The 55286-nt window shown below is 49.0% G+C and carries 65 protein-coding genes and 1 riboswitch (1 of these 66 running past the window's edge); of the genes, 39 read left to right on the top strand and 26 right to left on the bottom strand.

The window, feature by feature from the left end:
• Nucleotides 1-324, bottom strand: the 5' portion of a protein-coding gene (locus KNQ07_RS03160; RefSeq protein WP_214764780.1) for an NADP-dependent oxidoreductase. 675 nt of this gene lie to the left of the window's left edge; only the first 324 of its 999 coding nucleotides appear in the window; it begins with the start codon at nt 322-324; the stop codon falls past the left edge of the window.
• A 135-nt stretch (nt 325-459) separates the two neighbouring features.
• Between KNQ07_RS03160 and KNQ07_RS03155 the strand changes: the two genes are divergently transcribed.
• From KNQ07_RS03155 to KNQ07_RS03145, 3 genes are read left to right on the top strand one after another with little or no spacing between them, the layout of a single operon-like run.
• Nucleotides 460-699: a hypothetical protein gene (locus KNQ07_RS03155; RefSeq protein ID WP_234944599.1), complete on the top strand. Its 240-nt coding sequence runs from the start codon at nt 460-462 to the stop codon at nt 697-699.
• Nucleotides 696-1493, top strand: a complete 798-nt coding sequence (locus KNQ07_RS03150; RefSeq protein WP_214764779.1) for a phosphotransferase — start codon at nt 696-698, stop codon at nt 1491-1493. The genes KNQ07_RS03155 and KNQ07_RS03150 overlap by 4 nt, the downstream gene beginning before the upstream one ends.
• Nucleotides 1494-1518: 25 nt before the next feature.
• Entirely contained in the window at nt 1519-1902 is a 384-nt protein-coding gene (locus KNQ07_RS03145; protein ID WP_214764778.1) for a YkvA family protein, read from the top strand.
• Here the strand turns inward: KNQ07_RS03145 and KNQ07_RS03140 are convergent, their stop codons facing one another.
• The gene (locus tag KNQ07_RS03140; protein ID WP_214764777.1) at nt 1903-2427 is read right to left on the bottom strand and encodes a shikimate kinase; all 525 of its coding nucleotides are present in this window, start codon (nt 2425-2427) and stop codon (nt 1903-1905) included.
• A gap of 161 nt (nt 2428-2588) precedes the next feature.
• Here KNQ07_RS03140 and KNQ07_RS03135 point away from each other — a divergent pair, with 161 nt between their 5' ends.
• Complete coding sequence (locus KNQ07_RS03135) at nt 2589-2936, top strand: potassium channel family protein (RefSeq protein ID WP_012370417.1); 348 nt, start codon at nt 2589-2591, stop codon at nt 2934-2936.
• Between the two features lie 95 nt (nt 2937-3031).
• On the opposite strand, the gene KNQ07_RS16225 is transcribed toward KNQ07_RS03135, so the two are convergent.
• Nucleotides 3032-3160 carry a hypothetical protein gene (locus tag KNQ07_RS16225; RefSeq protein ID WP_012370418.1) on the bottom strand — a complete coding sequence of 43 codons (129 nt, stop codon included), beginning with the start codon at nt 3158-3160 and terminating at the stop codon, nt 3032-3034.
• 93 nt (nt 3161-3253) lie between these two features.
• Here KNQ07_RS16225 and KNQ07_RS03130 point away from each other — a divergent pair, with 93 nt between their 5' ends.
• Nucleotides 3254-3781, top strand: coding sequence for an RNA polymerase sigma factor (locus KNQ07_RS03130; RefSeq protein WP_214764776.1), 528 nt, complete (start codon nt 3254-3256; stop codon nt 3779-3781).
• The gene (locus tag KNQ07_RS03125; protein ID WP_214764775.1) at nt 3778-4605 is read left to right on the top strand and encodes a hypothetical protein; all 828 of its coding nucleotides are present in this window, start codon (nt 3778-3780) and stop codon (nt 4603-4605) included. The genes KNQ07_RS03130 and KNQ07_RS03125 overlap by 4 nt, the downstream gene beginning before the upstream one ends.
• A 4-nt stretch (nt 4606-4609) precedes the next feature.
• Here KNQ07_RS03125 and KNQ07_RS03120 read toward each other — a convergent pair whose 3' ends face one another.
• The gene (locus KNQ07_RS03120) at nt 4610-5005 is read right to left on the bottom strand and encodes a GNAT family N-acetyltransferase (protein WP_214764774.1); all 396 of its coding nucleotides are present in this window, start codon (nt 5003-5005) and stop codon (nt 4610-4612) included.
• 3 nt (nt 5006-5008) lie between these two features.
• Entirely contained in the window at nt 5009-5674 is a 666-nt protein-coding gene (locus KNQ07_RS03115) for an HAD family hydrolase (RefSeq protein ID WP_214764773.1), read from the bottom strand.
• Between the two features lie 127 nt (nt 5675-5801).
• Here KNQ07_RS03115 and KNQ07_RS03110 point away from each other — a divergent pair, with 127 nt between their 5' ends.
• Nucleotides 5802-6677: an alpha/beta fold hydrolase gene (locus KNQ07_RS03110; protein ID WP_214764772.1), complete on the top strand. Its 876-nt coding sequence runs from the start codon at nt 5802-5804 to the stop codon at nt 6675-6677.
• A gap of 1 nt (nt 6678) precedes the next feature.
• On the opposite strand, the gene KNQ07_RS03105 is transcribed toward KNQ07_RS03110, so the two are convergent.
• From KNQ07_RS03105 to KNQ07_RS03090, 4 genes are all read right to left on the bottom strand, one after another.
• Nucleotides 6679-7581 carry a sensor domain-containing diguanylate cyclase gene (locus tag KNQ07_RS03105; protein WP_214764771.1) on the bottom strand — a complete coding sequence of 301 codons (903 nt, stop codon included), beginning with the start codon at nt 7579-7581 and terminating at the stop codon, nt 6679-6681.
• Nucleotides 7582-7788: 207 nt separating this feature from the next.
• Nucleotides 7789-8553, bottom strand: a complete 765-nt coding sequence (locus KNQ07_RS03100; RefSeq protein WP_214764770.1) for an ABC transporter permease — start codon at nt 8551-8553, stop codon at nt 7789-7791.
• Nucleotides 8550-9440 carry an ABC transporter ATP-binding protein gene (locus KNQ07_RS03095; RefSeq protein ID WP_214764769.1) on the bottom strand — a complete coding sequence of 297 codons (891 nt, stop codon included), beginning with the start codon at nt 9438-9440 and terminating at the stop codon, nt 8550-8552. The genes KNQ07_RS03100 and KNQ07_RS03095 overlap by 4 nt, the downstream gene beginning before the upstream one ends.
• A complete protein-coding gene (locus KNQ07_RS03090; RefSeq protein WP_012370427.1) occupies nt 9424-9666 on the bottom strand; it encodes a PLDc N-terminal domain-containing protein in 243 nt (80 codons plus the stop codon). Before KNQ07_RS03090 ends, KNQ07_RS03095 begins: the two co-directional genes overlap by 17 nt.
• Before the next feature lie 163 nt (nt 9667-9829).
• Between KNQ07_RS03090 and KNQ07_RS03085 the strand changes: the two genes are divergently transcribed.
• Nucleotides 9830-10354 carry a transcriptional regulator gene (locus KNQ07_RS03085; RefSeq protein WP_214764768.1) on the top strand — a complete coding sequence of 175 codons (525 nt, stop codon included), beginning with the start codon at nt 9830-9832 and terminating at the stop codon, nt 10352-10354.
• A gap of 255 nt (nt 10355-10609) precedes the next feature.
• Here KNQ07_RS03085 and KNQ07_RS03080 read toward each other — a convergent pair whose 3' ends face one another.
• The 3 genes from KNQ07_RS03080 to KNQ07_RS03070 form a co-directional block, all read right to left on the bottom strand.
• A complete protein-coding gene (locus KNQ07_RS03080; protein ID WP_214764767.1) occupies nt 10610-11143 on the bottom strand; it encodes a DUF4256 domain-containing protein in 534 nt (177 codons plus the stop codon).
• Nucleotides 11144-11201: 58 nt separating this feature from the next.
• The gene (locus tag KNQ07_RS03075) at nt 11202-11744 is read right to left on the bottom strand and encodes a recombinase family protein (RefSeq protein ID WP_214764766.1); all 543 of its coding nucleotides are present in this window, start codon (nt 11742-11744) and stop codon (nt 11202-11204) included.
• A 258-nt stretch (nt 11745-12002) separates the two neighbouring features.
• Entirely contained in the window at nt 12003-12629 is a 627-nt protein-coding gene (locus KNQ07_RS03070; RefSeq protein ID WP_214764765.1) for an NAD(P)-dependent oxidoreductase, read from the bottom strand.
• Between the two features lie 128 nt (nt 12630-12757).
• Between KNQ07_RS03070 and KNQ07_RS03065 the strand changes: the two genes are divergently transcribed.
• From KNQ07_RS03065 to KNQ07_RS03050, 4 genes are all read left to right on the top strand, one after another.
• Nucleotides 12758-13174, top strand: coding sequence for an Rrf2 family transcriptional regulator (locus tag KNQ07_RS03065; RefSeq protein ID WP_012370432.1), 417 nt, complete (start codon nt 12758-12760; stop codon nt 13172-13174).
• Between the two features lie 55 nt (nt 13175-13229).
• Nucleotides 13230-13628: a hypothetical protein gene (locus KNQ07_RS03060; RefSeq protein ID WP_214764764.1), complete on the top strand. Its 399-nt coding sequence runs from the start codon at nt 13230-13232 to the stop codon at nt 13626-13628.
• Between the two features lie 93 nt (nt 13629-13721).
• Nucleotides 13722-14414 carry an ABC transporter ATP-binding protein gene (locus tag KNQ07_RS03055; RefSeq protein WP_251139445.1) on the top strand — a complete coding sequence of 231 codons (693 nt, stop codon included), beginning with the start codon at nt 13722-13724 and terminating at the stop codon, nt 14412-14414.
• Nucleotides 14415-14476: 62 nt separating this feature from the next.
• Entirely contained in the window at nt 14477-15466 is a 990-nt protein-coding gene (locus KNQ07_RS03050; RefSeq protein ID WP_214764763.1) for an LLM class flavin-dependent oxidoreductase, read from the top strand.
• Between the two features lie 37 nt (nt 15467-15503).
• On the opposite strand, the gene KNQ07_RS03045 is transcribed toward KNQ07_RS03050, so the two are convergent.
• The gene (locus tag KNQ07_RS03045) at nt 15504-16232 is read right to left on the bottom strand and encodes an SDR family oxidoreductase (RefSeq protein WP_214764762.1); all 729 of its coding nucleotides are present in this window, start codon (nt 16230-16232) and stop codon (nt 15504-15506) included.
• A gap of 108 nt (nt 16233-16340) precedes the next feature.
• On the opposite strand from KNQ07_RS03045, the gene KNQ07_RS03040 reads away from it, so the two are divergent.
• The 7 genes from KNQ07_RS03040 (at nt 16341) to KNQ07_RS03010 (ending at nt 21829) form a co-directional block, all read left to right on the top strand.
• Nucleotides 16341-16781 carry a hypothetical protein gene (locus KNQ07_RS03040; RefSeq protein ID WP_214764761.1) on the top strand — a complete coding sequence of 147 codons (441 nt, stop codon included), beginning with the start codon at nt 16341-16343 and terminating at the stop codon, nt 16779-16781.
• A gap of 290 nt (nt 16782-17071) precedes the next feature.
• Nucleotides 17072-17614 (top strand): alkaline shock response membrane anchor protein AmaP, encoded by a 543-nt coding sequence (amaP, locus tag KNQ07_RS03035; protein WP_214764760.1) that lies wholly within the window; start codon nt 17072-17074, stop codon nt 17612-17614.
• 15 nt (nt 17615-17629) lie between these two features.
• The gene (locus KNQ07_RS03030; protein WP_214764759.1) at nt 17630-17836 is read left to right on the top strand and encodes a DUF2273 domain-containing protein; all 207 of its coding nucleotides are present in this window, start codon (nt 17630-17632) and stop codon (nt 17834-17836) included.
• Between the two features lie 47 nt (nt 17837-17883).
• Entirely contained in the window at nt 17884-18327 is a 444-nt protein-coding gene (locus tag KNQ07_RS03025; RefSeq protein ID WP_214764758.1) for an Asp23/Gls24 family envelope stress response protein, read from the top strand.
• Nucleotides 18328-18485: 158 nt separating this feature from the next.
• Nucleotides 18486-19244 (top strand): SDR family oxidoreductase, encoded by a 759-nt coding sequence (locus KNQ07_RS03020; protein WP_214764757.1) that lies wholly within the window; start codon nt 18486-18488, stop codon nt 19242-19244.
• A gap of 179 nt (nt 19245-19423) precedes the next feature.
• On the top strand, nt 19424-20332 hold the full coding sequence (locus tag KNQ07_RS03015; protein ID WP_214764756.1) for a methyl-accepting chemotaxis protein: 909 nt from the start codon (nt 19424-19426) through the stop codon (nt 20330-20332).
• Nucleotides 20333-20491: 159 nt separating this feature from the next.
• Nucleotides 20492-21829 (top strand): MATE family efflux transporter, encoded by a 1338-nt coding sequence (locus KNQ07_RS03010; RefSeq protein WP_214764755.1) that lies wholly within the window; start codon nt 20492-20494, stop codon nt 21827-21829.
• Here the strand turns inward: KNQ07_RS03010 and KNQ07_RS03005 are convergent.
• Entirely contained in the window at nt 21826-22209 is a 384-nt protein-coding gene (locus KNQ07_RS03005) for a hypothetical protein (protein WP_012370444.1), read from the bottom strand. The two genes, KNQ07_RS03010 and KNQ07_RS03005, sit on opposite strands and share 4 nt — an antisense overlap.
• Before the next feature lie 143 nt (nt 22210-22352).
• Here KNQ07_RS03005 and KNQ07_RS03000 point away from each other — a divergent pair, with 143 nt between their 5' ends.
• The 7 genes from KNQ07_RS03000 (at nt 22353) to KNQ07_RS02970 (ending at nt 25908) form a co-directional block, all read left to right on the top strand.
• A complete protein-coding gene (locus KNQ07_RS03000) occupies nt 22353-22757 on the top strand; it encodes a hypothetical protein (protein WP_012370445.1) in 405 nt (134 codons plus the stop codon).
• Nucleotides 22758-22907: 150 nt separating this feature from the next.
• A complete protein-coding gene (locus KNQ07_RS02995) occupies nt 22908-23390 on the top strand; it encodes a hypothetical protein (RefSeq protein ID WP_012370446.1) in 483 nt (160 codons plus the stop codon).
• Nucleotides 23383-24096 carry a nucleotidyltransferase domain-containing protein gene (locus KNQ07_RS02990; protein ID WP_214764754.1) on the top strand — a complete coding sequence of 238 codons (714 nt, stop codon included), beginning with the start codon at nt 23383-23385 and terminating at the stop codon, nt 24094-24096. Before KNQ07_RS02995 ends, KNQ07_RS02990 begins: the two co-directional genes overlap by 8 nt.
• 17 nt (nt 24097-24113) lie before the next feature.
• Nucleotides 24114-24566, top strand: coding sequence for a GNAT family N-acetyltransferase (locus KNQ07_RS02985; protein WP_214764753.1), 453 nt, complete (start codon nt 24114-24116; stop codon nt 24564-24566).
• Entirely contained in the window at nt 24563-25174 is a 612-nt protein-coding gene (locus tag KNQ07_RS02980; RefSeq protein ID WP_214764752.1) for a hypothetical protein, read from the top strand. The genes KNQ07_RS02985 and KNQ07_RS02980 overlap by 4 nt, the downstream gene beginning before the upstream one ends.
• A gap of 71 nt (nt 25175-25245) precedes the next feature.
• Nucleotides 25246-25569 carry an antibiotic biosynthesis monooxygenase gene (locus KNQ07_RS02975; RefSeq protein WP_026828280.1) on the top strand — a complete coding sequence of 108 codons (324 nt, stop codon included), beginning with the start codon at nt 25246-25248 and terminating at the stop codon, nt 25567-25569.
• A 108-nt stretch (nt 25570-25677) separates the two neighbouring features.
• Nucleotides 25678-25908 (top strand): hypothetical protein, encoded by a 231-nt coding sequence (locus tag KNQ07_RS02970; RefSeq protein WP_214764751.1) that lies wholly within the window; start codon nt 25678-25680, stop codon nt 25906-25908.
• A gap of 1 nt (nt 25909) precedes the next feature.
• Here KNQ07_RS02970 and KNQ07_RS02965 read toward each other — a convergent pair whose 3' ends face one another.
• The 3 genes from KNQ07_RS02965 to KNQ07_RS02955 form a co-directional block, all read right to left on the bottom strand.
• Nucleotides 25910-27130: a hypothetical protein gene (locus tag KNQ07_RS02965; protein WP_214764750.1), complete on the bottom strand. Its 1221-nt coding sequence runs from the start codon at nt 27128-27130 to the stop codon at nt 25910-25912.
• A gap of 2 nt (nt 27131-27132) precedes the next feature.
• Nucleotides 27133-28083: a hypothetical protein gene (locus tag KNQ07_RS02960; RefSeq protein ID WP_251139444.1), complete on the bottom strand. Its 951-nt coding sequence runs from the start codon at nt 28081-28083 to the stop codon at nt 27133-27135.
• A 522-nt stretch (nt 28084-28605) separates the two neighbouring features.
• Entirely contained in the window at nt 28606-29079 is a 474-nt protein-coding gene (locus KNQ07_RS02955; protein WP_214764749.1) for a GNAT family N-acetyltransferase, read from the bottom strand.
• 227 nt (nt 29080-29306) lie between these two features.
• On the opposite strand from KNQ07_RS02955, the gene KNQ07_RS02950 reads away from it, so the two are divergent.
• The gene (locus KNQ07_RS02950) at nt 29307-30125 is read left to right on the top strand and encodes an alpha/beta fold hydrolase (protein ID WP_214764748.1); all 819 of its coding nucleotides are present in this window, start codon (nt 29307-29309) and stop codon (nt 30123-30125) included.
• 138 nt (nt 30126-30263) lie between these two features.
• Here the strand turns inward: KNQ07_RS02950 and KNQ07_RS02945 are convergent, their stop codons facing one another.
• The 8 genes from KNQ07_RS02945 to KNQ07_RS02910 all read right to left on the bottom strand — a co-directional run bounded on the left by KNQ07_RS02945 (nt 30264) and on the right by KNQ07_RS02910 (nt 40633).
• Nucleotides 30264-31280 (bottom strand): hypothetical protein, encoded by a 1017-nt coding sequence (locus tag KNQ07_RS02945; RefSeq protein WP_214764747.1) that lies wholly within the window; start codon nt 31278-31280, stop codon nt 30264-30266.
• Between the two features lie 370 nt (nt 31281-31650).
• Entirely contained in the window at nt 31651-32682 is a 1032-nt protein-coding gene (locus KNQ07_RS02940; RefSeq protein WP_251139467.1) for an FAD-dependent oxidoreductase, read from the bottom strand.
• An 88-nt stretch (nt 32683-32770) separates the two neighbouring features.
• Nucleotides 32771-33496: an energy-coupling factor transporter transmembrane component T family protein gene (locus tag KNQ07_RS02935; protein WP_214764745.1), complete on the bottom strand. Its 726-nt coding sequence runs from the start codon at nt 33494-33496 to the stop codon at nt 32771-32773.
• On the bottom strand, nt 33462-35021 hold the full coding sequence (locus KNQ07_RS02930) for an ABC transporter ATP-binding protein (RefSeq protein ID WP_214764744.1): 1560 nt from the start codon (nt 35019-35021) through the stop codon (nt 33462-33464). Before KNQ07_RS02930 ends, KNQ07_RS02935 begins: the two co-directional genes overlap by 35 nt.
• Nucleotides 35021-35596, bottom strand: a complete 576-nt coding sequence (locus KNQ07_RS02925; RefSeq protein ID WP_012370460.1) for an ECF transporter S component — start codon at nt 35594-35596, stop codon at nt 35021-35023. Before KNQ07_RS02925 ends, KNQ07_RS02930 begins: the two co-directional genes overlap by 1 nt.
• Nucleotides 35597-35701: 105 nt before the next feature.
• Nucleotides 35702-35801, bottom strand: a riboswitch (TPP riboswitch).
• 91 nt (nt 35802-35892) lie between these two features.
• Nucleotides 35893-36570 carry a 50S ribosomal protein L25/general stress protein Ctc gene (locus tag KNQ07_RS02920; protein ID WP_026832883.1) on the bottom strand — a complete coding sequence of 226 codons (678 nt, stop codon included), beginning with the start codon at nt 36568-36570 and terminating at the stop codon, nt 35893-35895.
• Nucleotides 36571-36920: 350 nt separating this feature from the next.
• Complete coding sequence (locus KNQ07_RS02915; RefSeq protein WP_214764743.1) at nt 36921-39551, bottom strand: DEAD/DEAH box helicase; 2631 nt, start codon at nt 39549-39551, stop codon at nt 36921-36923.
• Between the two features lie 41 nt (nt 39552-39592).
• Nucleotides 39593-40633: a tyrosine-type recombinase/integrase gene (locus tag KNQ07_RS02910; protein ID WP_251135914.1), complete on the bottom strand. Its 1041-nt coding sequence runs from the start codon at nt 40631-40633 to the stop codon at nt 39593-39595.
• A 424-nt stretch (nt 40634-41057) separates the two neighbouring features.
• Between KNQ07_RS02910 and KNQ07_RS02905 the strand changes: the two genes are divergently transcribed.
• The 12 genes from KNQ07_RS02905 to KNQ07_RS02850 all read left to right on the top strand — a co-directional run bounded on the left by KNQ07_RS02905 (nt 41058) and on the right by KNQ07_RS02850 (nt 53297).
• Nucleotides 41058-41459, top strand: a complete 402-nt coding sequence (locus KNQ07_RS02905; RefSeq protein WP_012370464.1) for a CoA-binding protein — start codon at nt 41058-41060, stop codon at nt 41457-41459.
• Nucleotides 41460-41626: 167 nt separating this feature from the next.
• Nucleotides 41627-43588: a DNA topoisomerase IV subunit B gene (gene parE / locus KNQ07_RS02900; RefSeq protein ID WP_214764741.1), complete on the top strand. Its 1962-nt coding sequence runs from the start codon at nt 41627-41629 to the stop codon at nt 43586-43588.
• 1 nt (nt 43589) lies between these two features.
• On the top strand, nt 43590-45995 hold the full coding sequence (parC, locus tag KNQ07_RS02895) for a DNA topoisomerase IV subunit A (RefSeq protein WP_214764740.1): 2406 nt from the start codon (nt 43590-43592) through the stop codon (nt 45993-45995).
• A 330-nt stretch (nt 45996-46325) separates the two neighbouring features.
• On the top strand, nt 46326-46796 hold the full coding sequence (locus KNQ07_RS02890; RefSeq protein ID WP_233494529.1) for an NUDIX domain-containing protein: 471 nt from the start codon (nt 46326-46328) through the stop codon (nt 46794-46796).
• A gap of 239 nt (nt 46797-47035) precedes the next feature.
• A complete protein-coding gene (locus KNQ07_RS02885) occupies nt 47036-47683 on the top strand; it encodes a hypothetical protein (RefSeq protein WP_012370468.1) in 648 nt (215 codons plus the stop codon).
• Entirely contained in the window at nt 47680-48474 is a 795-nt protein-coding gene (locus KNQ07_RS02880; RefSeq protein ID WP_012370469.1) for a DUF3307 domain-containing protein, read from the top strand. Before KNQ07_RS02885 ends, KNQ07_RS02880 begins: the two co-directional genes overlap by 4 nt.
• 75 nt (nt 48475-48549) lie before the next feature.
• Nucleotides 48550-49101, top strand: coding sequence for a histidine phosphatase family protein (locus tag KNQ07_RS02875; RefSeq protein WP_214764739.1), 552 nt, complete (start codon nt 48550-48552; stop codon nt 49099-49101).
• Between the two features lie 2 nt (nt 49102-49103).
• Nucleotides 49104-49976, top strand: a complete 873-nt coding sequence (locus KNQ07_RS02870; protein WP_214764738.1) for a ComEC/Rec2 family competence protein — start codon at nt 49104-49106, stop codon at nt 49974-49976.
• Nucleotides 49977-49991: 15 nt separating this feature from the next.
• Nucleotides 49992-50207 carry a DUF3006 domain-containing protein gene (locus tag KNQ07_RS02865; protein WP_012370472.1) on the top strand — a complete coding sequence of 72 codons (216 nt, stop codon included), beginning with the start codon at nt 49992-49994 and terminating at the stop codon, nt 50205-50207.
• A 159-nt stretch (nt 50208-50366) separates the two neighbouring features.
• Nucleotides 50367-51275: an AAA family ATPase gene (locus KNQ07_RS02860; protein ID WP_012370473.1), complete on the top strand. Its 909-nt coding sequence runs from the start codon at nt 50367-50369 to the stop codon at nt 51273-51275.
• A gap of 1 nt (nt 51276) precedes the next feature.
• Nucleotides 51277-52323: a DUF58 domain-containing protein gene (locus KNQ07_RS02855; protein WP_012370474.1), complete on the top strand. Its 1047-nt coding sequence runs from the start codon at nt 51277-51279 to the stop codon at nt 52321-52323.
• The gene (locus tag KNQ07_RS02850; RefSeq protein ID WP_214764737.1) at nt 52320-53297 is read left to right on the top strand and encodes a hypothetical protein; all 978 of its coding nucleotides are present in this window, start codon (nt 52320-52322) and stop codon (nt 53295-53297) included. The genes KNQ07_RS02855 and KNQ07_RS02850 overlap by 4 nt, the downstream gene beginning before the upstream one ends.
• Before the next feature lie 267 nt (nt 53298-53564).
• On the opposite strand, the gene KNQ07_RS02845 is transcribed toward KNQ07_RS02850, so the two are convergent.
• Nucleotides 53565-54350, bottom strand: a complete 786-nt coding sequence (locus tag KNQ07_RS02845) for a polymorphic toxin type 44 domain-containing protein (RefSeq protein WP_052294386.1) — start codon at nt 54348-54350, stop codon at nt 53565-53567.
• Nucleotides 54351-55286: the final 936 nt, after the last annotated feature.

Raw genomic sequence — 55286 nt, 5'->3', positions numbered from 1 at the left:
CATCTGTTCATCGATTGCGATGTATTCCGCAAAGGTACCGATTCGATTTTTCTCGGCCCGTCCGTAGACGGCATCACCGACTTGAAACTGCTTGACGGCATGACCCACTTCAACAATGATGCCGGCGAAGTCATTCCCGAGAATCAGCGGGAACTGATACGGGATCAACAGCTTGACGTCACCGTCCCGAATCTTAAAATCAACCGGATTGATGCTCGCCGCGTGAATTTCGACAAGAACGTCATGCGGGCGGACGTCCGGGCGGGGCTGTTCGGTTTGTTCGAGCGGAACCTGTCCGTATTTTGAAATCGTCATCGCTTTCATGAAAATCCTCTCCATTTCCTGGTTCTGCTGCTTTTAGTCTAACAGTTGATTAAGCATGAGAACACTTTGAGTGATTCATTCAGGCATGATAAGCTGAACAGGAACAGGGAAAATTTGGAGTTTGGGGTGAATGGGATGGATCAGATAGGAGAACGATTGTTGCGGCTGTGGATCCGTGTACCACGGTTCGTGAAACGGATGGTGCCGCTCAGCCTGACATTGTATGTCCTTTTATTCATTGTCACGAACGGGATAACAACGCTTCTTCATTTTAATATTGAGTTGTTCTCGTGGCGCGATCTCATCATCAGTTTAGCCGGAGCGGCGATTCTTGTCCCGGTATTCAATCAGTCAAAAGGGGAGGATAAAACATGAAACAATCGGAGCAGGAAGAACCATTGACGGGCGGGAATGTCTCCGACGTCTCGCGGATCGGGGAGACGGTCAGACGGGAACAGAAACCGGAGAGTCTTCGGGTCCACCGGGTACTGCAACATCTTGAGCAAAAAGGATTTGAAGGAAGCCCACGCTATTTAGGAATCGATCCACAGGGACGTGAAATCTTGTCCTTCATCGAAGGAGAGGCCGGGAATTATCCGCTTCAGCCGTATATGCAGTCAGACCGCGTTTTGGAAGAAACAGCACGGTTGTTACGTTCCTATCACGAGGCAGTTGCGGATTTTCCAATACCAACCGATTGGCAGCCGCTCGACGGAACACCGGAACCGCTTGAACTCATCTGTCATAATGATTTCGCTGTCTATAATGTCATTTTCCAAAACGAGCGTCCGGTCGGGATCATCGATTTCGACGTCGCTGCCCCGGGACCACGGATTTGGGATATCGCTTATACGATGTACACGTTTGTTCCGTTAAGCAGGCATCAAATGACAGAAGACGGTGAGCCGGCTCATTACAATCCGGTCAACGATCAAGAACGGATCCGGCGTCGGGTCCTTCTGTTTTTGTCTGCTTACGGCAAAGCGGAGCTGAAGGATGAGATGTATGAAACCGTGCTGCTACGCGTGGAAGCGTTGATCAAAACGATACACCGGAGAGCGGCGGAAGGCGATGACGCGTTTCAACGGATGATTGATGACGGACACGTCACGCATTATGAACAGGAAATCGACTTTTTAAAGCGAGAAGGAGCCGACTGGTTCCGATGAATACATCGAAGAACGGAGACTCATCATGTTGCACACGTTAAAGGAGACCGCTAAAACGTTAAAAAAACAGCTGTTCATCTTGTATTTCGCCTATCAGGACAACCGGGTCGCCTGGTATACGAAATTATTTACGGCCGGTGTCGTCGCTTATGCGTTCAGTCCGATTGATTTGATTCCGGACTTCATCCCGGTACTCGGTTACCTCGACGACCTGATTTTAGTCCCGTTAGGTATCCTGTTGGCACTGAAGATGTTGCCGCAGGACGTCATTGAGGACTGTACCGCCAAAGCGGAAGCCTTGGTGCGTGCGGACAAACCGAAAAACTGGTTTGTCGGCGGCTGCATCGTGTTGCTTTGGTGCGGGCTTAGTGTCTGGACAGGTCTAAAGGTGTACGACATGCTGCAATGATTAAGCTTCAGAAAGTGTTTCATAGGCGGATTTAATGTGTCGGTAGATAACGTCCGTCGGTAAAGCGGCATCAATCTGAATGATGGGGGAAACGGATTGTTCCATTTGAAGGCGGTGTTCGGCGAGCGTCCCGATCATCGCCGGATCGGTCGCCGTCAAATATGTCCGGCACCAATCGAGAAATTCATTGGAGCCGGTGAAATCGGGATATCGTGCCTGTTCCCGCTGGATTAAACGTTCCATCCGCATGTCTTCATTTAAACGTAAAAAAACAAGCAATTCCCGGTCGGCAAAACCGTCGGGATTCCATGAGAACACGGAGCCGGATACGATGTAGTGCCGATGTTGTTCGATATCCGATCTGTATAACGCATACCGCTCTGCAATCGAACGTTTTTCGGTAAAGGTGCGGTCCTTCCACAGGTAATGATCCGTGTCAATCCAGGGGATACCTTCTTGTTGCCCAATCCACTTGCCAAGCGTACTTTTGCCGGTGCCGGAACCACCGATGATTTGAATCCGCAAGAGGTGACCTCCTTAGCGCATAAGGCGCAGTTGATGTAAACGATTTTACCATAGCAGGCAGGGAGACGACGGAAGAATCGTTCTCCCTTTTTTCGGGTATTTGTCTAACAGAGAAGCAAAACAGCGGACGGTCGTGTTTACCTGTGAAGGGAGCAGTGAGGATGATTCCGTTTTTCATCTTGATGCGCAACATGTACCACGTGTTACGTATTCTGTTTCGGCAAGATGAGCAAAAAGCCGTCATGTTATCGGGCGCTTTTCTCCTTGCGGTCGGGATGTTTTTTTATCACAGCGTCGAACAGCTGAGTTATCTCGATGCGCTGTATTTTTCCGTCATGACGCTGACAACGGTCGGCTATGGCGATATTCATCCCGTCACGCCGATCGGCAAGATTTTTACGATGGGGTATGTTCTGCTCGGAATTGGTATCATCAGTGCCCTGATCGTTAATTTTAACCGGGCGTTAAAAGAATTTCATGCCAAGAAAGATCAGGCGAAGCAGAAGTGACAGAAAAATCCTGTTCCTGACGCAATTAAAAACAAAGAGGAAGACCGGACCTCGTATATCGAGAGCCGGTCTTCCTCTTTGTTTATCGATTCGATTCACCCAGCATCCTTAAGCTCCTGATGCGGATTGACGCGAGCTGCGATATGCTCCGGCAAAAGCAGGGAGACACCAATTAACAGCGGCTCATCCCAGGGCACGAGATCATACAAGGCATAAAAGTTCATGTGTTGATCTCCTATCTGATTTTTTTACAGATTTTTGAAACTAAAACGGTGTATGCTCAGTCTAATGAAGAGAGAAGAAAGGAGGGAAGTCCCGTGTTCCGAAAAAAGCGTGCCGGCAGTTGGACGGATGAAACGTTCCTTGCAGCGTTATATGCCGAAGAACATTACATCTACCGGATGTCATTTCTGTATTTGAAGCAGGAACAGGAAGCACTCGAAAACGTGCAGGAAGTCGCTTTTCGGGCTTGGAAGTATCGCAAATCACTGAAGGAAATCACGTATTTTAAAACGTGGCTGACGCGGATCACGATCAACACGGCACTCGATCAGCTCAAGAAACACCAAACGCTCGTCTGGACGACCGACGGGATGACGGATTTGAGCGAACCACATACTGTTTCATTTGAACACGTCGTCGTAAATCAACTGTACCTGGCTGATTTACTGGAACGACTCGACGTTAAGGAACGGGCGCTTTTAACGTTACGGTATCAAGCCGACTATTCCCTTCAGGAAATCGCCGACCTGCTCGACATTCCGGTCAGTACCGTCAAAAGTACGTTGTACCGGGCAATTCAAAAATTACAGCGGCAACAACTAAAAGGAGGAGAGTCCGGATGAAACAGCAACTGGAGTCAGCGTTAGAAGAACTTTCCGTACCGGACAGCGTCCATACGCGGATGAAGCAGGGGATCCACCGGAACAGACGGAAGCACCGGGTACCGCAACTGGTGTTGGCAGCCATCCTGCTGATCGGTCTGATGCAGTATGACCGGATTACTTCCTGGATGCATCCGCCGAGCGGACAGTCGACCGCTTCGATGGTACCGGGACTTGTTTATCAAGGGATGATGTATACCGAGACCGGAACGACGGTCTCGGAAGCAGCAGCGCAACAGTTGCGCGGACAGAAGCTAGGGACGTCCGAAAACACGTGGACGGAAGAAAATGAAACGGCACGGTTAAACGATTCCTTTGCCTCAAACCTGACGGACTATACGATTTACGAACTGGACGGCTATGCTCCGACGGTCCGGTTGCTTGCGATCGGTCGTGAAGAAGGGAAGCGAATGATCCGGATCCTGGACGGAACGACCTTCCACGCGGACTATTTCCAAAAACTCCGGCTCGATCAAGGCATCAAGCAAATCAGCTATCAGACTGAACAGACGCGGGAAACGGGGCAGAACAAGCTGCTTGCTCCTTCCGCAGCCTGGATGGATCTGTTGACCGGTCTCAGTGCGACCGTGCCGCTTTCAGACGCTGAACTGCCGGTTGACGTACAGAACAATCGACAAGTCCGGATTGTCGATGTGACGATGGCGGACGGGGTCACGAACCGGTTTCAACTGCTGGAAGGCGGATATGTGTTGTATGAACCGCTCCATGCTTATTTTGACGTGAAGGGGACGGCTTTTGAGACCGTTTGGAAAGACATGCGATGAACCGTTATTCGAAGGATTTCCGAAACCCGTAAAACGGGCGGAACGCCTGACCGCGGTAAAAACTCTCCGAACTGCTCGACGCGAGGACTTCGATTCGCGTCGTCGGAAACGCTTCATGCAGGCGGGCAAACAGCTGTTGTGCGAGACCCTGGCCTCGAAATTCGGCATCAATCAGTAATTCGCAAATGTATAACGTGACTTGGGTGTCGGTCATGCCGCGGACATACCCGACGACTTCAGCCGCCTGTTCGACGACAAACGCCGCATTGGAATGTTGCCAGGCCAGTTTTGTCCGGTCATGCAGACGGACGAGCTGATTCCAGCCTTCCGCCGCATTTAAGCGCTGAATCGCGGGGAAGTCCTGTTCCTGATAGGGGCGGATCTGATATTCTGATTTCATGTGTTAAAACCTGCTTTCCTGGTTGAGTCGTGTGATGAAAGGTAAAAGCTGCGACCAGTCGTGTAACGTGCCCTCAACGGGAGCGGTCGATTTCAGAAGTGCCGGCATCCCGACGGCTTTAGCCGCGGCGACGTCATGCAACGGATGATCGCCGATGAAGAGAACCTGTTCCGGCTCCAGTCCAAAGGCTTGTACGGGACGTAAAAACAACGCAGGCTCCGGCTTGGAAAGACCAACTTCTTCCGAAATCAAAATCGGATCAAAAAAGTGCTGTAAGCCGTGCGCTTCGATAACGGACCGTTGCAGATCGCTCCGCCCGTTCGTAATCAGACCGAGACGGTAAGAGGAAGACAACGACAACGACTCGAGCAAAGAAATCGTTCCCGGGAAGAGGACACTGGTTTTTGCGAACCCGGTCAAGTAATCGTCGAGCAGCACTTCCGGGGAGACATCCAGCTGAAAGTGAGCGACGAGTTGCTGGTAGACGCGGTCTTTCCAAACGAGACCACGTTGATCCCATTCGATGAACAGGGTCTGGTAGACATCAGCCGGACAGTTCGAGATCGGAGCGATCAAGCGGAGATGTTGATCGGCGATAAAACGCACTAAAGACATCTCGCGATTGAGCAACGTGCCATCAAGATCAAATAAGAGGGCTTGAATCGGCATCAGAAAATAACTCCTATACATATTAAATATTTCAACTACCGTAATATTAAATTAAATAAATCACGCCAAAAAGGATAATTCAATTGTTTCTATACTACCAGTCCTGTCAACAAAAAGGAGGTCCACCATGCATTTCAATGCTCCATCATACCCGAAACAATGGTTTGACACGAAATCAGCCGGAACACCGGTCGTTATTTTAACTGGAATGGGCTGTTCCTATGAAGAATGGTATGAAGTCATCCAGTCGCTGCGACCCGCCTACAGGATTCTCAGTTTCCACCGCCATTCCTGGAAAGAAGGGGACGGTATTCACCGGACAGGTCACGCCATCCAACAGTTGCAAACTCTGTTAAGCGGATCAAACGTTGATGAACCAATTCTGCTGATCGGTCATTCCTACGGGGGATTGATTGCTCAGGAATTTACGAAACTGTTCCCGGAATGCATCAAAGGCCTGATACTGGTTGATTCCACATCCGTCGATTTACATGAACTTGATGCGCTCGATACGCCGGTTCTCGATGCGGTATCATCGGATGCCGCCTGGCAAGCGTTATGCCGGGACTACGCGACCAACACAAAAGAACAACTCAAACAGTTGTTGCAACCGGTCCTGACCGGGGCTCAAAAGCGATTACCCCAAGCAGTCCAGGATGCTCTGGTCGACTTTCAGACCGAACCAAACCTGTATGCGATGATGGATTCTGAAGTGGAACACTGGAAAACGGATGCGGCGCGGATCCGCACCGGCCCGTTTCCGGACGTTCCCTTGATTGTGATTGGGCGGGATCCGGAGCTTTCCATCCAGAACGGCATCAACGACGGCTTACCGGAAGACGAGCTGCGGCAGGTCGAGGAGACATGGAACCGGTTAGTCTTACGGCAGGCAACATTAACGAAACAAGCTGATTTCATCACGGCAACAGGCGCAGGTCACGCGATTCATCTTGACCGTCCTGATCTTGTCATCTCAGCTGTAACCAAGCTCGACGTCACATGACTCATACCAACGTTTTCGACCGTTGCTTTTCTTGATACATCATCTGATCGGCTTTTCGTAACAAGTCCAGGACGTCTGTCGTCGCTGTTTGGTAAGCAAAACCAAGCGAAACCGACAACTCATGACGATCGAAATCGCATCGTAGGGCGGCGATTAAATCGAGCACAGTTTGTTCTGTCCCATTTTGACTGACGATGACAAATTCATCCCCGCCGAGACGAAAGGCGTCTGGGCTGAATCGGCTTAAACAAAGAGCCGTCTGTTCGAGCAGAGCGTCTCCCGCCACATGTCCGAACCGGTCGTTCACTTGCTTTAAGTCATTGAGGTCAAGGGTTATTAAACCCAGAGGAAGCAATGGACCGTCTTGCAACTCCGAAACCAGCCCGTCAAACGCATGCCGGTTGTACAGTCCCGTCAAGGAATCACGTTCGCACAGTTGCTCGAGTTCCTTCTGACGTGCTCTCGCGGCATCCATATTCCGGATGACGCCCTGGACAGCAACGATTTCGCCGTTTTCATAAATCGGTGTCGTGTATTCCTCAAACCAGATGTAGATTCCATCGTTCGTCCGCCAGCGTTGCGGAAATGGCTCGTCATAGTTGCAGTTGCCGGAGATTTTCGACATCAGAATCTCGACATCATCCGGATGAATCCGGTCGAAACAATCCGACGGGTCGGCATAACTCGCCTCGACCGTCCCGGCACCGATATGTTCATCGAGGGCAGGGCTGATATAACGGAACCGATAGACCGGTCTCACTTCAAAAATGTACATGATATCTTTCGAATGTTTTCCGAATGTCGCGATCGTCGGCTGGACCGAAGACGACCGCTTCATTTTTTGGAACATGAAGCGTCCAAGCAGCGTACATACAACCCCAATCATGATTCCGACCCACAGCACACGGGTTCACCTGCCTTATGTAGTTATTCCTTAATCTGAAGATGGAATGATTTGTAAAACCAGACACAGTAAAGTATAGCAAAGAAACCGTTCTTGATATACAAAAAATCCCATTTTCATTTCCGAAAGTCTCGAACATCCTAAACACGGCACCCGCTTTGGCAGGTGCCGTGTTGTCGTAGCCATGAAAGGGGAGATGGAAAATCGTCAATTTTTGAGCTTTTTACTAGCCCACATGAGATTCAAAAAGGTGAACAGCAAACACGAAAAGATACTTCGATATGACACAACAGACGATCTGACCAGTTGATGCTCCGCGACGTTTAGGATCGACGAGGGGAACCCATCAGAAAAAACAGGATCAAGGTTCTTGAGGACCAGAAGCAGAAAGCTGATTCCGATGGCAGAGATCGCAATCAGGACCTGATGTCTTACATACATACTGATGACGATGACCAGACTGATCAAATAAAGAATCCACAAACTGTAGAGAACGGAAAAAGAAATCAATTTTGTCATCGGGAACGCGCCGAACAAATACACGGTACAGCCGTAGGAGGTCAGAATCCCGAATCCAAGACTGAACATGCTGATGAACCAATGGGCAATCAGTTTGGCGGAAACATAACAGTGTATCGAAACCTGGCGCGTCAGAATAAAATCCTGCATCCCGTTTTGACGGTCCGTTGCAATCAGTCCCATGAAGCTGATCAGTAAGATAATCAGTCCGATTTGATTAAATTGACCGGAAATGGTCGATAAAAATACTTCGTTTGCTGTCGGAGCCGGTTTGTCCGGGTCGAGGATGACTCCGATCGAACCGCCCATCTGTTGCAGAATGAGGTCCATATACAGATTAATCAACGGTTGGGTCAAACCGAGTAGAACAAAAAAAATCGTCAACCAGACGTATTTATATTCCTTTGCCGCTTCTGTCAGTTCTACCCTTACAAGTGCTGTGAACTGACTCATACATCCGCCGCCAGTTCGAGAAACGTGTCTTCCAGTCCCACTTCATGGAAACCGACGGATATCACGTCCAACTGTTTTAAAGAGCAGGCGGTTAAGACGTGTTTCAAATTGAACGCATGTGTTCCGGTGATGAGAAAGGCAACAGGGGATAGTTTTTCTACGGTGACGGATGGAAAGCAATTCAGGACCTGATCGACTGATACGGCATTCCTGAACTGAAGGCGCACCTGTTGAAGATCAATCGTTTGATCCTCCCGGTAAAGGTGTTTGATGATCCGGCCGTTTTTCATGATAATATAACGGTCACAAATCTCCCGGATGTCATGCAGTATGTGCGTCGACAACAAAATCGTCATCCGTTGCTTCAGACGCCCGATCAAGTTCCGGATTTCATTTCGCCCGATTGGATCGAGGGAGGCGACAGGTTCGTCTAAAATTAAAAATTGCGGCTCATGCAGAATGGCTTGCGCAATTCCGAGGCGTTGTTTCATTCCGCCTGATAACTGTTCGACCGGAACATCTTGTTTGTCCTGAAGACCGACTTCTTTTAATGTTTGTGAAATACGCTTCTCTAGCCACTCTTTTTTTATGCCGGATAATTTTCCGAAAAAGAGCAAAGATTCCCGGCACGTCATCCAGGGTTTAAAATCCGTGTATTGCGATAAGTAACCGATCTGTTTTTTGTAACGTTCAATCGGTTGATCTTGAAATGAAATCTCACCTGATTCATATGAAAGAATTCCCATCAGGCATTTGATCAGCGTTGTTTTACCTGCTCCATTGGGGCTAAGTAAGCCGATGCATTCGTTTTCCTGAATCGAAAAATCAATTCCGTCGAGAATTTTTCGTTTATTCAACGTTTTGTGGAGATTATGAATGGTAATCATGACGGATGCTCCTCCTTCCGACGATCAGGTACAGGATCGGGCCAATCAGTTGCATACTTAAAATGACGAATAACCAGACATACGGCAAAGCAATCTGTTTTTTTCGGTTCGACCAGTCAAAAAGGGTGATTCCGATCAACAATACATGTAAGGAGAAAATCGGGATGAGGAGGGGAAGCCATTGCAGCCAGTCAATCTCAAGTAAAGGCGTTATCTCTGTATTCATACAGTCACTCCTTTCTATTATCATTATCGATAATGATAATTAATAAGTCAACCTGTTTTCACTTTTGATAAAAATTGCACTGTACATATGGTATGTTCATGTAGCGGAACGTGTTTTGTTTGAAAAACGGCACATTTAATGTGCCAGGAAAGGGAGCAATGAAATGAATTTAGATTTGTTTAAGAATCAGGTCAGGTTCAAAATCGCACTGGAATTGATTGATCGTGATGAGGGAATGTCCATCATGCAGCTGAACAAACGGCTCGATGATGTTCCCCAAGCTACGCTGTACCGTCATGTGAATGCGATGCTTCAAGATTCTTTATTGAAAGTAATCGGCGTCCAGCGTGCAGGAAAAGTCGAGGAAAAAATTTATGCCTTGAACACTTCCGGATATAAAATTAAAGAGGAAGACTGGACTTCTGCGACGTACGACGAAAAAGTCAATTTCGTCTCGCTTTATTTTATGTATATCTTGCAAAATTATAAGAACTATCAGGAGACGCTTTCTTTAACCGACAGCCCGGATCAGGCGACATTCTCGCTTGTAAAACTCAATTTACCCGATGAAACATTCCGGACGTTTGAATCCGAGCTCGCCGCCTTACTGGAAAAGTATCACGGATTATCCGCACATCACGAAGAGGTGGAGACGAAAAGAACCGTATCCTTAGTCATCATCCCATGACGGAAGATCAACGGTGCTGACTCAAAAAAGAACCATTCATTTTTTCACGCCCTTTTCCTCAGGGGAGATTCAAGCTGATTTTTCTGCCTTAATCAGGCAGGAAAGCGGGTCTTGTTTATCTCTGATAGCGCAAAAAGGCACTTTTCCTGTGGGAGTTGCGTGAAAAGAGTGGTTCTTTTTTAACCCGATAAGGGTGGCAGATTTCAATTCTGCCACCCTTACCTTTGTAGAGATTGGCTTTTTGAGTCAGCCTCTTTAAATCGTTCCTAACATGAAATACGTTCGAAAACCGCGGTTGGCGTAATACGAGTCGGCTCCATTGTGGTATACGAAAACATGATCATACCGCCGGTCACAGAATAACGCGCCGCCTTGCGCCCGGATCGCTTCCGGCGTCTCAATCCAGCTCGACGTCTTTACATCAAACGGTTGGATCGTTTGCAGATGACGGTAAAGGTCTTCTGTCAATAAGGAGACACCGTGTGCAACAGCTTCCGCGACGGCGCTGCCGGCAGGTTTATTTTTCTTCCGCTTTTCCAGTGCAACATCGTCATAACACAAACTGCGGCGACCCGAAGGACTTTCCGCTGCACAATCAACAAAAAACCACTGACCATGTGGCATTGTAACGATATCCGGTTCGCCGCCGGTCTGTTCCATCCATTCAAGGGAACGGAGCATTTCCAATGATAGTCGTGACACGACATCATCCCAGTTCACGTCAGGATGCCGGTCAGGATGATCCGTGAACCGGTGATGGAGGATGTCAATCAACGTCGCTTGATCCATGTTCTTTCCGCCTTTCGATAGCTAGTTTATTTTCTCTAGAAGATGTATTAAATGTACATCATTTTTCCAAATAACGGTAGAGGGTACTTTTGCTGATACCTGTTTGCTCCCGGATTTCAGCCAAACTGTACTGTTTACTTTGATACATGTCAATCGCTCGTTTGACATTTTCATCCGGCTTTCGTGGGCGTCCCGTCTGTTTGCCGAGCTCTTTTGCTTTCGACAGTCCTTCGCGGGTCGCCATGCTGACGACGTCACTTTGGAGGGCGACGAGATGCTGGACGATGTCACGGAACGACTGATTCAGGGCCTGTCGGGTGTCAATGTCTTCCCGGATTGATAAGAGGTAGGCTTGCTTTATATCCAAGGCGTTCAACACTTCAATCAGGTGACGCGTCGAATCCGCCAACACATACAAATGAGAGACAAGGATGATGTCACCCGGCCTGATATCTTCTAACAATTGTTCAAGCACATATCGTCGTTTCGAGGAACTGTGTTCTTCGATTCTTACTTGATCGGTTTCATAGGTCTTAAATGCCTCGACTTGTTTCTCACAAGCCGGATCTTCAAAGTAGGGGCGCATGTAACCAATAATCATAATGTTCTCCTCGCTCGAATCAAAATACCTGCTGCGATGAAAGGAATAAGCGGATCTGTTCTAGATGAAACTCGTATTCAAAGTTCATCCAGCCGGTGTTTATCTGTCACTTCCTAGTATAAGGGAAACCTGGACGAGAAGAAAGATGGGGTACTATACAGGAATCGGTGGAGAAATAAACGATAAGAACACTTTCTGCATGACCTGATTTTTAATACATTAAAAACGTCCTCGTCAGACGAGAACGTCGGCAATCCATTAAACTGATACAACAGAAATCCGTTCCTTGTCGTGGCGGTGATGCTCGACTTCATCCGCTAACGCAACGGCATAATCAGCGTAACTGATGTAACTTTCACCCGCGGCATTGACGGTCAGGACATCTTTCGCCAATTGATACTTTCCGGTCCTCGGTCCTTCCGGATCAAAGAAGGCGGCCGGACTGATGAACGTCCAGTGTAAATCAACGGTCTGTCGCAAATCTTCCAGGTTTTTCGCCTGATTCTTTGCTGTCGGCAGGTAAGCAGAAGGGAAATCCGGTGTATCCGCAAGACGGAGTGTCTGTTCCTCGTCGACATACAGGCTGCCCGCACCGCCGACGATGATCAAGCGGGTCGGCGTACCGCGTAACTGATCAATCAAGTGCCGACCGAGATCGACATGTTGGTGTTCATTTCCCGGTGACGCTCCGAACGCATTGATGACGACATCAAAATCTGTCAATTCCTCCGTCGTCAATGCGAACGCATTCCGTTCGAGCACCGTATCGTGTTGGGTCCGCGCCGCATCCCGGACGATTGCCGTCAACGCATGACCCCGTTCAGCCAATTCCTCCAAAATGACCCGTCCTGCTTTTCCACTGGCTCCAATGATTGCAATCTTCATCCAAAACGCCTCCTTGGGATTATATGTAGCTTTACATGTAATTATTTTAGTTACAGAATTTATCATTGTCAAGCCAATTGACATTAAACGGGATGCTCATTACACTAAATGCATTGGTGGTGAAACAAATGATTAACAGTCGACTAGCGGTTTCTGTCCACATCCTGGCCTTGATCGCGACACATCCGGATCAAGCCTTGTCTTCGGACTACATCGCCGGAAGTGTCAATACGAATCCGGTCGTCATCCGTCGCTTGATCGGCTCGTTACGCCAAGCGGGATTACTGTCGACGGTCGCCGGAAAAAGCGGGGCGACTTTGACAAAAGATCCGCAGGACATTACATTACTAATGATTTACCGGGCCGTCGAACCGAAAGAGACCTTATTTTCCATGCACGAGCAGCCGAATCCGGCCTGTCCGGTCGGCCGCGACATCCAGTCCACACTCAACCAGTCATTTACCCGGGCTCAACAGGCTCTTGAAGCAGAGCTCGGAACCGAAACGCTTGCGGATATCCTCCATCGTCTTGTCCGGACAAGATGATGGTCGTCTGCGGTTTAATGAAAACGCCTTCACTTTTGAAAGGGGAAATGTCAAGATGCGACTGATCAGTTATTCAGCCGTCAGTGCAATCGGATCCTTTTTGCTGTTCACTACCTATGCCTTCCTGACAAATATCGAAAATGAATTCTTGTATCAGTTCGGGACGTTTGCGACGACCTTGTTTACATTCGCTGTCGGCTTGCCAGTACTCTTTCTGACAAGGCGGTATCCATTTCCTTTACGCTGTTTGATTTATGTGACGGCCGGTGTCTTTACGATTTTATTGTTCGTCGGCTTTTATGATTATTTTGGTCAGGAAACATTTGTCGAGTCACGGCAAAACTTAAGCGGGATCGTCCGATTTGCGACACTGGCCTGCCTGTTTTACATCGTGCCGTATGAATGGCTGTACCAAAAAAAATCGTCGCCACATCATCCTTCGATGACCTCTTGAACGGGACCTTCTGAAAAGAAGGTCTTTTTTGCAGGAATTCCCAATAAAAAGGAGAAACAGGTAGACAGCTACATAAAGAGGAGGAGAATGTTCATGCAAGATACATTCATTTGTCGACAACTCGGGAAGTCCTTTATTGGGGACGGCATCGAGACACATGCGTTATCTAATATCAACCTGACACTGGATGCCGGCGACTTCATTTCCATCATCGGTCCGTCCGGCTCCGGCAAATCGACGTTTCTCAGTTTGATTGGGACACTCGATCGTCCGACGAGCGGTACGTTATCCTACGGGGATCAGGCGATTCATCAACTCAAGAGCAAGGAACTGTCCGATTTCCGTTTTGAGAACGTCGGCTTCATCTTTCAACAGTTCCATTTGATTCCGACACTGACGGCACTCGAAAACGTCATGGCACCGTTATTCGGACGGAAAGTGACCTATGACAAAAAAGAACGGGCCTTGTCATTGCTTGAAAAAGTCGGACTCGCCGATAAAGCCGGTTCGCTGCCGTCACAACTGTCCGGTGGTCAACAGCAACGGGTCGCCGTCGCCCGGGCGCTTGTCCATGAACCGAAGTGGCTACTCGCAGATGAACCGACCGGGAATCTCGATACCGAAACCGGTGAAATCATCTTTAATCTGTTGCGCAGTTTAAACGAGGAGAAGGGGTGCGGTGTCCTGTTCGTCACCCATGATCCGGCACTTGCTGAACGGGCCAACCGGAAAATCGAGATGCGTGACGGTCTCGTCATCGAAGACCAACGGCTTGTCCGCACCTGACACCTTCTTTTTGAATTCACCGCATCGACCGCGTACACTGAATGTGTAGAGGAGGCGAGGTCATGCGCTTAGGAATCCTGGATCAAGTCCCGCTTCACGAAGGGGATACAATCGAACAGACGATGGACGCAACAAAACGACTGGTCGTCGAGGCGGAACGGCTTGGTTACGACCGCTATTGGTTTGCCGAACATCATAATACAAACGGACTGCTCAGTGCGGCACCGGAATTGTTTCTTGCCCGGATGGGAGACATCACTTTCCAGATCAGACTCGGATCCGGAGGTATTCTGTTACCCCAGTATCATCCGCTCAAAATCGCCGAGACGTTTTCAACGCTTGCCGCGTTTTATCCGGGCCGGATCGAACTGGGCATCGGTAATTCACCGGGTGGCAGTGAACTGACCCGGCGGGCATTGACGGATGGCGCAGACAACGCGGCAGCAGACTTTCCGCGGTTACTCGATGAAGTGGACGGGTTTTTGACCGACCGGTTGTCATCGCGTCACCCATACCGAATCGTCAAGACGACACCCCGGATCAAGGAGCAGGTGCCGTTATCCGTGCTCGGTTTGTCACCGCGAAGTGCTTCACTGGCCGCTGAGCGCGGACATGGACTCGTATTTGGTCACTTCATCAATCCCGACAAATGGGAAGAAACGTTACAGACATATCGCGACGAATTTGTCCCAGTCGATGGACGGACACCAAACGTTATCGTCTGTGTCTTCGTCATCTGTGCCGAGACGACGGCAGAAGCGGAAGCCTTGGCCCGGACACAGGACGCCTGGATTCAAGGCATCCGGCTCGGTCACTCGATCGTACCGTCGTTTGCGACAACGGAAAACAAACAGTGGAACGAAGAGCAGCAACGGCGTATTCAAAACGACCGCCGGCGAACGATCGTCGGGACACCGGACGAAGTCGCCGAGGCATTGCAGGCGTTATCCGACCGTTACCAAACCGATCAGTTTCTATTGATCAACAACGCGTTTGATCAGCAAAAGCGGCTCCGGTCCTATCAGTTGATTGCGGAACGATTACTCCGTTAAAAAACACCGCCTGAAAGCAGGCGGTGTTCGTTTTCTCTTATTGTTGGGCTGTCGGGCGGATCAGGATCTCATTGACCGCCACATCGTCCGGTTCGTTGACGGCGTAGGCAATCGCCCGGGCAATCGCGTCAGCGTCCATCGCTTTTAAGTTGCCGATGCCTTGTTTGATTTCTTCATCCGTGATGTGATCTTTCAGCTCGGTATCGACCGCTCCCGGTGAAATGATGGTCGCCCGGATGTTATTGTCGACCGATTCTTCTTTTCGTAAGCCTTCCGTAATCGCACGGACGGCAAACTTCGTCCCGCTGTAGACCGCACTCGACGGCATGACATCGTGTCCGGCAACGGATGAGATGTTGATGATATGTCCGCGTTTTTGCTCACGCATGTATGGCAGGACGGCACCAATGCCGTACAGCACACCTTTAATATTGACGTCGACCATCGTGTTCCACTCGTCCTGCTTGTTTTTGTTCAGTTTCGACAGCGGCATCAGGCCGGCGTTATTGACGAGGACATCGACCGAACCGAACGTATCCTGCGCGAGTTTTGCGAGTTGCTCGACTTGCGCCGAATCCGTGACATCCGTTACTTGATAAACGGCTTTGCCGCCAAGCTGTTCAATTTCCTGTTGCAAGGTTTTCAGACGATCTTCCCGGCGTGCCGCGAGAACCAGTTGTGCACCTTGTTTGGCCAGTAACTTAGCCGTGGCTTCCCCGATACCACTTGATGCTCCTGTAATGATGACGACTTTATTTTCGATCATGCAAAAAACCTCCTGTATATTTTTTTAACTCAACCCTAGAGGTATTAGCCTTTTTTCAACACAAGCAAACCTCGGACCGACAGTTCGAAGGAAGAAAGGATACCGATTATGAAAAAACGATTTTGGCTTGTTCTTCTATTAATAGTCGGATTGATGTTATATCTCGAACCGTTTCGCGGAACCCCTCCGGAACCGGACGTTTCCGTCAACGGGACGGACATCGCTGTAACGAGCGGTTCGTCCTGCTGGAATAGCTTGTTGAACAGCAAATGTATCGACCTGAGTGATACGACCCCGCTCGACATGGCAGCCGACCAGACACCAACCGTCGTCAAACCCGGTCAGAAGATTGAGGTCGCCTTTAACGATGGTCCAGCACCGGAACGAATCAAAGCCGAGCAATGGCAGAAGGATGACACGAAAAAAACGATCCGGCTGAAGAATGAACAGATTACCGCCCCCGATCAAAAAGGGGTCTATACCTACCATGTCTATGCCTGGTGGAAAAAAGGGGACGGCAACGTCGCTTTCCCTGTCCAGGTAAAATGATACTGACAATGCAAGAATCGTGTGGTAAATCTCGTTTTTTCATAAAATACGAAAGTTCCTTCCTTGATTTTTCGATGGGAGGGACTTTTTTTATGAAATAAAGTAAATAAAACACTGGATTAGAGCAATTCAGCCTTTAAATTATCAGAATAATAGAACTTTAATCAAAAGTGCATTTTAATTTTTTAAGGTCTAGTGAACGGGAAAAAACACAGCATACACATAATATTTCAGCTAGCGAAAGTCTTATGTGAAAGAATTTTACAACGTTATCTAAAGGAGAGATGAAGATGAATGGGTTCAATCGTTTCTTACTCGTTCTCATCGGCCTGCTTGGGTTAGTCAGCGTCGGTTTACTGGTCCTCGGCGTTTATGACGTTCCGCGCATCAGTCCGTTGCTCGAACAATGGCAGGATCAACAATGGTACAGCTACACGGTGCTCTCGATTGGTGGATTTTTAGCTTTCGTATTCGTCATTCTCTTATTTACCGGATTACTCAGTCGCTCGAAAGGTCAACGGTTGTTGATCCGGACAGGAGACGGCAACATCACGATTTCGAAAGAAACCATCGAACGGACGGCACTTGAGTCGATTCGTGGGATTAATGGCGTCCGGACACCAAGTGTCCATGCGGATATCCATTCGAAGAAAGAAACAGTCGCTCTGACCGTTGACTGTTCGGTTTTCGGACAGGAAGGGTTGCCGACGATCGGGAAAGATATTCAAGAACGGGCGAAACACGCGGTCGAGTCGTTACTGGAATTACCGGTAACGAGCACGAAAGTCAAAATCAGTGATACAAAAACAAAAACGTCGGAACGAGTCGTTTAAAGGGAGGAATTGAACATGAGTACGAAAGAACAGTTGTATCCGTACCGGTTCCGGTTAATCGGCGGTTTCGTTGGACTCGTGATCGCGGTTCTGTTCCTGACAATCGGTTTCGGACCCACGATGTTACTGCTCGTCTTCACCGCGATCGGCTTTTTGATCGGGAAATGGCGGGACGGGGCACTCGATATTGAAGGATGGATTCAGTTCTTTAACCGGGACTGATTCATATATAAAATAACCTACACTTTATTCAAAAGGAGAGATTTCAAATGGCAAACGAATCATTAAACACAACTGGACAAAATGAAGAGGTACGTACGAATAAATTAACATTCGAAGATCAGGTCATCAAAAAGATCGCCGGGATTGCTTCAAATGAAGTACAAGGCATTTTATCAATGAGTGGTGGATTCATGAGCGGTTTGACGGATCGCCTCCGCAGCACGGAAGACATCACAAAAGGTGTCGGCGCAGAAGTCGGTGAGCGCCAGGTGGCGCTTGATCTTCGCGTCATCGTCGAATACGGCAAAAACATCCCGTCGATTTTCCAGGAAACGGTCGCTAAAATCAAAAAAGCAATCGGTGATATGACAGGACTTGAAGTCGTCGAAGTCAACATGCATGTCGAAGACGTCATGACACGGGCCGAATTCGATGCGAAAAGCAAAAACAATGAAGCCGTAGAAGAAAAAACAAGCCGCGAATTAAAATAATCGAATCGACCGGGAATTCTCGTTGTGAGAGTTCCTGGTTTTTTCGTGTTTTCCAAAAAAACGTTTACCAAATTACCATCAATCCGCGTGACTGTAAGGATTGAAAACGGGAAAAGACAAAGGAAGACTTCAATCCAATCGGAAAGGATGAGATGATCATGCGTTTAGACGGAAAAGTCATCATCGTTACCGGAGCTGCTTCCGGAATGGGTAAGGCGATGGCAGAGATATTTGCAGCGGAGGGGGCAAATGTCGTTGTTTCGGATATTCACGGTGAAGCAGCACGACAAGTCGCGCAGTCGATTACTGAAAACGGCGGAACAGCACTCGCAGTGGAAACGAATGTGGCAGAAGAAACCGCCGTTCAGCAATTGATCGATCAAACCATTACGACATACGGGAAGCTGGATGTCCTTGTCAATAATGCCGGCATTATGGACGGAATGGAAGGCGTAGGGGATATCTCGGACGAGCGCTGGGAACGTGTTTTCTCCGTTAACACGACCGCCGTCATGCGCGCGATGCGGCTTGCCGTTCCGTTGTTCCAGAAACAGGGTCACGGTGTCATTCTCAATAACATTTCAATCGGCGGGTTGAACGGTGCGCGGGCCGGAGCCGCCTATACGGCGTCGAAACACGCCGTCGTCGGCTTGACGAAAAACACCGCCTATCTGTACGCTAAGGAAGGAATCCGTTGCAACGGAATTGCTCCCGGTGCAGTCGAGACGAACATCGGTCAGTCGATGACGAACATCAATGAATTCGGGATGGGCCGGACGATGCTCGGGATGGGACTGAATCCCCGGTCAGCGAAGCCGGAAGAAATTGCCCGGTTGGCGTTGTTCCTTGTTTCCGAAGAGAGCAGTTTCGTCAACGGGGCAATTGTCATCGCGGACGGCGGCTGGAGTGCTTATTAAAGAGATTTCTTAAGGTTCCCTGATCAAAGGGGGCCTTTTTTGATTGAATAATAATTTAGAGCAGTCATTAATTGACGGAACGCTATTCAATATGGAAGGAATTAGTCGATAAAAGGAATAATAAGATAGTGTAATCCAAATGAGGAGTCTTCAGCAGACGGGAAAGGGTGGATCAATCGATGCAAGAACAGACGACACGCGTGACGGATACCCAAGTCATCCGGGCAATTGAACAGAACCTGGCGATTATCCGATTTGATGACCGACGTAAGGTCGCTTACGTCAATGAGTTGTTTGCCCGGACGATGGGGTATGAGGTCGATGAGTTAATCGGGCGGTACCACCGGGACCTTTGTTTCCCCGGATTCGCGGACAGTCCGGCTTATGAACTGTTTTGGCGCAAGCTGATGCAAGGCATCACGTATCAAGACAAAATCGAGCGGCGGTCGGCGGACGGACAACAAAAGTGGCTCGAAGCGACGTATATGCCGATTTTCTCGGAGGACGGACGACGTGTCATCGGCGTGTCAAAAATTGCAACCGACATCACCGTTCGACAACAGGATGTCTTGCGGATGGCAGACGAATTGAATGCCACCTCAGCTTTTTTGACGGTGAAATCAGAAAGCGGACGCCAGGATGGACTCCATGTATTGGCAACCGTTCAGCAGGTCGAAGCGGAATCGACAGCAAACCTCGCGAATCTCGTCCAACTCCAGGCGCAGACCGATTCAATCACCGATATCGTCACGACAATCCGTGACATCGCCGCCCAAACCAACCTGTTGGCACTCAATGCAGCGATCGAAGCGGCGCGCGCCGGCGAACACGGACGCGGGTTCAACGTCGTCGCGACAGAAGTCCGCAATCTGTCCAATAAAGTCTCGCTATCAATCGGTGAAATCAAGGAGAATATCGAAGGGATCGTTCAACGGATTGAGGAAGTCTCAACGAGAATTGAACACATCTCGTTAAAAGTTAAAACAAGCAGCGGACAGCTCGAACAGACGGTCCGCGAATTTGATCTCTTGGCGGATTCTGCCAAGCAATTGGAGCAACAGGCAAAAGAATTTGTGCGGGTGTTATGACGCCTGCATGGTTTTAATGACTCATTCCTGCCTTCTTTCGTGTGATTCTGACAAGAGTCATCCGGAAGAAGGTCTTTTTACGTCAAAAATACATTATACTAAGCAGATGTTTGATGAAATCGAAAGTAGCCTGGCTACTCAAAAAAAGGAGGGCTGGTCATGTCAGTCTCGACGACTGTTACAGCACGCCAGTACGGACTACTGGCATATCCGCTGATTCTGTCGAGTATTTTGACGCCGCTGCTTGGCGTCACCGATACGATTACGATCGGACAGACCGGGGATGCGGTCGCCATCGGGTCGATAGCGATCGGCGCTGTGTTCTTTAACACGATTTATTGGCTGTTCGGATTTTTAAAAGTCAGTACGACCGGCTTCAGTGCCCAAGCGAGTGTCCATCAGGATGAAACGGCGTTGCACTTTGCTTTATACCGTCCGGTTTTGCTCGGATTCCTGATCGGACTCGTATTGATCCTTTTACGTGTTCCGTTGACGGCAGGGGGACTTTACTTACTGGCAGCGCCTGAATCCTTGTTGCCGGATGTCACGACGTACATTGATTACCGGATTTACGGGGCACCGTTCGTCCTGGTCGGATACGCGGTTCTCGGCTGGCTGATCGGGCAGGGGCAGGTGAAACGTGCTCTGTTGATTCAAATATTCAGCAACCTCATCAATATCGTCCTCGATGTCGTCTTTGTCCTCGGCCTCGGATACGGTGTTGCCGGTGTCGCGATTGCGACACTCGTCGCTGAAATCAGTATCGTCGCTTCCGGATTCCTGATCATGTTCCGGCAACTCGCCTGGAAAGCCGTCTACCGCGATCTCTTATTTCATGTCCAGGCGTACCGGCAGTTTTTTACCGTCAATGCCGATTTATTCGTCCGGACTATTTTTCTGTTGCTCGTGACCGGCTGGTTTACCCGGACCGGTGCGCAATTCGGACCGGATGTGCTGGCGGCCAACGCCATCTTGTTGCAAATCCAGTATGTGATCGCCTACTGGTTCGGAGGACTCGGCAGTGCTTCGACGATTCTCATCGGACGGGCGCGGGGGCGGCGTGATGAAGCCGGTTACCGGAAAAGTCTTTCATTGACACGGCAATTCGGGATCGCTTCCATCGTGTTGATGATCGGACTGTTAGCCGTTTTCCAGGATGCCTTCCTGCGGCTGTTTTCAACCGATCCGCTCCTGCTCGACGTCTCCGCCCTGTATTATGGGTGGATTCTCGTCTTTCCGTTGACCGGTGGATTTGCGATCCTGTACGAAGGGGTCTTTTCGGGACTGGCCCGGGCAAAACCGGTCCGGAACTCGATGATTCAGGCTTTTCTTGTGTTCGGACTATTACTGCTGTCGATTTACTGGATCGGCAATCACGGGGTCTGGCTCGCATTCATCGGTTTCGGTCTGGCACGATCGCTGTCACTCCATCTGGCGGAGCGCCGGCTGAACCTGACATTTGAACGACCGGACAAAAAAACGGATCTTCCTGTTTAACGATCAACAGTGAAGATCCGTTCTTTTATCGTATTACTTTTAATTTGTTTTCGTGCATCAACCGAATCCCGGATATGTATGATGTAACGGCGTCCCTTTTGATAACCCGAGCGGGGCGGCTTGATCCGGAGTTCCTTGCCGTCAATGACTTCAAGCTCCGTCTGCATCCGTTCGCCGGTCGAATCCGTGATCGTAACCGTCCGGTCCGAGACTTGTTCCGGACGCAGTCCTTTCGAGAATTCGATATCAAACGTATGATACTTCGAAATCGTCCGCGCACGAGACTTGAAGTGGGGGCCGTCCGTCTGCTCGTCGAGCGTACAGTAACACCCGGTGAAAAGTAAGCAAACAGTGAGGATAATGGAAAATAACGGTTTCACAATCAAGCTCCTTTCAGCATATTTTTCATTATAAGACAAATAATGGGAGGGTTCAATCATTCTCGGGACGGATTCTGAAATAACCCTTCAAGACAAGCCGTGGGTGATGGTATACTCAAGCGAGAGAAAGGCAGTGGTAAAACATGCAACAGACAGATCAACGCGAAATCATCGTTTCCATCCGGACGAGTTACGATTTCAAAGCCGATGAAGGACGTGCCGTCCGTGTCGTCGAATTTCACGGACGCCGGACAACCGTCATCGATACGTTTAAAAAATCAACGCCGAAACGGATGATTCTCCTCGAGATGATCCGCGCCGTGCAGTCCTTTAAAGAGCCGTTCCATATCATCTTTAATGTGGAATGCAACTTCGGTTTCAAGTACCTCAACGATGAACGGAAGTGGGAAAACCGCGATCTTGGAGATACGTTCAACGAATTGATTCAAGCAGGCGGTCATACGATTGAGCTCCGCGACTGTTCGTTTTATGAAGGCGGCAAAGACTTGCAGAAGTGGCTGCTAAATATCCTGAAAAAAGCGAATTGACCTTTTACAGACAGATGACGTTCACGGGACGGTCATCTGTTTTTTGTTGTTGCCATTCCCGTCGTCTGCAAATATGTGGTAAATTTAGAGGATAGAAAAATGACAACTAGATCGACATCACCGTCAACTATTTCGTGAAGAGGTGGAATTATGAACAAAGAAGATCATCAAATTGCCCGCAAGCTCGTATCTACGTATTTGACAGGGACTCAAATCTCGACGATTCACCTGACAGGCTTTATCAGCATCGAACTGATTAATCTTTATGATGCCACGATTCCAGATATCTCAATCCGGATTGAAACCGACCGCTTGTATTACGGGGATGTCGAATCTTCGAAGGACTGGGTCGTCCGCCATATGCCGAAAGAAGAGATGCTTCACTTGATTGTGACGTTACATACCGAACGAATCATTGCCGTCCGAATCGGAAAAGCCGCTCCTCATCTGTTCATCACCTTCAGTTCGGGAAAAACGCTTGTGATCAACGGGTCGGATACGTATTACGAATCATGGGCCATCGATATGACGTTACCTGATAAAGGCCTTGTCTCGATCGTCGCCGTACCGGGCGATGAACTGGCCGTTTTCGCTTCCGACAATACGCTTTTGCATAATCAGACACATGAGTGATCAGCTGTCGCACGCCCTGCAGCTTGCCCACTTGCTGGTCGAGAGCCGTTATCCGGATTGTGACGCCGCTTTACTCGCCGGAAGTTTTGTCCGGGGGCAGGCGACTGCGACATCCGATTTGGATCTCGTCGTGTTTTATGAATCCGTTTCCGCTTCTTACCGAGAATCGTTCACCTTCGATCGATATCCGGTTGAGGCGTTCATCCATTCGAGTTCGACGATTCTCGCCTTCTTTCAACAGGATCGCAAGCGGGGGCGCCCTTCCATGCAACGGATGGTCGCGGAAGGTCTCGTCGTGCGGGATCACCCGATGCTTGTGCCGCTGAAAACACAAGCTGAAACGGAGTTACTCGCCGGTCCGCCGATTCTTTCACTTACTGAAATGGACCGGGCCCGGTACTTTCTGACCGATCTGCTTGATGATTTTATCGGCGTGACCGATCGGACGGACGGGCTCGGAATCGCTTCCCGGTTGCTCGAACAAGCAACGGACTTCCGGTTGCGGGCATCCGGTCACTGGACAGGACAAGGAAAATGGCTGATCCGCAGTCTGGCAATCGTCGATCCGGTCGAGGCCACACGATTAGCGGACGCTTTTGATGTGTATTTCCGGTCCGATCAAAAACAGTCTGTCATCGATTTGGTGGAACAGTGGCTCGATGCGCATGGCGGTCGTTATTTTGACGGTTTTTCAATCGGAAAATGAGAAAAGGGGAGAGGCTGATGCTGACTATTCGGGAAGGGACGGAAGAATCCACTCCCTACAAAACGTTTCTGCAAGAAAAAATTCGGACGTATAATGATGAACAATCTCCGCACCATGCCAAAAAACGCCGTACTGCGATATATCCCGTCCATGTGATGGTATTCGAGGAAGAACAGATTGTCGGAGGAATCTATGGGGAAATCTATTGGGGTTGGCTTGAGATTGAATTTCTTTATCTACCGGACAGCTTACGTGCGCAAGGTCTCGGCAGTCAACTGTTACACCGAATCGAAACGTTAGCGCGTCAATCCGGGGTTAACCGCGTTCTTGTGACGACGTTTTCTTTTCAGGCGTATGACTTCTATCAAAAATACGGATATGAGACAGTCGGCGTGATCGCGGACTATCCACCGGGATTCTCGCACTACACACTCGTCAAACACTTTATTCCGTCTTCAGGTTCGGCATGAAGAAACGGATTTGGTTGTTCTTGGCTATGATTTGTCTCGCTGGCGGATTGCTCTCCTCACTGAAACAAACGGCACAGATTGCTGCTTATGGCGTGACGCCTCAAACGCTGATCGATGTCATGAATCAGTACCCGGCGAAGGTTCCGTTCTCGACCAAACAGGTGTACTGGATCGAACCGCTCGGTGACAGCCATACGATTGCATTCGTCAAAACGGAAAAAGCGCATCTGTTACTCGTGTTGCAACAAACGGACTCGACCTATCGGATCGTCCGCCTGATCCGCCAAGCGCCGCAACCAAACGACTGGTTTGAAGGACGGTTACTGGAAATCGAGCAAAAACGTTATTTGGCCGTTTACGGGGAAAATCGCTCCCAAAACCTGAACCGGTTGACATTTGATCCGTATAAAGCGACGTACGACGGGAAACAGGAACGGAACGTACCGCTGAAAGACATCAAACGGACGCTGGATGTCCGGAAAAAGGACAGTTTCCATACGATTCAAGCCTTGCCGGAAGCCTTTCCCCGGTCGCTCTTTTTTGATATTCATGCTGTCGATGCACAGGGCAACGAAAAGTTGCGCCGGTTGTCGAATACGCTTGACTGAAGTCTCCGGACTGGGAAGAGCCGTCTTGCGTTCGGTATACTAGGGATAGTTCAGACAGAGGGGGACATAGTATGTGGATTGTCATGAATCAACTGCGTGTACAAAACGGGAAAGCCGATCAAGTCGCGGCACGTTTTCAGACGACAAAAGGAATTGAGCAGATGGAAGGATTTGTCCGGATGCAGGTCTTAGTGGATCTCAGTCAGGATGAGCATGATGTCGTCACGATCATGACGACGTGGGACAAACAGGAGCATTTCCATGCCTGGCAGGCGAGCCAGGCCTATAAAGGTGTCCATAAGAAACGGGATGAAGGAACATCGGAAGTCAAACCGCTTGTCCTGTCAAACGCTGTCACGGAATATGCCGTCGTCGCCGATCATACCCACGCTTAAGCAAAACCGTCTTTTCCCATGAATGGGGAAGAGACGGTTTTTGTCTGGAGTGGATGATTCGGAAAGCGGGTAAAAGAATTAAAATTGAACCTCGAGAGGTGACGGAAGATGGCGACACGTAAAGGCATCGTTTCCGGTTTGACAGTTTTGTTCGGCATGATGTTCATCATCGGTTTTTTCCTGTCCGGCGGTTTTGTCTACCTGTACTTTTTTGCCCTGCTGATTGCCTGCGGGTCCTTTTTACGGGAGCGGCTGACGCGCGGGGAGTGGTTGCAGGAAGGAATCGCCTTTATCTTGTTTTGTGCGGTCATTTTCCTCGTCGAACAGCTGATTTTTTAAATCATTTGACCTGATAGGTATCAAGCAGCAAATCGCGCCCTTCTGCAGGCAACTTAAAACTGATCTTCCGGTGGACATCTTCGAGATAGACATCGGTTTTTTTGATCCGCCGGTCGAGATAAATCTTGAACTGTTGTGCTTTTTCGTCCTTCATCAACGTCAAGTACGGCCGCTCGGCGAGTCGTCCTTTCCGCTCCGCCTCTTCACTGTCCTCAATCAGCCGAACCAACTGTTTGGATTCTTCGAGTGACGTCTCGATGTAGGCATCGGGTGCGAGCGGCTCCGCCATATCTAAATCGCCGTTCACAAATTTCAGCTTTCCGAGCGGCCGGTCATGAAACAGGGCGAAACGCGGTAACGAATAGTCCGCGTCGTACAGTTCGTCCGGCGGCACGTCAAGATTAGGCGGAAGTTGTTGTTCGTGCTTGACGGTCAGCTGGTAACGGGTCGTCTGTCCGGTTTTTTCTTTGACGGTGACCGTACCGTAAGTGCCGTCTGCATGTGGTGCCTCCTTGAACTGAATCGTACTTCGCTCCTTCGAAGAATGAATGGGCGCACGATAGCGTGCTTGCCCTATCAGATTCAACTGGACTTCGTACGGTTCTTGAATCTGAATGTTCGATTCGAGAACAAGCGGGACGGATCCGACAAACGGTGTCAGCTCCATGATGTTCGTGACGACCGTCTGTTTCGTTTGATCATTTGTTGCCCGGACGACAAGATAACCGGTCGTCGGGACCGTCAGCTGTCGTGCAGATTTCATCAAGGATCTGCCGGAGATGCGGACACTTTCCTCGAAGTTAGAAGATAACTTCTGAAACTCTATCTGATCGTGAGGCGTGACCAGGTGTTTGGATGGAAAGCGATCCTGTTTTGGAGTCAACTTGTGATAACCGGGTTTTGAAATATAATCATGGCAATACAAAAAACGATCCTGTTTTGTTTTCAGATAGACGGCCTGCTCGCCCATCGATTCCGGAAACTGGCTGACGAGATTAACGAAATATTGTGTGCCGACTGCATAATCCTTCGGGGCAGCCACCCGTTTTGTCGCACACACCTGTTTGATGAGGGCACCCAGCTTCGGATCATCTTTCTTGAGATCAGTCAGGTTCAACGTGTCGTACACTTGCGGTAAGTAGGTGTAATCGATTGGTTTTGCCTCCGGACTACAGCCGCTCAACAGGACGGCACCAAGCAGGACGGGAATCAGTTGACGCATAGTTATTCCTCCACTTCTGTCAGGAGATCGGCTGCGACTTTACCGGACAGTTTCGCTGTTTTTTTCGTTTTTGTATCTTTGACATAGATATCGGTTTTGTTGGCACGTGCTTTTACGTATAGTTCAAACGATTGGCTTTTTCCGTTTTGAATCAATGTCATATACCGGATATCTGCCCGCTTCCCTTGGATTTTTTCAAGCGTTACTTCCTTTAAATCGTTCGAAACCTGCTTGGCAAGCTTGTCCGGTAACAGAGACAATTGCCGGAAGTTTCCGTCTTTGAGTGCAGCGTCGTTCGGATGCAGAAATCCATGAATTTCCTTGCTATCATTTCCAATCCCGTTAAAGCCGCGGACACGAATATCTTTTACTGTTGTCTCGTAACGCAGAGAAATCGTCTTATTCAGCGGCTTTTCCGTGTCTTTTGATTGGAAAGTCACGTACGGAATCGTCTTGTTCACCGGTAAGATGTCAGGAAGCGGGTGATAGGTCAAATCAACGGCTTGTTTACCGATAGTTTTTACAACGTCTTCTTGATTAAAGTACTGGTCTGATTTTATCATCAATGCATATGTCTTGGACGACAGACCCTCCGTCGTCTTTTCGAACGACAACTCAAGTTTCGGATAGGAAAACGATGCCGGTAATCCGAAAAGGGGTTGCTGTTGACCGTCTTCTTCTTTTTCCAGAAACACGAGTTGCCCTGTTACCGGGAACTCGATTGACAGGCGTTGCACGTTCTTTGACACATCTACAGCCTCTGCTTTCCGTTTTGCTGCTTTGTTATATGTACGGACGGTTAAAGCCGGTTCTGTGATCGGTGAACGTTCTTGACCGGAGGTTGATTTCAGCCAAGGATGCTCTTTTAATTGAATCGGGTGCGCCGTCAGCCGATTTGTTTTCGGTGAACGACACGTTAAGTAGTAGGTATCTCCTGTTGCGATGTATTGCAACTCAATCGGCGGGGTATAGGTTCCGACTTGTTGTAAGCTGAAGTAAAGTCCATATTCACCAAGTGTCCGGTATTGTTTCGGCAGGGGAGCCGTCTTTTTTGTGTTTTCGCATGTTTTTAACAGGTAGGCGGACTGCTGTCTCGGTACCGGTTCAAATAATTCATCCGAAAAATTTACAGCTTCCCAGTAATTCGGATTGCGTTCTAACTGTAATAAGGATTCTGTCCCGCATCCTGTCAGGAACAGGCTACCGGCGAAACTGATTGCGAGTACGGATTTTTTAATGGTAATCGCTCCTTCCTTCTTTTAACAATATTTTACCATGAGGACACCCTTTCACTTCCAATAAAATTCAAATCTGAAAATAGAGAGTTATTATAATCTAATCCGGTGAGACGTTGGACAATGTGGACTAAGCTATATGAACAGGCATTTGAACTGTAAAATAAAGACCAAACAGAGCCCTTTAACGTACTAAAAAAAGACCTGAATTAAAGCCCGTGATCGCTTAAGCGAATCACTTCACATCTTTTGTAAATCCAATATATATAGATGTTCTCCTTCATCTGAAGAAAGAAAAGTAAATGTAAGCTTTTTAAGTAAGTTGATTGAAGGAAGATTTTCAGGTGACACGCTCGCATTTATTCTGACACAACCTTTTTGCTTGACCCAGTCTACAATTGCGGCAAGTACTTCATATGCATAGCCTTGCTTAGCATGAAGAGGACTTATCGTGTATCCCACCCAAAAAGTGCAATGATCCCTTTTTAAATAAATATCACCAATCAATCGATTAGTTGTATTGTTGATTATGGCAAGTTGTGCACCTTTTAAAAGAGAGGGTTCGCTAAGTAATTCTTTAGCATACATTTGCTTGGTCAATCCTTTGAATCCTTGAAACTGCATCCAGTTCTCATCATTTCTATATCGCATAAAATCATCTAGATTTTCTTTATCAAACCGACGTACAGTACATCGCTTAGTTTTTATCTCCATAGAACCTACCGCCTTTTCTGCATATTTCCATTCATCAATCCTGTCCCGTTAGTTGAATAACACCTATTTCCATTATGTGTTATTTCAAAGATATATCAATAATCCTTTCAAAAACGAATGACTTTGCGAAAACAGTTTAAAATTAAGATGTTAGTTTCCGGTTATAACCGGGTATCTTCTAATTGTGCACGGAAGTTACATCAATTAAAACAAGGGGGTTTTTACAGATGGGTACATTTATTCAGGCAGTCGACGGAACGAAGATTTATGTAGAAGATATCGGTTCAGGACAACCGGTCGTGATGCTCCACGGATGGCCGGCAAACAATAACATGTTCGAATATCAGAAAAACCGTCTGCTCGAAGAAGGCTACCGTTATATCGGCGTCGATTACCGCGGCTACGGTAAATCGGATGCGCCGGCGACCGGATATGACTATACGACGATGGCGTCGGATATCAACGAAGTGATTCAGCAATTGAAATTAACGAACGTCACATTACTCGGTTTCTCGATGGGCGGCGGAATCGCTTTAAAATACCTCTTGAATCACGGAGAGTCAAACGTCTCAAAACTGATCCTAGCAGGGGCGGCTGCACCGGTCTTCACGCAACGCGACGGTTATCCGTACGGCATGAAGAAAGAGGAAGTCGATGCCTTGATTGAGGACACGAAACAGGACCGTCCATCGATGTTAAAAGGATTCGGGGAAATCTTTTTTGCGAAAGAGCATCCGGAACCGCTCCAGCAATGGTTCCATAATTTGAGTGTCGATGCTTCATCCCACGGTACAATCCAGTCAGCAATTGCCTTACGGGACGAAGACTTACGGGACGGTCTGCCGAAGATTTCGGTCGATACACTCATCATGCACGGTAAAAAAGATCAAGTCTGTCCGTTCGAGTTTGCTGAAGTCATGCATGAAAACATCAACGGTTCACGTCTTGAAGTCTTTGAAGAGAGCGGACACGGGATGTTCCTCGACGAACGCGAGAAGTTCACGGAAACACTGGTTGCGTATTTAAAATCAGGTCAATCGGTCTGATATCGGTCATAAAAGTCCGTTTCTACGAAGATCAGGGTGGCAGATTCCAAATCTGTCACCCTGATCTCTTTTTGAGTTTGCGTCTTTTGAATGAAACTATCAGATCTCGGAAAGGATAACGTCTGGAACTGTTCCGAATTAAGGTGCTTCTAATTGTTCGCTGACTTGGCGTGCCAACTCACCTGACAATCGGGCACTTTTTTTCGTCCGTTGATCCTGCAAATAAAGGTCCGTCTTATTCGCACGTTTTTTCAGATACACGTTAAACGTTTGCGTGTTGCCGTATTCAAGCAATGTCATATAAGAAAATGGTGTGCGTGTACCTCGCGGATCTTCCAACGTCACCGCCTTTAACTCTTCCGTCATCGCCCGGGAAAGCCGCTCCGGCAGAATGACCATCTCACTTAATTTCGCCTGTTCAAACGATTTCATCGTCGGATGGAAGTAAGCCGTGATTCCGTGCGGCTCATCTTCGAGTTGGTATTCCTTGACCGGACGGTAAAGCGGCCGATAACGAACGGACAGCGTCTTTTCTTCCACTACCCGTTCTTTTTTTACGACTTGAAGGTTCACAAAGGGAACGGTTTGATTGACCGGTAATGTTTTCGGCAAGGAAAGTTGCTTCGTTTTGATCCGGGTCGATTTGTCGGCTGTCATGATTTGTCGATCCGTCATGTCCCAACCGTCACGTGAAAAAGTCAACGAGCGGGACGTTGATCCGTCGATATGACGGCGGCTCACCAAATAAAACTCGCCTTGCTGGTGAAGGGACGACAGCGGAATGTTTCGAATGATGTGTTCTTGACCGGACTCTGTCATGACAAACAACAACTGTCCCGAAATCGGCAATTGAAACGCATGGTACGGCTTCAAATCCTTCGCAAATTCATTGTCTACGCTCATTTCCTGATTGACGGATACATGTCGGTCCATTTGTTCTTCTGTCAACGGAATCGAGACGGGTGCTTGAAGGGCGACATGATCCGAATCCTTCGTCAAGCGGACCCACGGATGGTCCGACGCTTTCACCGGATGGACACGCAAGTCCTGTGTCTTCGGCGAGCGACATGACAGGTACATCTGATTGCCCTGTGCCAAATAAACAATCTCGGTCGGAAACGGCGCAATTCCCAGATTATTTAACGTAAAAAACATGCCAAATGTCTCTAATGTCCGATATGATTTCGGAAGAGACACCGTTTTGTTCTGCATACAGGTCCGCAACATTTGGTTCTTTTGTTCAACGGGGACTTCCTGATCCGAGTATTCGTCGGAAACAAAGGAATAGGCGGACCAATTGGAAGGGACAGGCTGAAGATCCAGCAAACGTTCTTGCCCGCAGCCGGTTAACACGATGCTGGATAGAAGCGCGAGAATCCGTACATTATTCTTGATGATAATTCCTCCTTTAATGAATTATCCATTATATTACCATGTTCACGAGATCATCTTCCTTTTTTTAAACATATTCCCTAAACGAAAAACAGGCAGAAAAGATGAGCGATTCACCTTTCTGCCTGTTGATTCAGACCGTATATTTCTTAATGAATCGTCGGTCGATCCATTGTTTGAAGTACCAGCTGAGCCGGTTGGTTCGGTAAAATCGGCCGTACAGCAAGGTGACCTGGCGATGACCGAGTGCAAGCAGCGTCAAATAATACCGTTGCGGTCGAAACGTCCGTAACGGTTCGTCGTTCACGAACCGGATTAAATTCTGAAGCAACAGCGGAGCCTGGCGCACCGCCGTCACCCCATTCTTCGGTGTTTCCGGGTATGCGGTCAGAGTCGCACAGTCCCCGACGGCAAAAATCGACGGATCCTCGAGCGACTGCAGTGTCTCGTGCACCAGTAAAAATCCGCGCGCATCACAGTACAAGTCGGATGCCCGGAACAGTTCGGTTGCACTGGCGCCGCCTAAAAATAAGACGGCATCTGTCTCAATGGAATGCCCGGACCGCAAGTGCGCCGTTTGACCGTCCAGCGTTTCGAACCGGTCCACGATTCGGTTGACGCCCAGCTGATCGAGTCGCGCGGCCAGTTCCGGACCTGCCGGATGACCGCTGAGCAACGGCTCTTCATGAATCAGGGTGACCGGTGTACCGTTTGACTGAAAGGATGCGGCCATCTCGACTGCCGCTGCACCACTGCCGACGATGACAGGGGAGTCGGCACTCCGGAACGTCTGGAACGCATCTTCCACCCGATAGTTCGGTTTGATCGTGACATGAATCGGGGTGCTTGCTTCCCAGTCGCTCGAACCGATGTTGCAGGACACGATATCATATGGGACGACCCGTCCGGACTGACAAATGACCTGTTTGCCCGCGGCATCGATCCGCATGACCCGGTCCTCAATCCATGTCTTACCGTGCCGTTCACATAATGCTTTGACATCGATGCGGGTTTCGTCGAGTGTATAGGTGCCGTCTGCTAATCCGGAGAACATGCCGGAATAATACTGATAACGGGAGGGGGTGACGACAATCCAGTCGATTTCCGGATGACTCCCTTGTTTTATGCATTCTAAATGCGCATGACCTGCGCCGACTAAGACCATTCGCTTCACGACATTCACCTGCTTTTTTTGAATTCTCTGCATCTGAGAATATGATTCCCTCAACTGAGTGGACATAATCTTCTGCTTGTCAGACAAAAAGGCGAAGCGACGTCGTGATGATGCAGACGAGACCGAAAAACAATCCATCAACGCGGGTGACGACCGGTCGGACATAATAGGTCCGTTCGACCCGAAACTGACGGGCTTCCATCGCAATCGCAATCCGTTCCGAGCGGATGATACTCGTCGTAAACAGCGGCAGACTGATTGCGAAAAATGTCTGCCACGGCCAAATCGACCGTTGTTGCCGGATTCGGCGTGCCTGACGGATGGTCCGGATCGCCTGACGGAAAATCGGAATGGAGCGAAGTCCGGTTAAAAATCCGTAAGCCAGACGGACCGGTAGCCGGCATTGATGAATCAGGCTCATGACGAACCGGGTCGGATCGGTCGTTGCGACGAACGTTATGCTCAGCAGGACAAAAGCCAGCATCCGCGTTGCAACCAGCCAGGCATGAGCAAGACTCTCTTCCGTGATCCGGAACCAACCGAACGCCCACAGTTCCGTTTCCCCTTTTCCGAACGCCGCCATCATCCAAAACGTCAGCAAAAATAATACCGTATACGGCACAAGACGGAAGACCAGCGTGGACAGCTTCCATCCGGAACAGGCTACACCGACGGCTGCAAACAGAAGCAAGGCGACTGTCACCGGCAGACGTGACGTCGTAATCAGCAACAGCATGACATACACCAGTGTTCCGAGCTTCACGGCGGGATTAAGGCGTGCGAGCAGCGAATTGTTTTCCTGCACGGTGTTTCACCTCCTCGAGTTGCTGATAGCGTACCGATACCGGGCGGATCAACTGGTTATGCTCAAGCAATGATTCGTTCCGGAACAATTCATCCGGTGCCCCGTCAAATTGAATGTGCTTCTCGCCGATGACGACAACGCGGTCGGCGTAACGGTAGACCAGCTCCATGTCGTGCGTCACCATGATCAGCGTAGTTCCCGCTTCCCGGGCTTGGTGTAACACATCGAGAATCTGAGCGGTCGTCTCAGCATCTTGTCCGAAGGTCGGTTCATCGAGTAACAGGACAGCTTTTCGTTCCAGCAACATCGTCGCGACACTTAAGCGTCTTTTTTGCCCGAGACTGAGTGCAAGCGGGGACTGAGCGGCGACATCCTCCAAACGGTAGTGTTGCAGGGCGTCAGCTACTTGACTTCGTGCCGTTGACGGAGAGCTGATGGCCAGTTCATCGGCGACCGTCTGTTTCAGAAATTGAAACTCCGGTTGCTGAAAGACGAAACCAACTTGCCGGTAAAACGTCCGGTCCCGCCATTTTTTCAAAGGTGTCTGAAACAGCTTGATCGTCCCGCTTTGCGCCGGCAACAGTTTTGCCAGCGTCTCAAGCAGGGTGCTTTTACCGGCAGCGTTGCGTCCGACGAGCATGATCCATTCTCCGGCGGACGCGGTCAGCGAAATCCGGTCGAGAATCACCCGTTTGCCATGCGTGATCGTCACATCGGTCAAATCAAACGTCGTTTCGTTTGCCACCGGACGTCTTGCGACGGGCGGGTTATTCAGAAACCGCGCTGTTGCGACCGTCAGCGGAATCGTCTCGAGTGTATAAGGATAGAGCAATGGCGACATGATACCGTGCCGGATCAGTTCCTCCCGTTTCTCTTCGAAGACTTCAAGCGGGGAACCGTCAAGCCTCAGCTGTCCTTCCCGAAAGACCAACACACGGTCAGCAAACGTCACACATTCTTCCAGTTGATGTTCGATCAACACCAGTGTCACGTTCGGATTGTGATGCAATTCTTCAATCAGCTCCATCATCAATCGGCGGCCGTGCGGATCGAGTTGCGCCGTCGGTTCATCGAGTAACAGGATGTCCGGTTCGAGTGCCAACACACAGGCCAAAGCAAGCCGTTGTTTCATCCCGCCGGACAGTCCGGCAATTTGCGTCGTCAAGGCGAGGTCGAGTCCAACCCGTTTCAACACCGTTCTGATTCGTTCTTCCATTTCATCGCGGGGAATACTCCGGTTTTCCAGACTGAAGGCGATTTCCGCCCCGACCGTCTGCATGCAAAACTGATCGTCCGGCTGTTGAAACAGCATGCCGACGGTTCCGTCTGCGCGCCATTCACCGGTGACTTCCGCCTCAATCGTTTCCGGCATCAGACCGGCAAGCGTATGCAAGAAGGTCGTTTTGCCGCTGCCGCTCGGACCAATCAATAAGGTCGTCTCTCCTTGCCGGAGCGACACGGTCAAGTCGTTTAAAACATCTCGGTCTTGATCCGGATAGCGGACGGTCAGATTCCGGCACCACATCAGGCAGCCCGCCGTTTCTGTTGTCGTCCGACGGCGTAACCGTTCAGCGTTCCCGTCTTGACGAGTGAGTCGACGATGATTTTCGCGAGCAATCCGCCAAGTAATGCCCCACTGACCAGTTGCAGGGAAAACGTCAATAGCAGTGTCGTCGTCGTATAGTAGGCGAACCCATTGACGACCAGACTATAGACCATACTTCCGACAGCCGCAAACATGCCCGACAGCATCAAGGTGAAGGTGTTGAAGTTCCGGTAGCCGACTAACAGAAAAGCAACCTCAGCGCCAATGCCTTGCGCAAGTCCAATCAATAAAGCCGATAAACCGAAGTGACTCCCTGTAAACAACTCGACGGCAGCAGCGACGACTTCTGCAATCAATGCCGCGCCTGGTTTTTGAATGATGTAGGCGACAAGGGGACTGGCGATGACCCAGATGCCGAACATCCAGTTTGCTCCGACCGGTCCAAAGATGGCCGAGATCGGCAACCATAACGTCGACCATCCTAAGTAGAGGACACCACAAGCTACGGCGAGCATCATCATGACGATGATTTCTTTCATTTTCCAACTGTTCATAATCACTTCTCCTTTGAATGCACACCCACAAAGAAACCACAAAAAAGACCGCCCTCTATGAAAAGAGAGCGGTCGTGTAACCTGCAAGATGCAGAAAAAGAGCACGAGGATTCCGCTCCACTTTCCTACGCTAGTATGAACTAGATCAGGTTCAAAGGGTCCGAAGTAAATCGTCTCAGCCGAGCGGGCTCCCCTAGTGGATGTGTCAATGATGTGTACCTTCTTCACTGTACGGCTGTCGCCGCGACTTGTCAATATGCATAAAAAAACCTCCCACGAGGGGAGGGGAGAAAAGATTACTCTTTATCTTCTTTGTTTTCTTCAGCTTGCTCTTCAGAAGTTTGTTCTGAATCGTCTGTCGCTGTATCCGCATCAGCTGCTTGTGCCTCAGCTTCTGCTTCTTCGATTTCTTCAAGTTCAGCTTCAAGTGTCGATTCAACGACCGCTGCAACTTGGATGTCACCTTCTGTGACGACACGGAAATCTTTTTCTTCCGGAAGATCAGCGACTGTAATCGAATCTCCGATTGCAAGTTCCGTTACATCCACTTCGATGCGTTCCGGTAATTTATCTGGTGTTGCGGCAACTGTTACTTTAAAGAGTGTTTGTGAAAGGAATCCGCCAAGTTTCGCGCCAGCTGCTTCGCCGACCAGGACGATATCCGTTTCGACTTCTGTTTCTTCATCCATTTTAACAGCGATGAATTCAACGTGTTTGATTGTTGGTGTAAAGATGTCCATATCGAGTTTGTTGATCAATGTGTTGACCTTTTTACCGCCGATTTGAAGAGCAACCAAGACGTTTTCGCCGTGATCACGGACAACTTTGACCAATTCTTTTTCGTCGAATGAAATCGGTGTGCTTTCCACTTTGTAGCCATACACGACACCAAGAGCTTTTCCTTCATGACGTAATTGCTTTCTAAGTGAGCGCGGGCGTACTTCGCGTTCTTCTACTTTTAATGTTACTGACATGTTCATTTCCCCCTTGAATTTGGTATAGCCCTCAAAAGGTAATGAATGTAGGAGTGGAACAATAGGTTCCAACAGAAATTCATGCGCTAAATGCTAGTTCAACTGGATTTCATTCAGAAATGAAAAACGAAGTGAGTAAGTAGCATTTCTCTCCCAGGTCATTACGCTGATATTGAGAAACAATAATTGAAAAGCGACCGTGTTATACGGTGCTAATGTAGATATACCCCTATCTTTCAAAAGTTAAAACCTTTTTTTCTGAATTTGATTGTCGAAAGACCTTCAAACCTGTTGATAGACAACGGATTGAAGGTCCTTCATTTTTTTAAGATTTTCTTTGATTTGTGTGGTTACTCACCTGCTGAATCGATAAAAGCGGGGGAATCGAGCAGACGGACGAGTTCACGAATCGTTAAAATATCCGGCTTCTGATCCGATAAGACGGCATCAATCATCGTCGCTTTGCGATCTTGTAATTCCGCCATCTTTTCCTCGATCGTTCCGGTCATCAACAGCTTGATCACTTCGACCGGTGACTGCTGTCCCAATCGATGAGCCCGGTCAGCCGCTTGTTGCTCGACGGCCGGATTCCACCAACTGTCGTACAAAATGACGGTATCTGCCGTCGCCAGATTCAGACCGGTCCCGCCGGCCTTCAAGGAAATCAGGAAGAGATCAACTTCACCGGCATTAAACCTTTCACACAGTGCGACCCGGTCCTCAACCGGTGTCTCACCCGTCAGCAGAAAGTGGGCACGTTGTCGTGCTGCCAGTCGTTCCCGAATCCGGGCCAGCATCTTCGTATACTGGGAAAAAATCAGGATCCGGTGTCCGGCGGCTAATTTTTCTTCAATTAACGTCAGCAGACGTTCGAGTTTTGTGGATTCGCCTGTATAATCTTCGACAAACAGCGCCGGATCACAGCAAATCTGCCGTAAGCGGGTCAAACCGGCCAGCAACTTAATCCGGTCCTCACGTTTCGTTTCATCCAAATGACGCAATGTTTCCAGTTGCAGTTTAGATAAGTAGGAGGCGTAAAGCTTTTTCTGTGTCGGGCCAAGGTCTGTATAGTGATGGACAATCTGCTTCTTCGGTAAATCCTGCAACACCTCATCTTTGGTCCGCCGCATCAGAAACGGACGGATGAATCGTTTGATCTCGTCATGCGACCACGTTTGAAACGTCTGTAAGTCCGGCAGCAAGGAAGGGAAGATGACTCGGAAAATCGACCAGAGATCATCGGTCCGGTTTTCAAGCGGCGTTCCGGTCAAGGCAAACCGACGTTTCGCCCGAATCCGGCGCAAGCGGACAGCGGTTTGTGACGCCGGATTCTTCAGATGTTGTGCCTCATCAAAAATTACGACGTCGTATTCGACGGCCTGGTGTGCCTCCATGTCGGCTCGTAACGACGGGTAGGAAATCAAAAAAATCCCGTCCGCTGGTACTGTCTCGATTTGGTCCAAGCGGTGCTTTCGCGCTCCGGTCAACAGATGGACCGTTCTCGTCGGGGCAAATCGCGTGAGTTCCGCCTGCCAGTTATGGAGCAGGGAGGCCGGGGCGACAATTAAGACCCGTCCCGGCGGCAGCGTCTCAAGATACCCAATCGCCTGAATCGTTTTCCCGAGTCCCATCTCATCCGCTAAAATCCCGTGCCCGTCGTGTCCGGCGAGATTCGCCATGAACTGGATCCCTGCCCGCTGATATGGATACAAGTGGCGGTCGAGTACTTCCGGGAAGTTCAGGTAGACTCCTGTTCCATTTTTCAGCTCGAGCCATCGTTCTGTTAATTGTTTATGGACATGCAAGAAGGAGGCGCCGACCAGATGTTTGAGGTTCGGCAGGGTCGGCATCCGGAGCACCGCGTCGAGTTGATCCTGTTCCGCGGCTTCGAGTTGCCGAAACAGACGTTGCAATTGTTGAAAGGCTCGTGTCTCAAAGGAGACGAACTGACCATTCGTTAAGCGGTGGTACGTTTTCCGGGTCACAAGTGACGCGAGGACCCGCTTCAGTTCCGTTTCCGGAATCCCGTCCATGGAAAAGCGGAAGGTTAACCAATCCAGGCGGTCCGTCGTGTCGACATCAATCCGCGGATGGAACGGTCCGTTCGGTAAGGATTGGCGGATACTTTCCGTCACTTGAACGACGAGTTCACCGTAAACGACACGGGGATCGAGCAAACCTTTCAGAAATTGATATTCCGCCGCTTCTTCCTCTAATCGATAGCGACCGTTCCGCTCGAGGAAGCCACTCTCCGTCACGTAGCGGAGGACGGCTCCTTCGAGCGATACATCGCGCCCGAGCCAATCTGTCTCTTGCAACGGATTAATCCGAACTCCCTGATAGATAAACGTCACGAGCAGTTCAAGTCCACCAGCTTCCCGGTCCAGCGCCAGCTCGACCGTCGGCGGACCGCTGACGAGCCGTTGTTTGAGCGGGGGACTGAGCCAGACATCGGCAAGATTCCGTAAGTGGTCACGCCTTTGTAAAAGTCGGTCAAAATACATTGGGCTGATGATAAAACGTTGTTGCGCCGTGATGCTTTCCATCACAATCGCCGAACCGTTGACATCAAATCTGATTTTTGCCCGTTCCGCTTTACTTAATGTTTGCAAATAAGCCGTCACCGCGGCATCTTCGGTCTGCCGCGTCGTCGCAAACGGACGGATTAATGATTGATTTCCGCCAGGTGTGCCGTAGACTTGCACATGATGCATCGCTAGCAACACGGCAACGATATGTCCGCAAAACGATTGATCCATCGCAAGTGACGGACAGTTGCAGCCCGCATCTACGCCGTGTTCCTTGACGCGGACGGTGACGGTGAACAGATCTTCGCCTTGAACGGCGGCTTCGACAAGCAAGTCACCGGATTGATAGTTCCGCAACGTGACTTTTTTTGCGGCGACGTAGCGTTTGCCGCGACGGAACGCATAGGTATCCGACATTTGTTTGATTTTCCGTTCACTTAGTCCATAATTCATCCCGTTACTCCTTTCATCAGGATATAGGTGACATAATACAATTATCGTTCACTATCAAATAATTCAATCGCCCGTTTTTTCTCTCGATCACCAATATGGGCATAAACCTGGGTCGTTGCGACTGATTCGTGACCGAGCAACTGTTGAATCGTCAAGACATCGACCCCGCCGGTCGCGAGGCGCGTTGCGAATGTATGCCGTAATTTGTGCGGCGTGATCTGTTTCCGTTCCAAAAACGGCAAAACCGGACGCAAGCGGTCGACGTGCCGCTTTAAGATATGTTGGACCGCCCGGGGGCTCAGTGCTTTTCCTTGCTTCTGAAAAATCGGTTCAGGTCCCCGCATCGTCAAACTGTAATGCGCCGCAAATTTTCGCAGAGCGACCCGGACCGGTTTCGCGAGCGGGATGACACGTTCTTTGTTGCCTTTCCCGATGACGCGAATCGTCCCTTCATGGAAATCGACGGCATTCCAGGTCAATTGTGTCATTTCGCTGAGCCGCATCCCGCTGTACCCGAGCAGCTGAAACAACGTGATATCCCGGACGCGATCCCGCTCATAATGCGTGGCTTCCCGGGCATTCATCTCGACGTTCGACGGCAACAGCTGCATGAGTTCGTCCCATTCGCGTTTCGTTAAGTAAACCGGATCCCGTTTCGCCTGTTTCGGACGATTGATTTTCGCGACCGGATTTTCCGACAGCACGCCGATATCAATCAAATGCCGGAATAACGACTGCAAGGCCGATAGTTTCCGGTTGATGACACTCGGGGCATTTTGTTTCGTTAACGCTAAGTATTCCGCATAAGCGGCAATCCCGGACCCGTCAATTTCAAGAAACGCTTCTTGCGTGATATCCCGCGCCTGAATTGCTTCTCCCGATGCTTCCGCAACGAACTGGAAAAACGAATCAAAATCGTAGACATACCGCCGCATCGTTGCTTTCGAGAAATTTTTTGAAGCCAAGTGATCGATATAGGACCGGATGAAGTCCGGCATCCGGACATACCCCGGCAGATCCATCGTATGGGCGGGAAGGGGTATCGGTTTTACTGTTTTTCCTAGGTTTTTAAACAAACTCATCATTCTATCCCCTCTCTGTCATGAGTATACCAAACGTTGGTAGACCGTACACTAGTTTGCGTGAAATAGTTATTTCACGCAACGTTAAATTGTCAGACAGGGAGCGCTCAGTTGCATCGAAAACTGCGCAGATGGGTAACCATTCGACTCGTTGCAAATCAGCATCTCATCGTTATAACTGCAATAAAAGACAATAATAGTATTATGTAAACTATTAAAACGATTATTTTCCGCAGAAAACCATTTCGCTCTCAGTTGCATCGAAATTCGTTCCTACGGGTAGTTGGTCGTCTCGTTTTCGTACAGAGCGTTTTTAGTTTTTACGTATTTGAATCGTTCCTTTCTCCAGTTGGAAGGCTTAATCCAAATCGAATCGGGTATATAGTCTAAGACTATCCTGTATTTAACACGAGGGGGACATAACATGATTTCAGATCAACAAGCACGTAAATTGTTAAAAGATGCAAAACGCATTGCGGTCGTTGGTGTTTCGAGCGACTCCGGCAAAACGGCCAACTGGATTGCGGACTACCTGGTCCAACACGGTTACGAAGTCATTCCGGTCAATCCGACGTTAAATGAATGGAACGGGCAGAAAGTCTATCCGAGTGTCGCCAGCATCCCGGGACACATCGATATCGTCGATGTCTTCCGCCGTTCGGAATTTCTGGCGGACGTCGCCAAAGATGCCGTCGCACACGGTGACGTCGGCATGATTTGGAACCAGCTTGGATTATCGAGTGTCGAAGCGGAAAGTTTAGCACTCGGGGCCGGCATTCCATACATCGAAAATCGTTGCATTAAAATTGAACACCAGTACTTGTAATCGTGACCCGGCAAGACATCTACTCCTTGACAGTAGGTGTCTTTTTTTCTTGTTTTCTAGATTATCCTTGTCAGATAGCAAGAAGATGCCTACAATTAGATACAGACTACTGGAAAAACGAACGAACGTTTGGAATATTCGGCGTTTTTCTATTTGAGGTGAAAAACATGGCGACAGATTTAAACAATTATAATGATGATGCCATACAGGTGCTCGAAGGACTCGAAGCAGTCCGGAAGCGCCCGGGTATGTATATCGGCTCGACCGATCATCGCGGACTCCACCATTTGGTGTATGAGATCGTTGATAATGCGATTGATGAGGCACTGGCCGGATTCGGGGAACAGATTGATGTCATCATCCATAAAGATAACGCAATTACCGTCCGCGACCATGGACGCGGTATGCCGACCGGGATGCACGCTTCCGGAAAACCGACGGCAGAAGTCATCTTCACGGTGCTTCATGCCGGCGGTAAATTTGGTCAAGGCGGTTATAAAACATCGGGCGGACTGCACGGTGTCGGGGCATCTGTTGTCAACGCCCTGTCGACGCAGTTAAAAGTCACGATTTACCGCGACGGGAAACAGTTTGAGCAAACGTTCGAAGACGGGGGAATTCCGAAAACGACCTTGCTCGAAACGGGAACGACCCGCCAAAAAGGAACAAGCGTCTACTTTAAACCGGACGGAAAAATCTTCAGCACGCTGACATACAATTACGATACGTTAGCGGAACGCCTGCGTGAATCAGCCTTCCTGTTGAAAGGATTGAAAATCACACTGACCGACGAACGGTCGGACAAAGCGGACACGTTCCAATACGAAGACGGAGTCAGCGAATTCGTCGGCTATTTGAACGACGACAAAGATACGTTACATCCGACAGTCGCCTTTGAAGGTACGGAAAATGACATCGAAGTCGATATCGCGTTCCAGTTCACGGATGCCTATTCGGAAAACGTCCTGTCGTTCGTCAACAACGTCCGGACACGGGACGGCGGAACACATGAAGTCGGTGCCAAAACAGCGATGACTCGGGTGATGAACGAGTATGCCCGTAAAAACACGCTGCTCAAGGAAAAAGATAAAAACCTCGACGGCAACGATATCCGCGAAGGATTAACGATGATCGTGTCGATCCGAATTCCGGAAGAATTCCTACAATTTGAAGGGCAGACGAAATCAAAACTCGGTTCACCGGAAGCCCGGACGAGCTGTGACGCCGTCATTACACGCCGCTTGTCGACGTATCTCGAGGAAAACCCGCAAACAGCGACCCTTCTGATCAAAAAAGCGATCCGCGCCGCTCAGGCCCGGGAAGCAGCGCGTAAAGCCCGCGAAGAAGCCCGGAACGGCAAGAAAAAGAAACGTTCGAGCATCCTGAACGGGAAGCTGACACCTGCCGCGTCAAAAAACGCCGAGAAAAACGAATTATTCCTCGTCGAGGGGGATTCTGCCGGTGGTTCAGCGAAACAAGGACGCAACCGGACGTTCCAAGCGATTTTACCGTTACGCGGGAAAGTCCTGAACACGGAAAAAGCGAAGCTCGCGGATATCATGAAAAATGAAGAGATCAATATGATCATCCACGCAATCGGGAGCGGCGTCGGAGCAGACTTTGACCTGTCCGATTGCAACTTCGACAAAGTCATCATCATGACGGATGCCGATACGGACGGGGCGCATATCCAAGTCTTGTTATTGACGTTCTTCTTCCGTTACATGCGTCCGTTGATTGATGCCGGAAAAGTTTTCGTCGCTCTGCCGCCGCTCTACCGCGTCTCGAAAGGGAAGGGAAAATCCGAGAAGTTCGAGTACGTCTGGGACGAAGAAACCCTTGCCAAAACAACGAAAAAGTTCGGAAAAGGGTATATGATCCAGCGCTACAAAGGACTGGGTGAGATGAATGCACCACAACTTTGGGAAACGACGATGGATCCCGATACACGGACGTTGATTCGTGTCACGATCGATGATGCAGCTGTCGCTGAAAAACGTGTATCTGTCCTGATGGGCGATAACGTCGGACACCGCCGAAGCTGGATTGAAGACAATGTAGCGTTTGGGCTGACGGAAGACCTCTCGATCATTGAAAATGAACATGTGACGAAAGAGAGTGTGAACTGATATGTCTAACCTACAAAACATCCTCAACCTGTCCCTCGAGCAAGTCGTCGGGGACCGGTTCGGACGTTATTCGAAATACATCATCCAAGACCGGGCCTTACCGGACGCGCGTGACGGATTAAAACCGGTTCAACGCCGTATCTTGTATGCAATGCATACGGAAGGCAACCTGTTTGACCGCGCTTACCGGAAGTCTGCCAAGACAGTCGGTGTCGTCATCGGTAACTACCACCCGCACGGCGATTCGTCGGTCTATGAAGCGATGGTCCGGTTGAGTCAGGAGTGGAAACTCCGGTATCCGTTAATTGACATGCAGGGGAATAACGGCTCGATCGACGGCGACAGTGCGGCTGCGATGCGATATACGGAAGCCCGTTTATCGAAAGTATCGAGCCTGATTCTCGAAGGCATCAATAAACAGACCGTTGATTACACGTTGAACTTTGATGATACGACGGAAGAACCGCTCGTCTTGCCGTCCCTCTTGCCGAACCTGCTGATGAACGGTTCGACGGGGATTTCGGCCGGTTATGCGACGGAAATTCCGCCGCATCATGCCGGTGAAGTGTTGGACGCGGCAATCGGTCGAATTTCAGGAACGGTTCATACTGTCGATGACTTACTGACGCATATGCAAGGTCCCGATTTCCCGACCGGCGGTGTCGTCCAAGGTCTTGACGGCATCAAAAAAGCGTTTGAAACCGGCCGCGGCAAAGTCATCATCCGGTCGCGGGCAACGATTGAAACATTACGCGGCGGACGCCAGCAAATCATCATCACGGAACTGCCCTACGAAGTCAACAAAGCAAACCTTGTCAAACGGATGGAAGAACTCCGCCTGGACCGCAAAGTCGAAGGGGTCGCGGAAGTCCGCGACGAGACGGACCGCGACGGTCTTCGTGTCGTCATCGAGCTGAAAAAAGAAGCGGATGCAGAAGGGGTGCTTCACTTTTACCTGAAGCAGACCGACCTGCAAATCGCCTATAACTACAATATGGTCGCGATTCACGAGCGGACACCGCGTCAGATGGGCGTTCTCGCGTTACTGGACGCCTATCTCAGCCACGTCATGGATGTTGTCATCCGCCGGACATCGTTTGATCTCGAGCAGGCGAAACGCCGTCAAGAGGTTGTGTCAGCCCTCATGACCGCTATTTCCGTCCTGGATGAGACACTTGCGTTGATCCGGTCGGCCTCCAACAAATCGGAAGCGAAAGACAAGTTGATTGAACGGTTTAGTTTCACCGATCGCCAAGCGGAAGCTGTCGTCATGCTTCAGCTGTACCGGTTGACGAATACTGATATCGTTGAATTGCAGGAAGAAGCGGCGAAACTTGAAAAAGAAATCGCCCGCCTTGAAAAAATCCTGAACGACGAAAAAACACGGAACCGGTTGATCATTAAAGAATTAACCGTTCTGAAAGAGCAAGTCGCGGACAAGCGGCGTTCGACGATCGAAGCGGAAGTCGAAGAGCTGAAACTGAAGACGGAAGTCATGATCGCCGTCGAAGAAACCATGGTCTTTGTCTCGAAAAACGGCTATATCAAGCGCTCTTCGATGCGTTCGTTCGGAGCAACCAACGATTTACCGGAGATGAAGGAGCAGGATCGTCTGTTGTATCAAGGACAAGCGATGACGACCGACCACTTGATCGTCTGGACGGTTCAAGGGAATTATCTCCTGATTCCGGTCCACCAGTTGCCGGACACGAAATGGAAAGACGGCGGACAACACGTCGCCAATCTCGTACCGCTCGAGCCGGGCGACCGGATTTTATCGGTCGATCTCGTCCGGACGTTTGACGAGACATCACACTGTCTGTTCGTCACGCGCCAAGGAATGGTCAAACGCTCGAAGCTGAGCGATTACAATGCGCAGCGGAAGTCTAAACCGCTCCAGGGCGTCCGTTTACGGGCGGATGACGAAGTTCTGTACGCCAAGATTTCAACCGGACAGGAACAACTCTTCTTGACGACCCAGCATGGTTTCGGCCTTTGGTTCACGGAAGAAGATGTCCCGGTCGTCGGTGTTCGGGCAGCGGGTGTAAAAGCAATCAATCTGCGCGATCAGGACGTCGTTGCCGGTGCGATTGGCTTTAAACAGCCACCGAATATCGTCTTGCTGACGCAACGCGGTGCGTTGAAGAAAATGCGCCTTGCGGATCAGTTCCAAGTCTCGAATCGTGCCTTACGCGGTACGCAATTATTGCGCGATTTAAAATCAAAACCGCATCAAGTGGCCGCCTTGATTGACGTCACACAAGCAAAAGAACTGATTTTGATCGGAAAAGAACAGGAAAAGACGATTCAAGTCCCATCCTTGTCCTTCCTCGATCGGTTATCAAACGGTTCGTTTGCCTATGACGAAGAAAAATTCGGTCCGCTTCTTGATTGGTATACCGTTTGATGGTCAGATGCCCCTCATTTTTAAAGAGGGGTGTCTTTTTTTAGGTGAGATGGTGTTTCGTCGCTCCTTCCTGTTCACTTCTAGCTTTCTGACGGCTATTTTGAACGCTTTTTCAGACTTTTCTTCGAATTATCACCAAATCATCTGTTTACAAATTGAAACGACCGGCAATAACCGCTACAATAAAAGAAAATGGTCAGGCAAGATTACCACGAAAGTTGTGGAGCGGGCAGTTCGGAGCTTTAGCTTATAGGATTCGTTTCATCAAGCAGCTACGGACATGTTCCTCGGCTGCTTTTGTGCCATCTGCCAACTGGAGAGGTGATGACGATGAAATTCAGAAGACGCGAAAAAGTAGCTATCTATATCACACGGGAACAACCAGAGGGATGGGAACTGCTTGTTTTTCATCCGCAATCAGCTCCAGACAGTGATTGGCAAATTCCTGCAGGGACGATCGAAGATGCTGAAATCGCCAAAGAAGCAGCGGTTCGCGAAACGCTCGAGGAAAGCGGTTTATCACTGGCGACCGTTCAGTACGTAGGTGAAGAAGAAATGCGTTATCCGGAACGCATGCGGGTGCATTACACGTATTTCTACCATGCGCATATCGAATGTCAGGAAAACCGATGGACGCATTGTGTTGCTGGTGACGGTCAGGATTGCGGTGATTTTTTCCATTTCGCTTGGTTACCGCTTGAACGAATCACGCAACTCGAACGCCGGCATCATATTTTCCTGGACCGCTTGATGAGTCGTTTGGAACGGACACATCATTACGATTGTCGGAAACACGGTTAACACCGTGTTTTTTTGTTTTGTCTCACTATATTGAGTTTACCTTACTTATGAGACATCATTTATTAACTATTGATAATATATGTTATGTTAACTTAAAGAAAAAAATAAAAATTATTTGGTTGGTCTTTGATTTTCTACGCTTCCCTGTTACTCTAAATACAGTAACATATCTATTGTTACCTCTTAACCGGTAACAATTGCTAAGTAACCGTACATTCGGTAACAAGGAGGATTTTTTTATGCAAGCTGTTGCGGTTTCCTTTGATATTCAAAACTCCCGGAGCTATTCGAGTAAAGAACAGTTGTTAACCGATCTGCATCAATTGGCGGATCAGTTGAACGATGCATTTCCGGCGGCGCTCGTACCGTTTCAAATTAAGTCCGGTGACAGTCTGCTTGGTGTGTTTAACGAGTATGCCGTCAGTTATCCGCTCATGCTGATGCTGCTGAATCAGCCGTTAGACGGTTATATCGGGATCGGATTCGGCCAATATGAGACGCTGTCGACGACGCATGCCGACGAAGCCAACGGCAGTGCCGTTATTTTCGCTTTTGAAGCCCAGGACGCCGCCAAACAGACGGCCAACCGGATTGCTTTTGCCGGGCCGCCCTATTTGCCGACCGCCCTGCTGAACGGTTATATCGAGATGTTATACCCGGCGTATTTCGGTAAAACAGACCGCCAAATCGAATTACACCGGCTGATGGATCAACATCCGGAGGCCACTTACGAAGAAATCGGCTTACAAATGGGATTTCATGAAAAAGATGCGCGCATGAATGTTGCGAAACTTGTTGCCCGCTCCCAACGTAAACAACGTAAACGCCTGGAAAAGGCATTCGTCGACGCTTTAAACCAATTGCAGGTCTGGGAGGCGATCGGATGACTTTACTCTTAAGTCTGCTCCTCGTCCATCTGTTGGCGGATTTTCCGTTCCAAAGTCAACGGATGGCAAAATTGAAACAGCGGCAACTCCGGGTATTACTTGGACATATGACGGTACATAGCATCGGGACAGCTGTTGTCCTCGGCATCTTTTATACGTGGGGTGATTTGAGTGGCGCGACTGCCTGGATCATCGGAGGTGTCATCATCGGGACACATGTCTTGCTGGACGGCTCGCCGTTCAAACGTCTTTTACATCCGGCGCTCGCATTTTGGATTGATCAACTGCTCCATCTTGCGATTCTGACAGGGATTGTCATCTATTTGACACCCGTTGATTGGCCGACAACGTTTCCGCTGCTGGACCAGGTCTTATGGGTCAGCGTCTGGGGTTTGATTGCGACGGAATTGATCGGCCGCGGGATTGCCCCGCTGCTTGCACCCTTCGCTCCCCGTCTGATTGAGTCACATTTTGAACGGAAAGTGACGCGGAAAGAACAACTGGACGGTCTGAAACGGTCCGTTACGCATGAAGTCGAAGATTCCGCCCGGAGTTACACGACGGAAATCAACGGTGTTGGCCGCTACATCGGACTCGTCGAACGCGCCATCATCGTTTGCCTCGTAGCAGTAAACGCAACAGGAGCCATCGGATTCATCATCGCTTTAAAAGCGTTGGCCCGATTTAAACAGTTTGATGACCGCCGATTTGCGGAATACTATATCATCGGCAGTTTACTGAGCATTCTTGCTGCCTTACTGTGCGGAATGGCGATCCGCCTTGCCTTTTAACGACAGCAAGACGATAGATTGAGATACAGAAAGAGAGGTGGACGGTCTCTTAAGGTAAGGAACCGTCGTAAAATCATGAAACAGATTGGATTAGTCAGACACCACCGGGTGACGGAAGGTTACCCGACCAAAGGCTGGATCAGTGCAGCCGACATCGAAGCCTGGATTGAGCGTTATGATGTCTCGACCATTGATGTCCAACCGGTTGAACTCGGAAATATCGACTGGACGATCTGTTACGCCAGCAGTATGCCGCGAGCCGTTCAAACGGCGGAAAGCGTCTATGGGAAAGACATCATCGTGACGGATCTGTTACGGGAAGTCCCATTCCCGACGATCCGTTCACGGATTCGTCTCCCCTTCCTTGCCTGGGCACTGATTGGACGGCTTGTCGCGCCATTCAGTAAACGAATTCAGGCGGAAATCAAAGATGCCAACGAGCGGATTGCGGTACTCCTGAATCAATTGACGTTTGAACAACAAGAACATGAACGGGTTTTGCTCGTCGGACACGGCGGGATGATAATTCTGATGCGGACCGCCTTGAAAAAACGCGGATATGTCGGTCCCCGCTTCGGTCATCCACGCAACGGTATGTTGTATTTGTTTGAGAAACGGGAGGGCTAGGTATGAAATGGGGTTCCGTTCTACTGCTTGCGCTCTGTCTGATTGTCATCTTTTATATGACACGCGACGACGAGCCGTTACCTGGTGATCGTCCGGGATCGTCTACTGTCATTCACGTCTACGGCTTTGATGTCGGTCAGGGCGACAGTACCTTGATTCAGACGAAAAACGAAACGATTTTGATCGACGGCGGGAATAACGGCAAAGGAGACGATGTCGTCCGCTACCTGAAGAACCTGGGTATCACCCGTCTGACAGCGGTCATCGCAACACATCCGGATGCAGACCATATCGGCGGGCTCGATACGATTCTCGATGCCCTGCCTGTCGATCAAGTTTACGCACCACGCGTCAATCACACGACAGAAACCTACCGGGACTTCCTGCTCGCCGTCAAACGGCAAGGGATCACCATTAAAACAGCTAAAGCCGGTGTTTCGATTCCAAGTGACGAAGTGAAACTGAACTTACTCGCCCCGCTCCGCGACGGCACCCGTGATTTAAACAGCTGGAGTACGGTCCTGCAACTCGTTCATGGCGATACTACCTTTCTCTTCATGGGAGACGCTCCGATTCGGACGGAACAGGACTTACTCGAATCCGGAGTGGATTTAAAAGCTGATGTGTTAAAAGTCGGGCATCACGGTGCGGATACCTCGTCCTCGATTCCTTTTTTACAGGCAGTCCACCCTTCCCGCGCCTTGATTTCAGCGGGCGAAGGTAATGCATACGGTCATCCGCGGCCGACCGTCATGAATGCGCTCGCGGCGGAAAGCATCCATGTCGACCGGACGGACCGGATGGGCACCGTTCAATACACGTCGGACGGGCAGACGATTCAGGTCAAAAGCCGGACCGACTTAAGTCCCGAGTAAAGGAGAGGATACACGATGAAAATGACCGTCACGGAATTTGACGGGGACCAGGCGATTTGTGAGACGGAAAATCGTGAAACAGTGCAAGTCCCCCGCTCGCGTCTGCCTCATGCTGCGACGATCGGCGACTGGCTCGAATGGCGCGGTCGTTCGATCCGGATTCTCCGGGAGGAAACGCAGAACCGTCGGCAGGAAATTGATGATTTGATGAATGAACTGTTTGAAGACTAAAACTCCGTTCCTTGGCCTGTCAGTGGTCAAGGATTTTTTTATTCACCTTTGTTTTTCCAATAATAAACAGCAAATCTAAAAAATCGACTTAAATCACTAGCAGTTTTTTCTGAATTTTCGTAAACTTTAGGAATACGAAACAAAAAGGGGGATTTATCCATGTTCCAACAATTACGAACGAACTTAAAGCAAGCGGTCCTCGGACAAGAACATGTCATAGATCATCTTCTGATCGGACTGTTGTCGGAAGGTCACGTTCTGCTTGAGGATCGGCCGGGTACCGGAAAAACGACACTCGCCAAATCACTGGCCAACACACTCGATGCCAAATTTTCCCGTATCCAATGTACCGCGGATACGTTACCGACCGATCTGCTTGGAATGGAATTGTTTAATCCATTAACCGGTTCATTCGAACAACGGTTTGGTCCGCTGTTCGCAAATATCGTCCTTGTCGACGAAATCAACCGGACGACGCCGCGGACACAGTCCGCCCTGCTCGAAGCGATGGGGGAAGCTCAGGTGACGATCGGAGATACCTCTTATACGTTACCGCAACATTTTCTAGTCATCGCGACCCAAAATCCGTTTGACGGTCAGGGGACGTTTCCCCTCCCTCATGCGCAACTCGACCGCTTTTTGTTCAAACTGTCGTTTGCTCCGCTCGATCGACAGGTCGAAAAAGCCTTGTTACAGGGGGCTCACTTACAACCGAGTCCATTCCAGGTACCGCTTGAGCAGTTGAATACCTGGAAACAGGAAGTCCAGGCGGTCACGATTGAAGATGCCGTCGAAGATTACCTGCTTGACGTCTGTGATGCCTTACGGGCGCACCGGGACGTTGAGATCGGTCCAAGTCCTCGCGCTACCTTGGCGCTTCTACAAGCGGCAAGAGCGCGAGCCTGGATGCACGACCGGACATACGTGACACCGGAAGACATTAAGCAGTTGGCAAATCCGTTGCTTGCCCACCGGCTCGTCCTGACACTTGAAGCGACATTAAAGATGACGAATGGTCGCTTGGTCCAGCAGATTTTGGAGTCATTGACTGTTCCGACCGAGGTGTAATATGCAATTGATTACACCGAAGTCCTTTCATCCGATGATTTTATTTTGGATTGCCGTTGCGGCCGGTATTTGTACACTGTACGGTTCGATCCTAATTGCGACATTGCTCGTCGCTTACACGTTGTACGGGTATCTCTTGCCGAAGTACCTGGAATACCTCGGAGAACGTCTGAGCGTCCGGCTCGTCGAAACCGTCCGAGCGTTCCGTGACGATCCACTCGCCATTCCATTCGAAATTCATAATCCGACACGGTTTGCTCTTGGGAAGGTGACCGTGTCCGGTCTTCTCGGGGAACAGGTCCGGATTGAGGACGCCAGCAGTCAGTTTTGGCGGCAACATGTCTATGTGCCGCGTCAGGCTCATGTGCCGTTTCAAATCGATGTCACGGCAGCCAAACGGGGAACGATTCGGATCCAGTCGTTTGATATCATGATTTCTGATCCGTTTCATCTGATGACACTGTACTTGACGTTACCGATTCAACAGCTTGGTCATGTCTTCCCTGATTTCGCACCGGCCTCCGTCGAATGGAATGAACGCCAAATTCCTGGCGAGACGATTGACCGGTCGAGTCCGTTTACGGACCGCTCGAGCTTTCATTCGGTCGTCCCTTACGCGGGCGATGCGAAGACGATTTACTGGTCTGCTTATGCCAAGACGGGGGAACTGTATTCCTATCAGTATGACCGGATGCGTAATCATGACTATGCCGTCATCATTGACGGACTGTCGGCCGACGGTTTGGCTTTACGCGGCGACTTTGAAAAATTGCTCTCCCGGGCGGCAACGATTATCCGCGAACTGGAAAAACAAGGCGCCTCATACAGCCTCTGGATTTCAATGGTCAACCGGGACGGACAGTGGTATCACGTACCTTCCGGGAAAGGAAAAGAACAATTCTTGCGGACGATGGAATGTCTCGCCCGGATTTCAGAATATGATTTACCGCTCGAACGCCGTTACTTCACAAAACGGCTTCAACGGACCGTCCCGTCGACGACAGCCGAAATTCATCTCGGGCACCGCCATAAGGGGGTGAGCGCATGATCATCTGGTGGATTCTCGTCATCAGCTTGTTGCAAGCCCCGCTCATCATTCTGATTTTCCCGTTGCTCGCCGTTATTCCGGCGCGCCCAATCCGAATCGGCGTTCAACTGGCGGCAGCTGTTGCTTTTCTTTTGATTTCTCCGCTGATCAGTATCCTGCTGTTACTTGCGATTGCACTCAGCGCATGGCTCGAGACCGTCGATTACCCGTATAAATTTGCCGTCAGTGCGACGGTTCTGACCGGACTGTGTTTACTGTTACCTGGATTCCACCCTCCGCTCGGTGCGTATCTTCTGCTTGGTCTCGTCTGGGGCATTCCCTTCCTCAGGCAGCACTTGATTGAATGGCGCCGGATTGTCGCAGGTATCTCGTTGTTTCTGGGTGCCAGTCTGGTCCTCGTCACCTTAATCCGGCTGCTGAAAGAAGCGCTGTTCGGTTCTGTCGCGAACCTGACCCGTCCGGCACTTGAGGCGTTCGGTTCCCTCTTCACCTGGACATTACCGCTCGCAGAACAGATCGATCAAAAAACGAAAGCCGACAGTACATCCGGGTTATCAGACATCGCCCCGCAAGAAAGTCTAAAAGCGGCCGGCATGAGTTCCGATACGCTGTTTTATTTGAACATGACAGGAATTATCCTGGCGCTTCTCGCCGTCGGTCTCACGTTCTACCTGATTCGTAAACGCCGGGTCGTGGCAACGGAGGCTGAACCGGTCGCCCGGATGACCGTGCCGAAGCAGGCAGCGCCTGTCAAAAAACACAGCCAGCATCCGCTTCTGAAAATCGCCTCGCAACTCGAACAGGCTTTCCCGCGACGCCATGACGAGACGACCGTCGAATGGCTGACACGGATTGAATTTCCGGAAGCTGTTGCCCATGCACGGCTTCTCGACGGCATTGAATTCAGCCGCAGCGAGCCGGCGTACGATCTTCAACTGTTCCGGAAATATGTCCGCGAACAAATCGAACGCTGAATCCAAAAAGAAGGTGCTCCGATATCGGAACACCTTCTCAGACTGAAGACAAAGTAGTGGTTCTTCTCGATAAAGAGAAAAACCACTACTTTGTCTTCAGTCTGAACAGACCTTCAAGAGGTCTGTTCCAGGTATAAAAAGATTTAAACAAATGTAAGCAGTTATGTTCATCTAGCTACTCATGTCGTAAGAGTATGATATGAAATATCCTGACTGATTTTGTTTATAAGACAACGTATTAATAGTCACTTAATACATTGTCAACTTTTAATTAACAATATCATATTCGTTTAAAATATTTTCATATGCAGGGTCATTTAAAATTTCTTCAGAATTTTTATTTGCTTCATTGATTATTTGTGTTCTTTCTTTAAAACTTAATTGATTCAAGAACTGAGATTCTGTCATTCCGTTTGGAAAACTCATATTGTTTTGATTTATTCCTTCTTGAATTGCTTCTGTTTTAAGATTTGTTTTAGATAAAGATTGATATGTAACACTAGAATTAGATGACTTAGTCGGCAAGTTTTTATTATCTGCATAGTTGATTCCTATTTTTATACTTTTTTGGTCGTTTGGATCATCGAAATAAGACTTATACCAATTTACATTTGAAGTTTTACATTTAATTTGCACTGCACCTGCTGCTACTAAAAGTACTTTCGGCTGAAATCCACCAAACCGTCCAACATATCCAAAATGCATATTCCCTAAATCTTCACCTTTCATCACTCTTCCACCGAATACATATCTGTCATTTACTCCATACGCATGCTTGTAATCCCAAGGACCTCTACTATTAACCTTTCCAGTGAAATAGTATCCCGTGCCTATAGGATATGTTTTATCGGATATTGTATATTGATAAAGTGATGCGGCATTCTTTAACATTTTTGAGGAAAACGATGCCGTCACATCCCCACCAGGATTAATTGCACTGTATGTACCTACAGGATCATCATTTACATCAGAGTCTTCGGCCTTTACCAAGTGTTGAGAAGATGATGTAATTAAAAAATACATAGATAAACTAATCATTATTTTTCTTTTCAAAATAAAACTCCCCTTCCATCCTCAAATATTATAGGATTAAATTGACTTGAGATAGATTTAAATTAATTTTTTAGGGATATCTTTTTTTTGAATATCTCTTTAGAAAGGAGCGTTTATGAAAAAAATACGCTGGTTATTATATACTATTACATTTTTGTTATTTTTATTTATTTATAATTCTTTTTTTAATTATGATTTTTTTAAATTTATTTCATCTATTTTTTCAACAGCACCTATACATCTTGGTCTCGCTTTCAGCTTTATTACTTGTTTGTGTTCAATATTATTATTAATAAAAGTAAGTTCATTCAATGATAAAAAAGCAACTATTGGGATGTTAGTTACCCTTATAATTAACTTAGCATTCTTATTCGTAACAGGAATAGTGGATTTGATCGGCTCTTTATTCTCTTAAATTATTATGAAGACTAGGTACAAAACATAGGCTGAAATGGATAATGTTCATTCAGCACGTAATTAAAAAAATCGATATGTATCTGTAAGTAAGATACTAAACAAGACCATTTGTCGTTTAACGCTTCATTCCTTTCCTTTCCTCGCAAGGATTAGAAGAACTTAGAAATATCTCGCACCAATCAGTGACTCGTATCTCTACCGTTCCGGCAGGTGCATAGCAGTGTAATGCCTTACATCAGTCAGAAAGCTTTTCAATCGTCTCTTTTTAAGAGAGATAAAAGCTTACAGAAAGTAAACTACTCAAAGATAGCAAAAGATATTAAAGCTATATAGGTACACATAGTTATTCCCCAATTTCTTCAATAACATCTAGCATCTTCCGTGAATCCACATGAGCTGAAAACAAACCTTCTATGGCCCGCAGTGGATTTGGGCTAACCTAAAATTTTGAGACAATATAAAACACCTTCGGAGTGGTACACTTTTAAAAAGTACTAATATCGGAGGTGTTTTTGCATG

This window comes from Exiguobacterium sp. s145, from assembly GCF_018618835.1.
GTDB lineage: Bacteria > Bacillota > Bacilli > Exiguobacteriales > Exiguobacteriaceae > Exiguobacterium_A > Exiguobacterium_A artemiae.
The sequence above is the reverse complement of the archived record's forward strand: the minus strand, read 5'-3'. Positions and strand labels throughout refer to the sequence as shown.

Bases quoted from the DNA above. Each gene is read 5' to 3' on its own strand.
- KNQ07_RS02920 (WP_026832883.1), bottom strand. From the start codon at position 36,570: ATGTCAGTAACATTAAAAGTAGAAGAACGCGAAGTACGCCCGCGCTCA.
- KNQ07_RS03100 (WP_214764770.1), bottom strand. From the start codon at position 8,553: ATGAGTCAGTTCACAGCACTTGTAAGGGTAGAACTGACAGAAGCGGCA.
- KNQ07_RS03065 (WP_012370432.1), top strand. From the start codon at position 12,758: ATGATTAACAGTCGACTAGCGGTTTCTGTCCACATCCTGGCCTTGATC.
- KNQ07_RS02915 (WP_214764743.1), bottom strand. From the start codon at position 39,551: ATGAATTATGGACTAAGTGAACGGAAAATCAAACAAATGTCGGATACC.
- KNQ07_RS03135 (WP_012370417.1), top strand. From the start codon at position 2,589: ATGATTCCGTTTTTCATCTTGATGCGCAACATGTACCACGTGTTACGT.
- KNQ07_RS03055 (WP_251139445.1), top strand. From the start codon at position 13,722: ATGCAAGATACATTCATTTGTCGACAACTCGGGAAGTCCTTTATTGGG.
- KNQ07_RS02930 (WP_214764744.1), bottom strand. From the start codon at position 35,021: ATGTGGTGCCGGAATCTGACCGTCCGCTATCCGGATCAAGACCGAGAT.
- KNQ07_RS03000 (WP_012370445.1), top strand. From the start codon at position 22,353: ATGCAACAGACAGATCAACGCGAAATCATCGTTTCCATCCGGACGAGT.
- KNQ07_RS03020 (WP_214764757.1), top strand. From the start codon at position 18,486: ATGCGTTTAGACGGAAAAGTCATCATCGTTACCGGAGCTGCTTCCGGA.
- KNQ07_RS02995 (WP_012370446.1), top strand. From the start codon at position 22,908: ATGAACAAAGAAGATCATCAAATTGCCCGCAAGCTCGTATCTACGTAT.
- KNQ07_RS02905 (WP_012370464.1), top strand. From the start codon at position 41,058: ATGATTTCAGATCAACAAGCACGTAAATTGTTAAAAGATGCAAAACGC.
- KNQ07_RS03090 (WP_012370427.1), bottom strand. From the start codon at position 9,666: ATGAATACAGAGATAACGCCTTTACTTGAGATTGACTGGCTGCAATGG.
- KNQ07_RS03095 (WP_214764769.1), bottom strand. From the start codon at position 9,440: ATGATTACCATTCATAATCTCCACAAAACGTTGAATAAACGAAAAATT.
- KNQ07_RS16225 (WP_012370418.1), bottom strand. From the start codon at position 3,160: ATGAACTTTTATGCCTTGTATGATCTCGTGCCCTGGGATGAGCCGCTG.
- KNQ07_RS03110 (WP_214764772.1), top strand. From the start codon at position 5,802: ATGCATTTCAATGCTCCATCATACCCGAAACAATGGTTTGACACGAAA.
- KNQ07_RS03010 (WP_214764755.1), top strand. From the start codon at position 20,492: ATGTCAGTCTCGACGACTGTTACAGCACGCCAGTACGGACTACTGGCA.
- KNQ07_RS03080 (WP_214764767.1), bottom strand. From the start codon at position 11,143: ATGGATCAAGCGACGTTGATTGACATCCTCCATCACCGGTTCACGGAT.
- KNQ07_RS03045 (WP_214764762.1), bottom strand. From the start codon at position 16,232: ATGATCGAAAATAAAGTCGTCATCATTACAGGAGCATCAAGTGGTATC.
- KNQ07_RS02860 (WP_012370473.1), top strand. From the start codon at position 50,367: ATGTTCCAACAATTACGAACGAACTTAAAGCAAGCGGTCCTCGGACAA.
- KNQ07_RS03120 (WP_214764774.1), bottom strand. From the start codon at position 5,005: ATGAAATCAGAATATCAGATCCGCCCCTATCAGGAACAGGACTTCCCC.
- KNQ07_RS02885 (WP_012370468.1), top strand. From the start codon at position 47,036: ATGCAAGCTGTTGCGGTTTCCTTTGATATTCAAAACTCCCGGAGCTAT.
- KNQ07_RS03040 (WP_214764761.1), top strand. From the start codon at position 16,341: ATGAAAAAACGATTTTGGCTTGTTCTTCTATTAATAGTCGGATTGATG.
- KNQ07_RS03030 (WP_214764759.1), top strand. From the start codon at position 17,630: ATGAGTACGAAAGAACAGTTGTATCCGTACCGGTTCCGGTTAATCGGC.
- KNQ07_RS03145 (WP_214764778.1), top strand. From the start codon at position 1,519: ATGTTGCACACGTTAAAGGAGACCGCTAAAACGTTAAAAAAACAGCTG.
- KNQ07_RS03060 (WP_214764764.1), top strand. From the start codon at position 13,230: ATGCGACTGATCAGTTATTCAGCCGTCAGTGCAATCGGATCCTTTTTG.
- KNQ07_RS02850 (WP_214764737.1), top strand. From the start codon at position 52,320: ATGATCATCTGGTGGATTCTCGTCATCAGCTTGTTGCAAGCCCCGCTC.
- KNQ07_RS03070 (WP_214764765.1), bottom strand. From the start codon at position 12,629: ATGAAGATTGCAATCATTGGAGCCAGTGGAAAAGCAGGACGGGTCATT.
- KNQ07_RS02975 (WP_026828280.1), top strand. From the start codon at position 25,246: ATGTGGATTGTCATGAATCAACTGCGTGTACAAAACGGGAAAGCCGAT.
- KNQ07_RS02945 (WP_214764747.1), bottom strand. From the start codon at position 31,280: ATGTTTTTTACGTTAAATAATCTGGGAATTGCGCCGTTTCCGACCGAG.
- KNQ07_RS02965 (WP_214764750.1), bottom strand. From the start codon at position 27,130: ATGCGTCAACTGATTCCCGTCCTGCTTGGTGCCGTCCTGTTGAGCGGC.
- KNQ07_RS03155 (WP_234944599.1), top strand. From the start codon at position 460: ATGGATCAGATAGGAGAACGATTGTTGCGGCTGTGGATCCGTGTACCA.
- KNQ07_RS02925 (WP_012370460.1), bottom strand. From the start codon at position 35,596: ATGAACAGTTGGAAAATGAAAGAAATCATCGTCATGATGATGCTCGCC.
- KNQ07_RS03025 (WP_214764758.1), top strand. From the start codon at position 17,884: ATGGCAAACGAATCATTAAACACAACTGGACAAAATGAAGAGGTACGT.
- KNQ07_RS03125 (WP_214764775.1), top strand. From the start codon at position 3,778: ATGAAACAGCAACTGGAGTCAGCGTTAGAAGAACTTTCCGTACCGGAC.
- KNQ07_RS02870 (WP_214764738.1), top strand. From the start codon at position 49,104: ATGAAATGGGGTTCCGTTCTACTGCTTGCGCTCTGTCTGATTGTCATC.
- KNQ07_RS03085 (WP_214764768.1), top strand. From the start codon at position 9,830: ATGAATTTAGATTTGTTTAAGAATCAGGTCAGGTTCAAAATCGCACTG.
- KNQ07_RS02855 (WP_012370474.1), top strand. From the start codon at position 51,277: ATGCAATTGATTACACCGAAGTCCTTTCATCCGATGATTTTATTTTGG.
- KNQ07_RS02985 (WP_214764753.1), top strand. From the start codon at position 24,114: ATGCTGACTATTCGGGAAGGGACGGAAGAATCCACTCCCTACAAAACG.
- KNQ07_RS02970 (WP_214764751.1), top strand. From the start codon at position 25,678: ATGGCGACACGTAAAGGCATCGTTTCCGGTTTGACAGTTTTGTTCGGC.
- KNQ07_RS02940 (WP_251139467.1), bottom strand. From the start codon at position 32,682: ATGGTCTTAGTCGGCGCAGGTCATGCGCATTTAGAATGCATAAAACAA.
- parE (WP_214764741.1), top strand. From the start codon at position 41,627: ATGGCGACAGATTTAAACAATTATAATGATGATGCCATACAGGTGCTC.
- KNQ07_RS02890 (WP_233494529.1), top strand. From the start codon at position 46,326: ATGAAATTCAGAAGACGCGAAAAAGTAGCTATCTATATCACACGGGAA.
- KNQ07_RS02865 (WP_012370472.1), top strand. From the start codon at position 49,992: ATGAAAATGACCGTCACGGAATTTGACGGGGACCAGGCGATTTGTGAG.
- KNQ07_RS03050 (WP_214764763.1), top strand. From the start codon at position 14,477: ATGCGCTTAGGAATCCTGGATCAAGTCCCGCTTCACGAAGGGGATACA.
- parC (WP_214764740.1), top strand. From the start codon at position 43,590: ATGTCTAACCTACAAAACATCCTCAACCTGTCCCTCGAGCAAGTCGTC.
- KNQ07_RS02980 (WP_214764752.1), top strand. From the start codon at position 24,563: ATGAAGAAACGGATTTGGTTGTTCTTGGCTATGATTTGTCTCGCTGGC.
- KNQ07_RS02955 (WP_214764749.1), bottom strand. From the start codon at position 29,079: ATGGAGATAAAAACTAAGCGATGTACTGTACGTCGGTTTGATAAAGAA.
- KNQ07_RS02990 (WP_214764754.1), top strand. From the start codon at position 23,383: ATGAGTGATCAGCTGTCGCACGCCCTGCAGCTTGCCCACTTGCTGGTC.
- KNQ07_RS02950 (WP_214764748.1), top strand. From the start codon at position 29,307: ATGGGTACATTTATTCAGGCAGTCGACGGAACGAAGATTTATGTAGAA.
- KNQ07_RS02880 (WP_012370469.1), top strand. From the start codon at position 47,680: ATGACTTTACTCTTAAGTCTGCTCCTCGTCCATCTGTTGGCGGATTTT.
- KNQ07_RS03015 (WP_214764756.1), top strand. From the start codon at position 19,424: ATGCAAGAACAGACGACACGCGTGACGGATACCCAAGTCATCCGGGCA.
- KNQ07_RS02875 (WP_214764739.1), top strand. From the start codon at position 48,550: ATGAAACAGATTGGATTAGTCAGACACCACCGGGTGACGGAAGGTTAC.
- KNQ07_RS02910 (WP_251135914.1), bottom strand. From the start codon at position 40,633: ATGAGTTTGTTTAAAAACCTAGGAAAAACAGTAAAACCGATACCCCTT.
- KNQ07_RS03150 (WP_214764779.1), top strand. From the start codon at position 696: ATGAAACAATCGGAGCAGGAAGAACCATTGACGGGCGGGAATGTCTCC.
- amaP (WP_214764760.1), top strand. From the start codon at position 17,072: ATGAATGGGTTCAATCGTTTCTTACTCGTTCTCATCGGCCTGCTTGGG.
- KNQ07_RS03075 (WP_214764766.1), bottom strand. From the start codon at position 11,744: ATGATTATTGGTTACATGCGCCCCTACTTTGAAGATCCGGCTTGTGAG.
- KNQ07_RS03115 (WP_214764773.1), bottom strand. From the start codon at position 5,674: ATGCCGATTCAAGCCCTCTTATTTGATCTTGATGGCACGTTGCTCAAT.